Raw genomic sequence first — 57,517 nt, forward strand, 5'->3', positions numbered from 1 at the left:
GCTACTCGTTTAACAGCGGGCGCGAGGATTTTTACAAGGAGCTCGCGGAAGCGGTGAATGCCGGCGAAAGCGTGTCGGTTTTCCTTGCGGCACAAGTCGCGGAAGCGGTGAAGTACCGTGAAGCCAATGCGGCCATGCTGTATCGACGCATGTTGCGTCGTCAGGATGAAAAGCAGGGGCGGTTCTCGCACATGCTGGCGACCATCGTGCCGCAAGGCGACATCTTTGCGCTGACAGCGGTGGATGAAGTCGACGTCAAGGCAAAGAAGGTCGAAAGCTTGCTCTTTCTCGCAGATTCGGTGGTCCGCGTGCGAAAGATGGCGGGCATGGTCCTTGGCGCGCTGCAGACGCTCTTCACCATGCTGCCTGTCTTCGTCGTGTTTGCGGTCATCAACGCGGTGATGGTGGTGCCGGAATATGAAGCGATGGTACCGGTCGATCAATGGCCAGCGATCGGTAAATCGCTGTACTGGGTGTCCTTCAGCATCCGCAACTTCTGGTACGTCCAGTTTGTTTTCATTGTTGGCGTGATCTGGCTCTTCCTGCATTCGCTCGACAACTGGCGGGGCCCGACGCGTAGCAAGTTTGACAAGCGATTCCCATACAGCCTGTATCGCGATTTCCACGGGAACATCTTGCTGGTGCGTCTCGCGCAACTCTTGCAGAGTGACCTCGGTCTGAGCGAAGCGCTACAGATGTTGCGTGCGAAAGCGACGCCTTGGATGCAATGGCATTTGCATCGCATCCTGCGCAACATGGATGGCGATTTCAATTTGGACTACGCATCGATCTTTGACACGGGGGTGTTCTCGCGCCGTCTGCAGAAGCGCGTGGGCGCGCAAGCCCGGCGCGGCGAATTTAAACATGCGCTGGTCGAGATCGGCAGTGTCGGTATGGAGAACGTCATGGAAGACATGCGGCGGGCCAGCAATAAGATGAATCGGATCTCGCTGATCCTCTGCATGCTGGGCATTCTCTATTTCCACGTGGCTGTGCAGATCACGGCCAATGACGTCATTAGCAAAATGAGGCAAGAGACCGACATGATCCGATAGCCATTTCTTCTTTTCCGCTTTTCACTTTAATCAGCAACCCGCCTTACATATTTTCGGACGACAAGAACATGAGCAAAACCACGCTACTCAGAAAGCAGAAGGGTATGACAATGATCGAGATGGGTCTCGTCATCATCATTGGTGTTGTGCTGACGGTGATCGGTCTGCGGTGGTATCAAAGCACGCGCAATGACACGCGCCTGCAATCCGAGGTCAGTGAGATGACGCGCACGATGGCCAAGATTACGGACGCGTATCAAGCCGCGCCGGACTTCACAGGGCTCACCACGGCCGTGGCGATCGGGAATAACGTGTTCCCGACCGACAAGGTGAACGGTGCGCGTACGGCAGTCCTGAATAACTACAACGGCGCCGTGACTGTGGCGCCGGCGACATTGGTCAACGCGAACGACTCGGCTGCGCTGACTGCCGGCGCCTACGATCGCGACGCGTGCGCACAGCTGCCCAACAAGCTGGCGGGTGTGATGCGTCGTATCGACGTCAATGGCACGACCGTGAAGCCGGATGGTGGTGCAGTCGATCCGTCGCTTGTAAGTAATGCGTGTCTGGCGAACGCAAACCAGCTGACCTATTACGGCAGCAAGAGTTAAAGAAAAAATATTAATTCATTAGATCGTTGCACCGATTATTGGAAAATGACTCGCTACGCATGCGTTTTCCTTGATCGGGCAACGCATTGCTGCGCAGAATTGCGGTATCTCGGTGCGCGATGGTGATGCGCACCCCTTCCATTCCATCGGGAAGCCTGCAATGAAGAACAAGAATCCCAAGATCGGAACGCTGCGTCGGCGCGCGAAGCAGCGCGGCATGACGCTACTTGAGATTTCGCTGGGCGTTGCGATCAGCACGGTGCTGTTGACCGCCTATGCAACACGTGAGGTTGCCCAGCGCCTCGACGACAACGTCCGCGCGCAGGGCATGGCAATGAAGGGGCCGCTGCTGGGCGCCTTGAATCAATACCTGACCGAGCGTTACTCGCAGCTGGTCCAGCCCAACGGCGGGAGTATTCCCGGCGTGGCGAATCCACTGCGGCCGACGATTGCCGAGCTGCGGGCACTGGGGATGCTTAAGGACCCGGTGATGAACACCGCATACAACGGTGGCAATTACCGAATGGTCGTCACGCAATACCCGACTGGCTGTGTGGCAACCAACTGCAATCTGGATGCGTTGCTCTACGTGGACCGGCCGATCGTTGATTGGCGCAACAGCATCGACTACGCTCGCCTCGGGATCGCCATGCGAGCCATCGGTGATGACGGTGGGATGTCCACGGCGGCTGCGCCGGGCGCATTCACCGGTATGAATGCCAAGTGGTCAACCCCCAATCCAGCTGGCAATGTGCCGGGGCTGCTGGCGGCACGTACCGGGTACAACGCGGCGCAGTTCTCTCAGTTCTATCGGCGCGACGGCTCGCTGGCGATGACGAATGACGTTGCGGTGGGTGGCTATAGCATCCAGAACGCGAATGCCGTGAATGCCCAGAAGGTGAACCTGCCGTCGGGCAGTTCGCTTCAGGTAGGCAGCACCTATCTGTATGGCGATAGCGCCAACATGGCCCTGCGGTCGCCGTCTGGCTCTGTAGTCGTTCAAAACGGAACCTCGGGGGGCTATGGTGGCTTGTATACCGGCACGGCGACGGTCTACTCGAATGCTTCGATTTCAGGGAGTGCATCGGTGGGCGGCACCATGGCGGCCACCAACACGCAGGCCAATTACGCGTGGGCCAACGGTTCGGAAGTGAACTATTCGAACGTCTACGCCGACCAGACCGTCTACGGGAACCAGTCTGTTAATGGATCCCTGATCGCGCGCGGCATGGTGTATTTGCCTGCCATGGCTTGGGCCGGATATGGCTGCGGCGGCAACGGCATTACCACCGACCCCAATGGCGAAATGCTGGCCTGCAAGGGCGGTGTCTGGCAGATGGCTGGCGGATCCCCCTCCGGTACCCTGTGCGGAAGTTCTCAGATGGGGCGCAGCGACTGGGTCGGCGGTCACCTGTGTCAGGGCTACGATCCATGGTACAGCTGCCCGTCGGGCTACACGCAGGTCGCGATCGCGTCCATCAAGGGTGAACAGGTCAATAGCTGTATGAAGAACTGAGGGCTGGATCTCGGGGAACGGTGAATGGCGCAACGCAAGTTGCGCCATTTTCATTTTGGCGTCAGGGGGCGCGCTGGCCGGGGTGGTGCATGCGGCGTTATGCCGGCTTCCGTTTCCCTTGGCTCCCGTGGCCCGACGTTGCAGCTCATGCACTGTCGGTGAAGCGCGCACCCGCGGAATCGGCGCGCGTTTGTGGGTCATATGCACGGGCAAAAAAAAACCCGCTCAGAGAGCGGGGGGAAGAGTTAGAGAGGGTCAGTCTCTTGGGTTAGGCCGGCGGGTTGTTGCGCTTGTTGCTCGACGTCTTCGCCTTGATGTTCGTGATCTTGTTCGTGTAAGCGGTGCAAGCCGTGCTATCAAGGTAGTCGGACTGGCCGGTCGGCAGCGGGTAGCGTTGATAATAGCCAGCCTTGTCGCCCGATGCGCAGGCGTCAGCGGCGTTCTTGGCTTGGGTGATCGCCTGCACGTCGGTGTTGGGATTGCCGATGCCCATATCTGCGACGGTGAAGGCCGTCGTCTCGTCAAACACGCCCAGCACCCACTTGCCAACGTTCACGGCCGAGCCATCGGCGCGTTTCTGCGACGGGAAGCCCGTTTCGAAGGTCTGCGCGAGGATACGGTTAGCGACGCGCGACGGCAGGTCGTGATCGATGGCGTAGTACTCGATCGCGAGCAGACCGTCGGCGTATGCACTCAGCGTGTCCTGCGCCGAGCCCGGGACGATCGACAGGTAGTCGACACCAGCGTGGCCGTTGGCCACACCGCCGATGCGATTGTTGCCCGTTACGACCGACATGGCGCTCGACGAAGCCGTAGTGTAGGCGTCCTTGAGGGTCTTGCCTTGCTTTCCAGCCAGTTGCGTAAGGTAGCCCGATGCCACATTCGTGACAGGCGTAATTACAAACTGCGACAGCGTTGCGGTCACGTACGGGGCCACCAGTTCCAGCGTGCCGTTCGTCTGGGTCGAGGCGTCGGCCTCGGACTTGAACGTGCCGCCCGTGGCAACGAATCGAACCATGCCCTGCGTCGTCTGGCTCAGGGTCATCGCCCAATTGCCGTTGGCATCGGTCGTTGCCGTGCCCAGCGAAGCGCCGTTCGAGCCGTCCGGGTTCACCAGATAGGCCGTGACGGTCGCGCCAGCCGTGGCGTTGTTATAGACCGAGCCCGAGACAGAAACGGTCGGTGCGCCGGCATCCTTGCCCGTGTACGGGTCCGTCGGATTCTGTACTTGCGGTGTACTCGGTGCGGCCGGCGTGTTGTTTGCCGGGGTGTCACCGCCACCGCCGCCGCAAGCGGTCAGCAGCGCAGCGATGGAGGTAGCCAGCACGAGCTTGGCCAGATTTGCGGTAGCGATGTTCTTCATAATTGTTCTTCCCCGGTTAATGTCGGTACGCGGTTGACAACGGCCATCTAGCCGAAAACTTGAGCAGCCCCTGCTGCATCACCGCTGGTTGCGCATTTCACTCAACCATGAGCCGAATGATAAGTATCGTAACGATACTCCGTCAATAGAAAAAAAACGTTTTTGTCGTTCGACAATGTAATCATTTGTTTCCAAAACAGCCGGGATAGTAGCCGATTTCTGATAGCTACGGTGTGTCAGCGCGTCGAGGAAAGCGGGGTATGACGATGCCACAGAAAAGGTTAACGGGACATCACACGGCGGTGGGGTGCCGGAGCAGTCACGGCGCGTCCGCGCCGTATGTCGGAGCGGAGACCCGGCCAAGCACTACAGCGTTGACGCATTTAGGCTGCAGCCATGTGCCGAACGTCAGGAAGGCGGCGACTTGGAGGAAAGCGAGGTCTACCGAGGGGAGATCGCGGTTGAGGGCGCGTAGCGGATACGATAGAGGAATGCCCGTCTCCGCGACGATCGCCGCGTCTGCCCATGAACGCAGAGAGTGTGGCCGGACATACGGGCTGCGAGAGCCCGCATGCACGTGCCCTAGGATGATGGGTGCGTGGGCCGGGTCGGCCCGAAGCTTCAGAACATGCAGGCCGTCAGTCGCGCGCACGGCTTGAACTCTGTCCTGCGCATGCCGCAACGAACTGGTTCCCTGCTGCGCGCGTGCGGAACGCGCATCCGTGGCAATGGCCTCGCCGACTGCAAGCGGAATCCACGTCGCCTGTAGCACCGCGTGAGGTCTCTCGAACCAATAGGTCTGGCCAACCTGCGTGTCCGCAGGCAAGTCCGTCGCGTGATACACGCCACGCGCCAGATGGTCATATACCAGTGCGACGCGCCGGCCGGATCGCCAATCATGAAGAATCGTCCCAACGGTGGGTCCGTTTCGCGCGAAAGACGCTGCATGCAGCGGTTGTCCGTGCAGCACCGTTTCGTAGGGAGCGAGCGCGTCGTGACCCAAGCAGTCGCCGGCCGCCCACATCCACGCTTCGCGCTCGGTCCGGTGAAAACCGGCGGCACGGCCGTCGGGACGGACGTGACGATACCGCTGTAGCCGACCCGTTCCGTGTCCGGTCTCCGATTTTGGTACCGGTTCCACGCGATAACCCGATGCGGCAGCAGATTCGATCTCGCGCTGGATTCGCGCTTGGGTCGCATGGTGACGCGCCACGACGATCTCCGTATCGAGCCACGAGCGCTCGCCGACCACCACGCGCACGCGGCCAAGAATCTGCGACAGGGATTGCACGAGTGCCAAGGCTGCTGCCGGATGCAGGGCACGCGTGCCGCGAACCGTGGCCACGGCAGAGTCGGACACGGCAGAGAAGGCTCGCAAACACATGGGAAGCGTTGACCCGATGGCGTCGGATGCCGCCGGCGAAAAGGTCGCCGTCACATGACTGCCTTCGGCACCATGGCCAATGGCCTCGGCTAGGCTACCTCGCACCGCCTCGATCCCGCTGGCAGCAATCCAGCTATCGAAGCCGTCAGGCAGGTCGACGTCGAAGCGATCAGCGTCGACGGTACAGGTCGCGCGCGCAAACCGGTGCGCGGTGCCGTAAGCCCTCAGGATTGTGGCGTTGTCAAAGCGTGCAAGGAAGGCTTCTGGGCCCCCGGCGCGAGCGAGAACGTCGCCGGGATGGCGCAGATCTGCGGCCGCGAGGAGGAGGTAGGCGAGGGCGGTGTCGCCCTCGCAATGGGCGACGAGCTGGACCTTGGTAAGCGGCGGTACCAGCTCGCCATCGACGATCTCGTCCGCCTGAAAGACCGTGGCGTCGGCATCCAACGCATTGAAGTCCTGTTGATCCATGCGTCGGCGTGCGGTGGTGAAGTCAGGAGGGGGTGATGCCGGGCGACGCATCCTTTCCGGATGCGGGACCAAAGCTCTTCTGCATGGCCTTGTCGCGCGCCTTCTGGGCGACGTGGGCTTGCAGTTCATCCAGCGGCACATGCAGGCGCTCGTAGATGCGCGCATCGTTCAGGCTCGCAGCCCATGCGTGCCAGGCGAGTTCGGCAGCAAGACCGTCATCGGTCATGTTGGCCAGATCCTCGAACGACCGTGGCTTGACGTCGGCCCGGAAGTCGGCGGAGAAATCGTCGAGCTTACGGAGTGCCTCTTCCGTCAGCTCAACCAGAAATGCGCCTTTGGCCGCGTCATACGCGCCCAGACGGATGCCGGGCATGGATTCGAGCAACCTGCGTTCCGATTCCGGGGCCGCGATCGTGCCGTAGTAGCGCCCTGCAAAAATCAGGTTCATGCGCTCCTCCGACGGCTGTGGCATGGGCTTGCCGTCGGGCATCGTGACGTCATGGAACGTTAGCGGATAGCGCAGGAAGAAGCGCCCGTGGATGCTGTGCGAGCCAACCACCTGCTGCTTCGCGGAGAACGACGAGCCGTCCTCGAAAGCGAACTTCAGCGTCCCGTCGAGACCATCGGCGTAGACGGAAATATGGCGCACAGTCGCGTCCTTGAGATTGCCCTTGGCATCGACAATCGCCGTCGTCTTCCTCAGATTCTTGTTGACGAAGACGTCGCGAACGTAGTCGGCATGCTCCTGCGCCTTCTTCGCGATCGTTGCCTCGGCATCGTCGCGGACGGTGATGACGTAGACCTTGCGCGCGGCATCTCGCTTCACATCCACGAGCTCGCTGATATCGCTGGCGTGCCCGGGACGGTCTTTGAAGAACTCCGCAGGGCGCTGCGGCTTCTCGGCGTCTGCGACGGCCCCCAAGTAGCGGTGCAAGGTTCTGCGTAGCGCCTCGGCCTTGTGCTCGCGCACTTCATCGAACTTTTCGTTGACGATGCCCAGCAGCAAGTTGCGCACCAGCATGACGGTGGCGTTCTGGGGACGATTTGGGGCGAAGCGCTCCTTGCGTTCCTCAGCAGGCTTGGGTGGGGCTTTCTTGATGGCCTTCTTCTTGAGGTCATCCAGTGCGGCAGAGAGCGGCAGGATCTCTTCGTAAAGCGCCATCGCGGCCGTCATGGCCGGGCATTCAACCCGTAGCGCCTGCAACTTCTTGATGCGTCCCGGGATGGTGTGCGCGTAGGGAATGCTCCCCCAGATCAAGATGTCCTTGACGGCCTCCGGCGTATCGTCGCCCCGCGCCACATCCCGGAGCGACTGTTCCGCCTCGTCGATGGTGCGATTGACCGCTTCCTTGGCTTCGGTCAGCGTAACGTTGGGGATGGCATCCAGACGAATCCCCTCCGCGAGATGGGCGACCGCTTGCTCGAACCGCTGAAGCGAGCGGCCCTGCACGCTCGCGCGCAGCAAGGGGAAATTCTCGACAACAAGGCGGTCGGCGAGAGGCTTGGTCGATTCGGACATGTGTCGCCTCCTCAGGCGAGATCGAAAGCGGTGGCGGAGGGCAATTGTGCACGATCGGCGGCGGGGGCGGCCGGCTTGGACGCAAGGGCGTTCAGCTCACGGAGCTCTTCGAGCTTTAGCGGGCCAATAAAGCGACGCTCGATCGTGATCGCGTCTTGGCTGCCGGCGTCGGCCACTGCGCCATTGGGACGAATGAACCAGCCCCGCACTTCGGCGCTGTCTTGCACGGTCGCGGCCGATTCCGGCGTCAGCAGGACGTGCTGGTAGTTCTCCGCCTGCGCGGCCCAATACTTATAGACGAATCCATGCGCGAGCGCCTGCTGCACGTCGAATCGACCGTCGGGGTGCCGGATCGGCAGGGCATTGAGGGCGCGGGCAAGGATCGGCGCCAGTTGAGCCGCGTCGGCATCGCCGCTGGCGAGGAACACTGCGTCAGCCGCCATTTCGAGTTCTTCCGCGAGCTCGCCGCTCTGTGGGTTGAGCGGGTCGAACTGTTCGATCGCGTAAGCGATGCGGTTCTTGAGCGTCGGCACCGAGCGCATGCCCGTGGCAATGGCTGTGTCGAGCTTGTGGGCAAAGCCGGCGGCACTTAGCGACATGTCGTTGTCGACGAGTGCAACCTCGACCGACTTCGGCCAGCCGTTGGCGCGGTGGGTCACGGCACCCATCGAGAAATTGGTGCGGTTGTAGCTGGCGGGGGAGTCGAGATCGCGCATAGTTACCGTGGCGCCATCCTTGCTGAGCGGCTTGTAGTGCTCGCCTTTCCAACCTAGCGAACGCAGGGCGTTGCGTACGGCAATGATGCGGCCATTCATTAGGTGGTCGCAGATGTCCTGATTGCCCGCGACACGGGCGAAGGCCGCATAGTCGACCGCCTTCAGGAAATGCGGCACGTCGCTCGATCGCAGACCAGCTTCGCGCACGCTATCGAGCTCCCGATGGAGCGGCGTGCCGATGCCGAGTGTGGCCGCCAGTTCGCGACCATCAAGCGCCACGCTCACCACGGGCGTCGTGGCAAGGTGATGCTTCGCCGCCTCGGCGAAAGCGATGCGATATAGGGCGACTCGGTCCATCTCGTCGAGCAGGACACCGGGCTCGCTGCGGTAGCACAGCAGGGCCGCCGGTGCGAGCATGCCGCCCGCGTTCGGGCGCGAGATGGCTTCGGTGTGGAAAGCGACGAGGGTCATGCCGTCGCGGTGCACCGTGCCCTTGCCACCGCCCGAGTCGTTCTCCGATATGCACGCCGTCACGTAGTCAGGCGTCTTGCCCGAGACACCGTACTCCCAGCCCTTCAACGCGCGCTCGCGATGCACCGAGTCGGTGACATATCGCAGCGTATCCATCTGACGCAGCGCGGCCTCTCGCGAAATCTCCGTGACACCGGCGTGATCGGCGTCCACGGCAAAGAAGCGCGGGGCGTCCACCGTGGCGGCGGCGCGCCGGATCCGCTCGGCGTAAAACGGATGCAGACCCTGCGGGGCGATCGCGGTCCCGTTGGTGCCAAGCACCCAGATATGCGTGCCGCGTGCCGTGGAGGCGGTCAGGTCTTCCGTGACCTCGTGCAGCTTGTGGCCATTGGCTTTGAGCAGCGCATATTCAGGGTGTGTGAGAACGGCGTCCATGGCGTCGGCCACGGCGGCAAGACGCTGTGCGAGGGTGCTGGCGGTCATGATGAGGGCCCGGAGAAGAATCGCAGATCAGTAATCGAGGGAGGGGCCGGCGTTCGGTGTGGCGGCGGCCGGACGCGGGATCGTGGCAGAACGGGTCAGACGCTCGCTGTGCGCGCAAAACGAGGCAGTTGCCTCTTCGGCGGCGACGCCGTGCGCACTGGCCCACGCGAGGAGCGAGGCGGCGTCGGTATGGGTCGTGTGATCGGCCAGCCCACCACCGTGCACGCTGACCATTGTGCTGTCGCGGGTGAACACGTAATGGCCGGGCACCGACTCGTAGGCGGAGCCGAACCGGGCGGTGATGTCCATCAGCCAGTCGTGCTGCGGCGTCGAAAGCGGCGAATAGGTATTCAGGTTCCGCTGAATATTGCGCACGAAATCCCGCTCCCTCGGGGTCAGTGCCGCGTAGATCGGATCTTCCTGCGTCAGCAGGTTCACAGCGGCGCGCCGGCGGCGGTGCAAGGCTTCCTGCGCCGCCTCAAATGCCTCGCGCTCGCGCTTGGCGGCCGCCATGTGGTCGGGGTCGGACAGCTTGGCGAAGTCGATCACGGTGACCGCCCCTTACATGCCCAGCACGGGAGGCTTGTAGTCGTTGACTTCCGTGATGCGGATGCCGGTCTCCTTGCAGGCTGTCAGAGCCAGCAGATCGCCCCGCTTGGCCTGCGCGCAGACGAACTCGTAGGCGGCAATATCGCCGGCGAGACGCCCACCCGGTACCGCCGTGATCGTGAGACCTGCGGTGCCATCGTTAGCGGGCGTGATGCGCCAGCCTTGGCGCGCGGCGACGGTGACTTTTTCCGGTGTCCACGTCGTGTCCCGCTGGCCGACCGTCTGCAGTGCGATATCGCCCTCGCACAGGGCCTGCAGCTTGTCGTCGCACTCGCTGCCGCGTGGGAACGGCTTCTGCTCGCAGGTATCGCGAAACACCTTGCGCAAGGCGTCAGTCGTGCGGGTCACCGCGCTCAGCAGGCGTAACTGGTCGTCGGCACCCGGCAGGCCGAAGCGCTGCAGGTAGCTGCGGAACTGGCCGGTCGCCTCGGCCTGATCGTGCTGGCCACGGGCGATGAAATCCCTCTGAGCCTGCTCGGCGAACTGCAGGAACGCGTCGACCGCCGTCGGCAGCGGCGCTGCCGGAATCCTCGCCCGCAGTTGCCGCTCCAGCTCGGGGTCATCGCCCAGCGCGCGCAACTCCTCCGCGCGCACGAACAGGGGCAGCGGCATGGTCGGTTCCGCCTTGTCCCCGGCCGCGTTGACAAACCAGACTTCCGCGCCGGGGAGGAACCCCAGCGTTTCGGTGTCGCCGTTGGCCAGTACGGCATACGGGTAGGCCGTGTGGACGCTCGCGTGCTGGCGCAGGAGCACGCGGTCTTCCTGCAGTGCAGCAACCATATCGATCTGCTGCTCGTTCAGTTCCACCGGCTTGTGGCTTGTCATTGGGGTTCGCTCTCGGAAAAATGCGGCGTTACGGGGTAGGGGTGTCGTCCGGCCGCGAGGCGCGGGCGTACTGGGCGCGCAGCCGTTGACGGGCTTCATCCAGCAGTTCGGCACGCACTCGCTCGTGCAGGCCATCGATGACGACCTTCTGCTCGAACGGCAGGCCGGCCACAGCGGCCTTCTCGATGCTGTGCACCATGGCGCTGCCGTTGTCGGCGCCGAACAGTTCCTTGTCGACGGCGGCGGTCACCAACGTGCGCAGCGACTTCATGTGGTCGACGTAGGCGCTCTGGGCGCGCGGATCGTTGTCGACGCTGGCCGCGAAGGCCATGGCGGCGGCCCTGTTACGGGCACCGGCGATCCCTTCGGGATTGCCTACCGCCACAAAACGGGTGCGCGCCATCGGATGCAGCAACTGGCCGAGAAAGGCGCGAAACGCGTTTTCACTCTTCAGAGCCTTGGACATCTCGATCGCGCCAATCTGGACCGCCTTCGGCGCCATGGCGACCAGCTCGCGAGCGTGCTCCGGATTGTCGGCTAGAGGCGGATTCAGCACATAATCGGTGAGCTTCTCGGGGGGGAGCCCCTTGATTGCCGCCATGCCAGCAATGCTGGACTCGAAAGCGGCGTCCGCACCGGTGCCCTTGAGCATCAGGGCGGCAATATCGGCCAGCGGCATGGTCGCCAGCTTGGTGGCGGTGGAGGGCGCGCGTTCTTGGAGGTCGTAATACATTTCGCTGTCCTTGAATTAGTCCGGACTCGAATGATAGAGGGTCGCGTCAGCGGCGGCCGAATTCCGGCGGGCGATGCTGTCCCGGGCGGTCTGCTGCAGCCGGGCGCTGGCGATCGGGCTGAAGGCCCGTTGAACCACACCGCCGGGCTGGGCCAGCGCCTGCAGGACATCGTCTGGGGCATGGCGATTGGCCGCCACGGCGGTCAGTTCGGCCGCGCCGAACGCCACATCGTGGGTCGAGACAATGCGGCGCAACGATTCGGGATCGCGGATGCCGGCGATGGCGGCAAGGCGCACCGTGCGGTCCGCCGTCCCCTTGTAGAAGGCCTCGCATAGCTTGGCAAACTCGTTCGTCCCGTCATACAGCGCGGCCTGTTCGGCAGCGTTTTCGGTGATGCGCAACTGGACCAGCGAATCATCGGTCTCGGCCCACATGGCCTGCATGACCGACGCAGTCAGCGCCGGGTTATGGGCCAGCACGCGCTGCAGCGCGCGATCATCCTTGAGGACGCTATCCGTCGCCAGCAGGCGCTGCGTTTGCTCCGGAATGTGCTTGTTGCTCGCCAGCGTGCGCATGACTTGCCGGTGATGGACGAACATCGCCTGCAGGTAGTGCAACTCGTGCGGATGCGTGGAGCTCTCCGCGATGTGGACCGTGGCCCGCAACGCGTCGGTCAGTTCCGGCTTCGCGGCCAGCATGACGTCGACCTTCAGGCCGTTGATCTTGGATTCGATCTCGGCAAGGTCGTTGATGGCGGAAAAGGCGGCGAGGCGCTCACCGGGCAGCACGACGGCCGAACCATCGCGTGGCACGAGGCCTGCATCGAGCGCGAGCGCACGCATGTCAGCAAACGAGCCGAAACGCCCCGTGCCGGGCGGCGGGGCCTCCATGGCGGTCAGCGCGGCGAGCGACGGATTCATTGGAGCACCTCACCGGTCGTCGGACCCGCCATCAGCAGCTCACCCGGCAACACGCCGATGGCTTCGAGGGCGATGGCCTGAAACTCGGACCGGAAGGCGAAGTAGTAGACCCCATCGGTGGACAGATAGGTGAACTGGCGCTCGCTCGTGCCCGGCATGGCGTCGTCGGCGACCGCCTGCAGCAGCTCAACCGTATTGGCATCGAGCTTGAGCGCGGCGCGCGGGTCGAGTGGTTCCTCGTTAATGGCCACGGCGGCGCCCGGGCGCTTGACCGCCAGCAGGTCGAATCCGGGGAGGATGGCTGGCACCAGCAGCGGCCGCTCGCCGGCCTCGGCCAGTGCGACGTCGATGCCCCTCAGGGCCGCGACGATCTTTTCCTGCAGCGCCTCCATGTAAAACGAGCCGCCCACGGTACTGCCGAGGACGGTGCGGGCACGTTCGCTCGCGGACTGCGCAAACTTCACTCGTTCAGCGTGTTGCATATGTGTGGCCTCGAATCGTAGAAACCAATGAAAGACTGGGTAGGTATTGGTATGATTCTACGCACACAGATTAGAAACACCAAAAATGGCCATATTTATGCGCCATGGATGATTTAAGCGCGCGTAGGAATACGAAATAAATATTTAAATGACGTCCAAATTCACCATTGGGAGCCAAAATGGCTAATCCATTTACGCCGCAATCGGGAGATGCGGCAGTCGAGATGCTGAAGCTGGTGTTCGGTCCGGTGATGGATGCCATCGTCCCGGGGATCCAGCAGACAGCGACGACGCCCAGCAGTGGCATGCTGGCCGAGGCCTTCCGGATGTTCAATTCGGGCGTCCTCATGTTCGGCAGCCTGATCGTGACCTACGTGACCATGATGGGTATCGTCAACACGGCCAACGACGGGGAGGCGCTGGGCAAGCGATGGTCGACGTTCTACACGCCGCTGCGAACGTTTTCTGCAGCGGCCGCGCTGATCCCGGGCTCGTCCGGATACGCCGCGATCCAGATCATGATGCTCATCATCGTGTCGTACTCGATCGGCTTTGCCTCCACGATGTGGAAGGGGCTGAACGAGTACATGCTGGGCACGAACGTGGCCAATGAGGCCGTCAAGAGCATCGTCAAGGATCCGGCATTTGATTCGATCGCCGTCAACGCAATGCGAATGACCTTGTGTGCCAAGGGAATCAACGCGGCGATGAAGGCGGTGTCCCCGGATTCGCAGGTGAATCTCCAGTACATCAAAACCGATGCGGCGCCGGACAAATCGTCTGCGGGTGCGCAGATCAACAAGACGACGTTTGCGTTCAGCGATCCCAAGTGGCCCAACAGCGAGTCGCTCTGCGGGCAAATCGTGATGCAGAGCACATACATGGCGCCACCGCGCAGCGGCTCGAAGCTCGCGAATGACGTGGCGCCGTCGATCAAGGAAGCCGTTTATCAGGTGCGCGCGCGATATGTGGAGTCGTTCTTTACTGGCGACTTTGCGCAACAGGCGGACCGGCTCGCGCAGGCGGCCGTGACGGACGGCGCCACTTTCAGCTCGCAGAACTTTGCAAAGCTGATCGATGACATGAAAGACCGCCAGATGGCGGACATCGTCAGCGCCGTCAGCAATGCGATCAGCCAAGGGGAAAATGGCGGGACGCTCAGCAGCCTGACAGACAAGGGCTGGGTCTATGCCGGCTCCATGTACCGGGAGATGGGCCGTCTGAAGGACGCTGTACGCAATACGACAACGTCATCGTCGAACTTCATTGCGGGGGCGGATAGCCCATTAGAGCGCGTCCTGACCGGCGATACCCTGATTGCCGCGAATGCCGTGTTGACGCAGTACAACGCGGTCGCTGCCGAACTAAGCCACCGTGTTTTTCAGATGGCCTCGCAGAATAGCTCGAACGAGCCGGTGGTCCCGAAGCTCAAGACCAACTTCTCTGTCGCGGATATGACCGATGGTGATGGCGCGAAGGGGCAAATCAACGGGTTCTTTAACCGGATTAGCAATTCTTATCTGACAGGTGCAATCTACTATCTGGAAGATCCCGACGCGGATCCAATCATGAAGATCAAGAACCTCGGTGACTGGATGGCAACCGTAGGCGAAACGATCATCTTGGCCAAGGCAATCGTCATTGCGAGCCTGACAGCGTTGAAGGTTACATCCGTTGCCTCGCTGATACCGGGTACGTCAGGCGTCGGCGGCGTCGTTGCCGGGATCCTTCAATACATCATCGAGATGTGGAGTGCGTTCGGGCCCTCGATCATGGCCCTGATGTACCTTGGCTACTATCTGGGCATCTGGATTCCCATGGTGCCGTTCTTCATGTTCGCGACCGGCGTGGTCGGGTGGCTGGTGTTTGTCGTTGAAATGATGGCCGCAGGGATGTTGTGGGCGGCGGCGCACACCACGCCGGCACGAGAGGACAGTTTTATTGGCAGCCAGACACAGGGCTACATGTTGCTGATGTCCGGGTTCTTCCGCCCGGCACTCATGGTGATCGGCTTAGTCGCGAGCAACGCACTACTGTATCCGGTGACCTCATACCTGAACGAAGCCTTCCTGAGCTCTTTCCGGTCACTGCAGGCGGACTCGGTGACGGGTCTGTTCTCTTTGGCCATGTACATGCTGATCTACTGCATCGCAATCACGGCGTGCTACATGCTGCTGTTTGCACTGCCACAGGCGCTGCCGGACAACATCCTGCGCTGGATTGGTGCGGGTGTGGGCGATCTCGGTGAAAAAGGCATGGCGAGCAAGCTCGAAGGTTCGGCCAGTACGCAAGCGCGGCAAGCGGCGGTGTGGGGCTCTTCGGGCGGTCAGAAGTTCAGCGGGCTGCAGGGCGAAAAGCGCAATAAGGTGGATCGCGACAAGGCGGCTGCGGCGCAAGAGAAGGCGACCAACGCACGTCACGACGCCCTGATGGGTGCACTTGGTCAAAGCCGTAACGACCCAGTCGGCGAGACCGGCCAGTCGACCGTTAGTGGGCTCAGCGATATGTGATCGAACGTATCGCTGTATAGGGGGACGGTGCGATCACGAAGAGGCAGCGTACCGTTCGCTAAAAACAAGAAAGGCCGGTATTGTCCCGGCCTTTCTTGTTTGTAACATTCAGTTCACGGCGCAGGCACGTACCACGGTCGCTTCTTCATCTCCGCCGGCATGCTGCGGACGTCACGAAGGATGTAGCGCTTACTGATCGATTCGTCCAAGTTCGCATCGAACTTGCGCGACAAAATTTGGTGCGCCTGTTTCACGGCATCCGCCTCGTCCGCGCCAGTAACACGGGCGAGTTCGCGCGCAAAAATTTCGAGGGTTTCGCGGGCGGCCTTAGACAGTGCCGCAACTTCATTGCGCTCAGACATCGAGGCATCAAGATCTTGCCGCAGCTTGCTCATGGCATCATTTCGCGCCCTGATGGCTACCACTGCGGCGGCTACGGCGTTGCCGCTTTCATCCGAGGCGGGAAGGCGATCCACAGCCGGCGTCGGACGCCGCCCGATTCGGGCGAGGTCTTCTTGCAGGCCCATCGCGTCTTCAGCATTCATCATGAAATAGCTCCTTGGTTTTCGCTACTGTATCCCGTCACGGCCAAACGCGCCACGGTCGGGCTGGGTTGACCCGATCCAAAGAGCCGCGCTACCGGGGCGCCGTCTTGGGGCTGCCGTCCAGCCGGATCGCGGGCAACCACGTGTGGCTGTCAGGAGCTCGCGTGACCGTGCCACGCACGGTCACGCGCTGGCCGGTGAACGGCCGCGCCTGCGCTACGTCCAGCCCGCTCAGTTCCCAGACGACATGGCTATCTGTCTCCAGCATAACCGTCGGGAAGGGCTCATTGCCCTTGATATGGATCTCGCCGATAAGCGTCAGCGGCGAGCCGGCGGTTGGCGCTGCTGCGCAGCCAGCGACGCTGACGAGCGCCACAGCTGCAACCATCGATTTCTGCACAATCCTCTCCAAATGATAATGGGGCGGCCGTGGCCGCCCCATTGGCTAAGCGCCTTACTGGATGACCACGGACAATGTGGTGCCAGCGGGGATCTTCACGGTTTCACTATACGTGCCGTTGACGGCCTTCCGCACCACCGGCAGGCTGGCGTAGGGCTGCAGAGCTGTCGGCACGGATTGCGTGAGCGTGCGGTACGGAGCTTGCGCCACCGGGTCGATCAGCGGCAGGACGAATCCGCTGTCCAGACGCGTCGGATAGCCAAAGCCAGCCGGGCTGCTCGCCGCCGGCATCAGCGACGTGGCCGTGGCCGCGAAACGGCGCAGCTGGTCGGTGAAGCCCGAGGTCGGGACCGTGGCCTTGATCGCGTTGTCGAGAACGGTCACCGAGTCGGTGCTGCTGGTGTTAGCGAGCAAGTTCTTGAAGAAGCCAAGCCCCAGCTGGCGATCGAGGAAGCCACCGAAAGAGCCCGACACGGAATAGCTGTCACAGCTTGCGCCAAACGGCGTCCAGTCCAGCAGGCTGCAATTGTAGGAGCCAGCCTTGTAGCCCACATAATTCGGGAAACGCACGTCGCGGACGTTGTTGTACGTCGGGTCGATAGTATGGCTCGCGAAGTCCTCCATCATCATCGCGCTCGCTTCCTCCAGCCACGTGTCGAACTGATACTGATTGCCGGCGACTACGCCGCGACGGTAGAAGTTCTGCATATGCATGCCCTCGTGCGCCATCGTCATGAGCATAGCCTGCAGTCCCGCCGGGCCACCCAGATAGAGCGTTTCGGCATCCAGATAGAGCGATACGGATTCGTTGCTGAAAGGGTTGGAGCTTCCACGCACAATGTTGTTACGGCTGAAGAAGTAACCGACCATGCCATACGGGGTCGCATTGCGATCGAAGTTCAGGATCACGATGTCGATCGGCTGGCCGCTGCCGGCGATCAGGTTCGAATAGTTGTGGGCACCCCATGCCGGGCCGCCCACCGACTTGAGCATGTCGTAGATCTTGCCGCTCGATGCGAAGCCGCTCACGATGCTGTCGAGAATGGACGAACTGATCTTCGTCGGATCGCTCTCGCCGTCCTCCACCCACACGTTCAGCGTCGTGCCATCCGAGAGCGTGGTCTGGCGCAGCAGCGTGGCCGAGCGAGCCGTATTGTCCGAGTGGTACCACGACTTGGTGTCGTTGAGGACCGACGCGGTCGGGCCAGCGAAGATCGAGCGGGCAGGGCCGTTTGCCTTGGCGCCGGCCAAGCTCACCCAGCCATTGCGGTTGAATTCGGCGATACGGGCCTTCTCGGCCTCGCCGCCATCATCGAAACGCAACTGGCTCGCGGCGATCGACGGGTAATAGGAAGCGGTGAGCGAGATTGCCGGCATCGCCTGCGCCGCAGCGGTCATGTTGGAGAAGACGAGCGTGACATCCTGCCCCTTCACACCGGAAATGCTGAGCGGAACGTCGACGGCCGATGCCGAGGCGTTGACGCTTTGCCAGACGCCCACGCCGCTACCTGCGTAGGTATGGTCGTCGACGGCACCGCAGTTGGTGCACGCAGCGGTGACGAGGCTCGCCGGCGCGGATGTGCCGCCGGTGCCCGGGTTGTTCGACGTGCCACCGGTGGTGGGCGTCGTCGTGTCAGTAGTGGTTGTCGCCGTGGAGGCATGGGTGGCGGAACTATCATCACCGCCGCCACCACATGCGGCAAGGGCCGCCGCAGTCAGCAGTGCCAGTGCAAAGGACCCCGGACGAGACAAATTGCGCGAACGCATCAAGATTTCTCCTTGTTATCAAAGTCTGCGCCGAAGTCGGCGCATTGCTTGCCTTATCGGCAAGAGGGCTGGCAGCGGACACCCCGCGTGTCGGGGGTGCCCGGATGCGATCTGATGGATGGCAAAACTCGGCGATTTACGCGGTGCAGATTGCAGATGCCGTCGCTACGCTCTGGGCCGGCCGATAACCCGGCAAGCTGCGTTCAGCACAAAAATGCTCGAATGCCCGAACATCAAAGGTCGCGTCCAGTTCGCGACCCGGGCCGACATAGTCGAAGAGCGCCCGCGCGATCACGGCCGTTGCATCGACGATGTGCGGCACGCCTGTGGAGGCCACCCGCGCGAGCAGGGGCGCGAGATCCGTGCGCGTAGCGGCTGCACGGAAGTCCGCGACGCTGTACGCGGGCGCATGCGGATCCACGGGCAGATATGCCGGCCACGCCAGATGGGGACTGTCATCGAACGCAGCGGCGATTTTGGTGCCGCGAGGCGCCGCATTGGCGATCGCGAAGGCTTCGAATTCGCGGGTGCTGATGCGGCGGGCATCTTGTGGCACGTCGTGCCCGGGCAGGTGCTCCAGATGTCTGCGGATGGCCGGGGCGCTGGTTTCGTCGTGCACGAGCAATTCGCACGCCAATGTGCGGGCGCGGTCTTCGTGGCCCCGGTGATAGGCCGCAAGCAGAAACAGATGCCCGTCGACCAGCTCGAAAACACCATAGCCCTGCGGACGTGGCTCGCGCGAATAGAGGGGGGTGACGGGAAGGCTGCCATCGGCCTCGGGTCGCACGTGGATGGGCAACACGAAAAACTGCCGTGCGGCGCGGCCGCCGGCGTGGCTATACCAGTCCGCTGCGGTGGCAATGGCATCCCACGCGAACAGATCAATGGCGCGGCGATCCCATCCCTGTACGTGGATGTTGTAGGTCTCGACGGCAGCGTGGGCATGATAGAGCCGTGCGCGCACGAGCTCGTCGCCGTGTGCGAAGATGGCAAGCGTGTCGCGATCTTCGAAGGCGGCACGCTGGTATGCGACGGACAAGGCTTCACGCTTGCGCTGCTGGGTGGCGACGTCCCAGTGGAATTGCTGGGCAATCTCGGCGAGCTGTTGGGCGGGTCTCATGACGGTATGGAGGAGGATGGGCCGCCGTTTGGCGGCAGTGTCTGCAGTAAGGCAGGTCAGGCAAACTCTTCTGTCATGCGGCGAGCTTCGGTCTGCTGGTTCAGGTACACGCGGGCCCATTCGCTGGAGTTCTTGGAGCCCTTCTCCTTACGCTGTACGAGCGCAGTCTGGTGAGGGACGATGGCCTTCAGCGACTCGACAGGGCAGAGCATCTTGCGCGCGGCAGTCGCCCAGTAGGTCTCGTCGATGCGCAGAATGACCTTGGTAGCCATCGCGGCATTGAAGTCTTCCGGGAAGTGCGTCGGACTCTGACTGGCGCAGATCAGGCTTCTGCCGAATTTTCGGACTTCACGCGCCATCGTGTTCAGGATGTTGTCCTCATCCTCGTCGACAAAGGCGTGCGCTTCATCCAGAATGTAAATCGCCTTTAGGTCGCTAGATTCGCCTTCTTCGATGGCCTTCAGGAACAGGTCGCGCAAGTGGAATAGCACGAATAGCTTGCGCTCTTCGAGATCCAACGCCTTGAGGTCGTAGCGCCAGACCGGGGCGCTCGGATCGAATGGCGGCCGCTTTGGCTTGAAGATCCCGATCAGTAGCAGGGTTTCAAGGCGATCGATCACACCCCGGAGGACGTCGGGTGCGTCGTACTTGCCGATGTCCTCAAGTTCATCCCCCGTGCGAACCGATAAAACTGCATCCTTGTATTGATCGATAGCCCGTTGGCGCAGCTTGTCCAGTTCCGCTTCGGCCTCTTCATCACGGAATTCGGTGTTGGAAGTGCGCAGCGATGCCAGCGTCTTGCGACGCAGGTTCATCGCCGCCCGGTTGACCAGTTCCAGTTGCGTGATCGCCTTCTTGTCGGCGCCGAGATACGATTCAAGGTACTTCCGGCGCGCGAAAATCAGTGCGTCCTCCAGCGACGGGCATGTCCGGCCCGTTGTTTTCGGCTTCCACCGTGTTATGCCGCCCTTGTAGTCGTCGACGCCGATCCACCAGCACTTGGCGTCGCCATCCCACCGGGCACCGAAGGGCTTGGCGTCGTCTTTCTCGTTGATCGGGACGTCGAGGTAGAGCCGATGGGTGTCACCCCCATAGAGACGCGATGCCGATTCGTCGATCACCCATGTTGACGGATCGTTCTGATAGATGCCGTGCTGCGCATAGACGTCCTGCAGGATATTGCGCAGGCAAGCGCGTTGCTTGTCGCCCAATTGGCGAGTCACCTTGTCGAGCGTCTTGATGAGGGTGCTGATGGCCTTGCGTGGACCGCCGTAATGGGGGTCGGACCCAATGCGCAGCGGGTTGAGCCCATATTCGCTTTGCTCCGAGAACCGCACTGTGCTGGCGCCCGGGATGTCGATATCGCCGTGAATATCGAACACATGCATGGTCGGGGGGCGGCCGTTGGAGGTGGCGATGATTTGGCTGATCGCGGCGCGCAGCTGGTGTGTCTTGCCGGCGCCCGAGCCGCCCGTGATCTGGATGTGGCCGTTGACAAGCGTCGCAAAATCCGAAATGACCGGCTGGCGGTCGCGGGCATTGGTGCCCCAGACAATCTTTGGTTGCATGGTTCTTATAGGTCCGAAGACGGCGCCGGGGCACCGTCGAATTGCTGTCCGCGTTCGAGCGCAGGCTCGGGGCGCTTCAGGCCCACGAGTGCGGTAACGGTCTTCTTGCCTTCGCTCATGGCGTAGGCGATCGTGCGGCGGCCGTTGAGCACCACCGGGCGGCCGCTGGACATGTCGATGACGACCTCGAACTGCGACGGGTTGTGCCCGAGCTGCGCACGCAGGTCGCCATGCCCCTCGGTTGCGTGGCGATCGCACTCTTCGATAAACCAGTCGAGCGTTTCCTGCTTGGGCAACAGGCCCTTGATCGCGAACTCGGCATCGCGTTGCCAGATGCGGGTGTCGGTATCCACTTCCGGCGTGCGGAACTTGCGGACGTCGTCCAGCAACGCGGTCTGGTCGGCTTCGAGCAGCGAGAGCGGGGTGGTGCCATCTTGCGCAACGGCTTCCAGATCTGCGCCGGCGTCTTCGAGCGCGATCACGGTGTTGGCATAGCCCAGTGCGGCGGCGTAGTGGGCCGCCGTGTAGCCTTCGCGATCAGTGATGGTCGGACTCGCCTGCGCGTCGAGCAAGGCCTGTACGCTCGAAGTGCGGCCCAGTCGTGCGGCGGCCATCAAGGCCGTCAGCTTGTGGATGTGATGCAGGCGGTCGATCGAGATCGGCTGCGCGGCGAGCTTCTGGATTACGCTGGCCGGCCGACCCTCCTGAACGGCGTCAAAGAGCTTGTTTTCAGCGGCTGTCACGCGCAACAGCGTGGTTTGGCGCTGTTCGTTGTAGACGCGGTGTTCCTTGACGGTACCCGTGACGTGCAACCGCTCGCCAACTTCGCCCATCTCTGCGCCCGAGCAGAACCACACCAGATGGTTGCCGTCGTCATCGCGCATGCGATAGAGCATCTTGTCGCCATACTGGTCGCCCGGAATGAGGGTACGTCCGAGGATCGTGACCGCGCGCTCGATCTTGCCATCGACCTCGCCCACGAAAGCGCTGATGCGCGTGTCGGCCGCTTCCAACCGGCGGAATTCCCGATAGTCGTACGCGGCCACGGCCGATACGAGGATCCCCAGTCGACGGGCGGGAATGTCCTCGCCGGCGCCGAGCACCGACAGGTTGTGAAGATAGGTCGACTGCTGACGTTCCACGGCCATTTCGTCCGAGACCAGCCATGCTTTCACGCGGGCGGCCTTGTCGCGGTCGGCGGGCTCGATCTTCGGGGGGAGGGGGGCGCCCGGGCGTCGACGCGAGAAATGCTCGGCCACAGCATCCGCAGTGGAGATCACCTGCTGGAATTCCGCCTTTTCCTTGGACATGTAGCCGCCAATGCGGACCTCAGCACAAGCGGCTTCGAGAATGGCTTTGACCGGAAGCAGTTCCGCATCGGCACCACGGGAATACTCCTCGCATTCCGTCAGGTCGTCGTGCATCTCGACGAGCACTTGCAGGCAAGCCGTCTTGGCAAACGGATCGTCACCGTTGAAAAAATCTGTGAGGCACGTGCTGCCGACCTGCAGGTGGCGGTCGGTGGCGATCTCACGCAGCACGAAGGTGGTGTTGCGGTCCCGCGTTGTTTTGCACTGATCGCAGTCCGGCGCGCACTCGCGATACTGTGCAGGGGTCTCCTCCATGCCGAGCACGAGCGGCGTGCTGCCGGCAGAGAAGTCCAGCTTGGCCACAAACGCATAGCCGCTTAGTACCGGTTTTTCTCCTGTCACGGTCACGTCCGACACGTTGGCCATGATCTCTTGGCCGACGGTCTCGTTGGCTTGAATGCTGACCCGCGTGATGCGCTGGAGCTTCGGCTCCGACACCTGCAGCCCGATTGGTTGCATGCCGAGCTTCGCTGCACGCTTGTTGATCCGGGCGATGGTCTGGCGCACGCGGCCGAGATTTTCGACGGGGATGGCGTACGTGCGGCTGAAGGTGTCTTGGCTCATGAGATATCCAGTTCAGGACGAGGTGCGCCGCGTTGCCGCGAGGGCTGGCAGGGTCAGGCTAGGGGGGAACACCGGGCCGAGACTGGTGCGCAGCACGCGGGCGATCTGCTGCTTCGCGCAGAGTGCAAGCGGAGCGGGGTTGCGGTCGCTGGCCGAAGGACGGGTGATAAGGTAGGTCATGAAATGGCTAGGTCAGGGAGCCGGCGTCGGTGGCTTGGGCAACCATTCGTCGTCCTCGGCGGTCCAGAAGGCACCAGCCGCCGGGACTTTGGCGTCCCGCAGGTATTCGAGATCCGGCTTGGCGTTGCGCACGGCGTCGAGGTGGGCGAGACCGAGCTCGACGTGTGTTTCGCGGATCTCGGCGTCGCCGTTGTGCTCGAAGAAGAGCGCCTGCACGGCTTCGTTTGGCAGCTTGTTGCCGATGGCCTGCACCACCCGCGAGAGCTGGTTGACGGCAGGAATCGTCTGCGAGAGATGGTCGTTGCCGTATTCGTCCGGCGTGCGTGCCCGCAGGCTTGCGCCAAACAGACGTATCTCGGTGGCGGTGTCAGGGGCGCTCATGGGCAAACTCAGAGATGGGAGCGGTCAAGCATGGCACCGGCCTTGGCCGCGCGCTGGGCGGAGAGGTACGGTGACGGCGTGGCCGGCACTGCTTCGATAATCATGTCGACCATCCGACGGGCGAGGCGGCGGAAGCTCTCGTCGATGTGCTCGGTGGGCAGGCCCGTGAATCGGTGTTCGTGGATGCGGCGGTGACGGGCGACGTGGTCCATCGTGCGCAGGCTTTCCACGTCCTTTTTGGCGTTGTGCCGGTAGTTCGTGACGTAGATGGCCCCCATCTCGGGGATCAATGCCCGGGCGATGGTGACGCAGGCGTCCTCGTTGTCGAGATCGGCGCGCAGCCGTTCCACGGCGTACTCGGTCATCTCCAGTACGGCGTTCAACCCCTTCTGCACCAGCGTTTCCACGTCGGGCACGAAGTAATCGAAGGAGTGCACGGCCTGCGTCTGCAGGTCCGGCACGATAGAGAGCAGGGCCACCCGCTGGGCGGTGACCAGATCCAGCTGGCTCGGCTGCAGATCGGGCTCGGGCGCCTGCCTCACCTTGTCCAGCGCGGTCTGGATCATGTCGCTGATGAGCGGTGCGGGAATCTTGGCTTTGCCCGTCGCATACGCGAGACGCCAGTTGAGCGCCGCAATCTCGGCGGACTGGGTCGACAGGCTGTTGAGCATCTCGGCATCTGCAGGGCGCGTGCGATCCAGCCCTGCAAATTCGACCATTGTGTCCGTCAATACGTGGGCGTCTTGGAGCAGTTCGTTTGTCGCCTCCACGATTTTGGCATCGCTGCTGTCGCTGCCGGGATGCACGACCACGGCCTTGATGAGCGCGGCCATGATGCGCAGCGCGGAATAGGCGCGGCGCGCCATGGGGGACGCGGCGTCGCGTGGCGCGGGCTCGGGGGCGAAATGATTGACGCGGCCATCGGCTTCCACTTCGGACGCGATGGGGTCCATGGGATGTGCCGTCAGCAGCTCCTCCGTTACCGACATGAATGCTCCGAGGTGATCTGTTGTCGCGAATTCTACACAAGAAACTGCTTTTAATGGATGTGAATCCGCCGGATATTGGACTATTCTATGTATATGGATACGAAAAAAACATTGATTTCACGCGCTCGTGAACTGCTGGCGGTCGTCGATTTCGCGAAATGGATTGATTCGTGTGACGCGAGCGGCGCAAAACAGATGGAATACCCGTTCTCGGGGGTGGCGCTGGATGCGTCGCTCTCGGATCTGTTCGCGTTGGCGCACGACAACGTCGGCTGGATGCTGGCAATGCACGCCAAGGAAGGCCAGTGGCTGGCCCACCTGCCTCTGCATAGCGCCTATCTGGGCTTTGGCGAGGGACTGGTGCTGGTAACCGATGCGTTCACGATGCTGGAGGAAGAGGTGCCGGCGATTGCCGTTCAGATCTTCGTGCCCAAGGTATCGCTGGTTGAACTGCTGGGTGCCCAGACCCTGCTGGGCTTCGGACTGGGGACGGATGTGCCCGGCGAGGCCGCGCCAGCCGTGCAACGTGTCAACCGGCTGGTGCCCCTTTACACCCCCGAGCGGTACGAGGCCGAGCGTCGCGTGACGACGCCAGTCACCTCGCGCCGGCTCTTTGCCCGCTGAGCCAGCTGAGGCCGCTGAACGCCGTACGGAGCGACGACGCAACATGCTGAATTTGAGAAGCCCGGACCCCGCAAAGCCAATCCACGCTGGCGCCGAAGGACTGCAGATCGGGCAGGCCGACCACACCGTGGTCCGACTGCCGGCGCGCTTCTTCCTGCGCACCTTGGGCGCCTACAAGACCGGCCGCACGCTGGTGCTCGCGGGACAAGCCATCTGGCATGCCGATGGCGACAGCCGTCTGGTGCGGACCACGCGACTGACCCGTCCAGCGACCGTGCCAGAGACGTTCGGGGATCCCCGCCGGCATTGACGATCCGACCCTGACCCAACCACCCACCCCAAAACAGGCACCCGCCCCGGGTGACTTCTCGTAACCGCAACCATCCATTACCGTGATCGACTCTATCCCCAATGCACCAACGCAACCGCAGCTTGCGGCCTCCCGGATGTATCTGCTCGCCAACGTCCTCAATATCGTGCTCACGCTGGTGGGCGTCGTTTTCCTGAATAGCGGGTGGGCGTTCCGGCACGAAGGGGTGCCCCCCTATGTTGTCATGGCCGCAGTGGGCGTCATTCTGAGCTCGAATGGCTCGGTCATGGTGTGGGACCGTATGCGTGCCAGCAAGCGTGCGGGACGGACCAAGAAGCGAAGCGACTATGTGCTGCTTGCCTGCGGCGCAATCGTGCTGTTCGAGGGCTTGGCCGGGCTGCAGGTGGCGTTCGCTTACGCGTCCACACAACCAGCGGTGGCACAGCACGCACAGGCGTCCGCGCACGATCTCTATTACGTGACCCGCTGCGAGCGAGAAAGCGCAGCGTGCTGGTACGCGGCCGCCGCTACGGCCAGTACCGCCTTTGGCGTGGCGTCGGTACCGCTCATGGCGCCGCGCGGGACCTTCGATACCGCGCAGATGCAAGCTGTGCTTCGCCGCGCGACAGCGCTACTCAAGACGGAGGCCAGCGGTGATGCCATGCGGGCCTATCACACGCGCGATCGCGCCTGTGCTCGCTCGATCCTTTGCAGCGTGACGCTCGGCAGGCAAACAGCCAAAGCTGCGGCCAGCCTCCAGCAGACCGCCGCCGCGATGGCGCTGCTGGCGGAGCGCGCATTGCCCGCTGTAGAGTCCAAGGCGCCGTGAGCCGGGAACAGCATCGCGTGCTCGTGGGGGCGGCCGAACGCTGGTTGCGTCGTCGCGGCTTTGGTGTGATCGGGACCGAGATCTTTGCCGCAGGGTGCCGGGAGCAGGCCGATGCCATCGGCTTTCGGACCAACGGCACGGCACTGGTGGAATGCAAGACCTCGCTCGCGGACTTCCGCGCTGACGCCAAAAAGCCGGAGCGCCAGCTGGGAGGACTGGGGGTGTACCGGTTCTACATGTCCCCTCCCGCTCTCATCACGCCAGAGATGCTGCCGCCACGATGGGGACTGCTGTGGGCCGATGGCAGAAACATCGAAGAGGTTCGCGTCCCTCAAGGTAACGCGTGGCCCGCCTTCAACCCGCAGTATCCCCATGGCGATTGGACCGCCTTCATGCACGCCCCCGATCTGGACGCGGAGCGGCTTGTGCTGTTCTCGATCGCCCGGCGTCTGGCGCGCGGCGAGTCTCCTGCCCGGCGTTGACAGTGTTGGCGGCGGGGTGTGTGTCGAGTATCATACCGATACCTAAAGAATCTTTCTTGCACTGCCCATGGCCACCAAGACTGCGCCCGCGCGCCGGATACCGAAGCCTCCGGCGACGTCCGCCAACCCTCGTAAGCCGATGCCTGCCAAGCGGGCGGCCAAGGGGGCCGCCGACCCTTCGGAGGGCGTTGTGGCGGCGGGCGCGAACGCCGGCGTGGTGTCGGCCTTGTCGATCGAACAGATCGCCGAAATCCGGAGCCGCCTCGGTTTTGCGAACAACAGGGAACTGGCCGAGGCCCTTGGCCTCTCTCACGTCAGTCTGAAACGCATCATGACGAGCGCGCAAGGCATGAGCAAGCAGGCGGCGGTGCTCCTGCTGGCCTTGCTGTATTTCCGCGAGCGGCCGCAGGCGGCGGCGGAATTCGATCAACTCCTCGCCCAGTACAACGCCGCGTTACCAAAAGTATCACAATGATACTTTGAGGGTATCGTAACGATACTTACAATGTCCCGGCACGCATCGAGAACCGGAAGACATTGAACTGTGGCAACAGACCTGTTTCCCCCCTGCAACGTCCTGCTCGCGCAACGCGATCCCTTGGCACCGTTTTCACGCTGGCATGCGCGGGCATGGCAGGCAGCGTGGGAGCTGCACTCCCCCTGCGTAGCGGTGCTGGGTGCGCTCTCGGCGCGCCGCGCCGCCATCCTGCACACGCAGCGCGCGCGTGCCAGCGATACCGCCGCCCATCAGCTGTACTACCGCGAAGAGGCCGCACGCCTGCGTGCAATGGCTCGGGCGGATCTCGTCAGGGCTCGCGCGTTGCGCGCGGCACCCGTGCGGGTTCCGTATCTGCTGATCGCCTGTAGCGGCACCAAACGGCCGGACGCGCAATGGCTACCAGCCCTGTCGCGCTACGACGGCCCGGCCTATCGCGTGCTGCGCGGTGCCGTGCAGGCCACGGGCTGCCGCCCCTCGATGCGGATCCTCTCCGCCGAACTGGGCCTGATCTCACCGCAGACGGCGATCCCGGATTACAACCGGTGCATGGACGATGCGCGCATGCGGGAATACCTGCAGAGTGGCAAGGGCGCGGCCGAGGTCAGCGCGCATCTGCACGCGGTGCGTCCGACGGACATTCTCGTGATGGGTGGTGCGCGATATCGCGAGGTGTTCCACGATGCGCTCGTGCGGGCCAACCTGCCGACCCATGTGCGCCAGCTGACCGTGCACGGCGGCATCGGCGAGCAGCTCGGCCAGTTGCGGCGCTGGCTGCATGGGTTGCCGGTGCCGGACGCGCTGGATCTGGCGGGCACCCGTGGACGCCCGCGAGTCAGACCGGGCAGCGCCGCCACCGACGGGGCAGGTTGGCAAGCCGGTCACCTACGAGACCGGCTTCCTCTTTGGGGGGAAGGTAAAACGCAACAAACCGCCAGCCGTCGCGCGGTCGGCGTGTAAGGGAGCGCGTCGCCGCCGTCGGCGACGCCCAAGTGACCGCGCCGGGCGCGCAGCAGCTCGCGGCGATGCCTCCGGATATGGCCTGCCGGGTTGAGCCATGCCTTGTCCGAGGTCGGCGGCGCCAGATGCATGCCGGCCTTCCCGAGGCACGCCAGCAGCTCCCGCAGCCCCTCCAAGCCCGCGCCATCTTCGACGCGGTAGCGCGCCCAGTTCTGTTGCTCCTCTTCGTCCTTCGCAGGGAATTCCCAGCTGCCCACGGCGATGCCGATGCCTTCGGCTAGTGCGCGTGACACGGGCGCCGGAAGCGGCCGGTCGGCGGGCGCCGCCCTCCACCGCATTTCCAGCGCATCGACCGCATCGGCCAGTGCCTCGATAGCGGTTTGCGCACGCAGCCGCTGCACGTGAACGGATTGCATGCGCGCCACCAGCTTTGTCGGCAGCTGATGAGCGTCGTGATCGACGGCGGCGACGGCCGGACGTGTGGCCGGTCCAACGCCCAATCGCTGCAGAACAGTGTCGAAGCCAGCCAGCTTCGTGCCGTAACACTGCAGCGCCAGCCACTCGTGGGCCATCTCACGAATCGCGAGGTCATTCACGTCAGGCGCCATCAGCCGCGCGGCGGCGAGCGCAACGACGCGGCCAATGGCCGGCGCGGCAGGAAGGTCCTGCAGGCGCCCGGTCGCGCCCCTGCGAAGCTCCACGCCCTCTGCGCGCAGCGCGCGCAGGATGGCGCGCCACTGGACCTCATACAAATCGGCATCCACGGCACGCCCGACATGTAGCGCGTGCGCGGACAGTTCGACGAATGCGGCAGCCCCGCTGTCCGCTTGTCTCACCAGAACGAGGCCTTTGGCCTGCAGGGCATGAAAGACACTCAGAGACACGCTCTTGTAGAGGCCTTGACGACCGGCGTTCAGCCCCTTTTCGGCCAGTGTGCGGTACGGGAGGCAGTGGCCGGCCTTCGTGAGGTGGTACGCGTCTCCAAGCAGGAAATCCACCTCTGCCAGCACGTCAATCCCCAGATGGGGCAATGCGGTGCTGGCGGCCGGTACGAACGCCAGCCCCTTGGCCGCGAGCACACAGCTCGTCGCATGCAGGAACGCGGACCAGCGGGCCCGCATCATGGCGGCGACATAAGGCATGGCGAACGCGCCGCTGCGCAGGCGCGCCGCCGAGCGTGCGTGGACAGCGTCAGGCGTGAGCGCGGAAACAGGGGGCATCGAAGAATCGGCAGACGGCACAAGTCGGCTCCAGAGGCGCCCGAAGGCGAAATCCGATCATTGTAAGCTAACCAAGGAAATAAATATTATTTTTGTGTCTTTATGCGCAAATCAGTCGGTAAATTACTATCCTAACCGTTATAAATGGCGGTATCTCGATAAAATCTCACCAATCTGGATCATCGCTGGCCGTCCGGTCAGGCCCCCATGCAGCAGACCCTCCCTCCCACCACCGACCGGGTTCCGCACGCGGAACCGATCACCGCGCCGGTCACGGGCCCCGGCCATCCCGCCTTCGAGGCATGGTTTGCCGGCTCCCGGATCATCCATGACGGCGCACCGCTGGTCTGTTACCACGGCACGGCGGCGGACTTCAGCGTCTTCAAGGCCCACCAGCCCGTCACCGTCTACCGCCTGAACGGGGAGGCGATCACCCGGATCGACAGCTGGGATGTCGACGGCGACTGGTCGCGCCGCCCCGAGGGGTTTCACTATGGGGCACTGGTCGACGCGCAGACCATGGGCGCCGAAGCCGCCTTGCGCTTTCGTATGCGCGAAGCGGCCAGTCTTTCGCCGCGCGCCCCCGATCCGTCGGATGACACTGAGCGTCGCTTGACCGACCTGCGTCGGATCGTCGGCGGCACGTTCACCCACACCATCGAGACGCAGGCGACGGGCGATGGCCACTACTTCACGCCCGACCAAAGCTATTCCTTCGTGCGCGATATCGGCCGACATGACGCCGGCCGGGTGATGGCGGTCTACCTCTCGATCCGCAACCCCATCTACTTGAACGCCGCACAGATCGAAACCGCTGGCATGGCCGACCGGGTCGCCCACTACCGGACGCTCGGCCACGACGGCGCGATCTTTGCCGACTATCCGGACGATCTAACACGCCGTGGCTGGAGCGGCGCGTCGCAGATCGTGGCGTTCGACGCTCACCAGATCAAGTCGGTGTGGAACGTCGGCACCTTCGATCCCGGCAATCCCGACATCCGTTTTCGGCGGGACGAGGCAGCCGCGCTGGCAACGCCGCCCACGCTGGCCACGCCACGCGCCCCAAATCCTTTCACCTTTCCGGGTGCCTCGCCCTTTGGTGCCGGCGTGCGGGCCCGGCTGCCGGCGAGCGCCGTTGCCCGTGATGTGCCGCCTGCGCCGGCCATTGCCCCGGCGCTAGCCGAGGAGGCCGCCCGCGCGCAGCGCGCGGCAGCCTTTCAGGCGTGGTTCGCGGATAGCGCCATTCGGCACGCGGACGGCCGGCCCCGGATCCTGTACCACGGCACCGCGACGGACTTCACCGCCTTTCGCCCAAGCCGGGGCACGCCGTCGGACCCGGGCTGGTACGGCAGCGGCATCTATCTCACGGCGGATGCGGAGCTCGCGTCGGCCTACGCGGGCGATATCGGGAATCCCGTCGACGCCGACGCCGCCAGAACAGACCATGGCCCGCGCGTGATCGCCGCGTACGCGGCGCTGCAGAACCCCTACCACTGGCCGCCGGGCCGGCGCGCCGCGACCACGGTCGCAGAGGCGCAAGCGATCCGCGCCGAACTCGAAGCCGCCGGCTATGACGGCGTGGTGGTGGGCAATGCTTACGCCGATCCCGAGGTGGCCCCGCACTGGGAAGTGATTGCGTTTCACCCGGCACAGGTCAAGAGCGTCTACAACGTGGGCACTTTCGATCCCACCGTGGCCGATATGCGCTATGCGCGCAGCCCCGACCCGTTGGAAGTGGCCAAGGCACCGGGCGCTGATCGCCATGTGGCCGGAACACTGCGCACCCAGACGGAGGGGTTCCGCCGGTGGTTCGGGGCGAGCCGCGTGGTGCAGGACGGGCAGCCGCAGATGGTTTATCACGGCAGCGGCGCGGAGATCAGTGCCTTCGATCTCGCCCGCGCCGGCGAGCACAGCGAGCGCCTCGGTGAGGTCGCGTTCTTCACATCGAGCCCACGCGTGGCAAGCGGCTACGCGGTACATCTTGACCAGAATGCCGAACTGGTGGCGCTAACCGAAGAGACGCGCCTGCTGCGCGAGCAGTGGGCCGAGGTGCGTGCGCTGCACGGCGCCGACACGGCGGCCTACCGCGCGGCCGAGACCGCCTACTGGACCGTGGCCGATCGGCGATCCACGCTGGCAGCAGCGATCCACCGGTTTGAAGCGCCGATCACGGGGGCCAATGTGCTTGCCGCATTTTTGGCGCTGGATAACCCGCTGGAAGTTGATGCCGGCGGGCAGCTGTCCCGCAAGGATGGGCTGATGGCCCGCGCGATTGCACAGGCGCATGCCGAAGGCCGCGACGGGGTGATCGTGCGCAATGTGCTGGACCATGCGACGCCGGCCACGCGCGAGCTCTCCGATGTGTTCGTGGTGTTTGACGCGACCCGCATCAAGGCGGCCTATGGCAACAGCGGGGAGTACTCCGCTGCGAGCGCCGACCTGCGCTTTGCGCGCGGCGCGGGCCAGATGCTGCCGGCGCCGGCGCAAGCGGCACCGCAGCCGGTCGACGGGCCGGGGGTTCAGGGTGCCTTACGCCAGCACCGGAAAGAGGGCGCATTCCGAGATGCCGATGCGGCGTTTGACGCGTGGTTTGGCGACAGTCAGATGGTTGATGCGGTGGGAGAACCACTGGTGCTTTACCATGGCACCGACCGGGACTTCTCCACATTCAGCGATCACGGTGCAGGCGAACGTTTCGGCCACGGTGTGGTGCACGGCTACTATCTGACACAGGATCCAGCGGAGGCAAGCGCCTATGCCGGTCGCGGCGTTGGAGCGAATGTCCTACCCGTTCATGTTCGTCTCACCAATCCCATCGTCTTTGACGTCGATCAAGTACCCCTGTATATCCAAGACAGGACGTTGCGTGAACAATGGGGCCTGCCTGCCATCGACGAAACGTCCGATTCGTCGTCCAAAGAAATGACCGAGGCAGCCATCGCGCGCGGGCACGATGGCATGGTCGTGCTGCAGGAGGGCGAGCGGGTGATCGTTGCCGTGTTCGATCCGGCGCAGATCAAGAGCGTCTTCAACATAGGTACATACGACGCGCTGAATCCTGACATCCGCTTTGCGCGCAGTGCCACGAGCGTGATGGAAACATCGGACGCGCTAGCGGGCGCCAAACGGGATGCTGCTGCCGCATTTGACGCATGGTTCCGCGATTCAAAAATCGTGGATCGCGCGGGTGAGCCGCTGGTGCTCTACCACGGCACGAAATCGGACTTCGTCGCGTATGACACCACGTCAATCGGCGCGACCGATTGTGGACTGTTAGGCAAGGGGTTCTATTTCACGTTCAACCCCGAAGAAGCGAGCGGCTACGCGCTCAACGAACAGTATGGCCACGGCGACGCCGCGAATGTCCAGCCCGTCTATGTGGCCCTGAACAATCCATTCGTGATCGCGCAAGGCCTACTGCCGGACGGCCGGACCGTGCAGGAACTCCACGGTGGGACCGTCATCACCGCCAGCGGCGGCAACGCGGTGCGCCAACTTGCCGAAAACGCCGGACATGACGGCGTTGTGTGGACGAATCGGGAAGGCAAGATCCTGCATGTGGTGGCGTGGCAGCCGGAGCAGGTCAAGTCCGCTATCGGCAACGCTGGTACGTATGACGCGAACAATCCGGACATCCGCTTCTCGCGCACGTCGGCGGCCAGTGTCGCGGACACCGACCCTTGGATGGCCGGATCCAAGGCGGTAGACGCACTGGGTAAGCCGCTGATTTTGTACCACGGTACCGCCACGACATTCGACCAGTTCAGGGCGCCCCGTCAAGGCGTCTACTTCTCCTCCGAGGAGGAAGTCGCACAGGCCTACGCTGAGTATGCGGTCAGCAAGCGAAAAGGCGACACGCCCCATGTCAAGCAAGTGCATCTGGCCATTCGCAATCCACTGGTGGTCAACCTGCGTGGCGCGACCTATTCCTTCCGGCGATTCGAGCGAGCCATCGTCAAGGCGAAGTGCGACGGCTACGACGGCATCCAGTTCCGCAACGTCGACGACATGCCGTGGGGCACCAGCACCACACGCTCAGACGTGTGGGTCGCATTTGATCCAGAGCAGATCCGGACCGTGACGCCTCCGGCTTCGGTGGAGGCGGAGCTGCATCACCACCCGCGCAGCCCCGAGGAAGCGTTCGACGCATGGTTTGGGGATTCCATGGCGATCGATGCCCAAGGTGAACCGCTGGTCTTGTATCACGGCACACAGGCGGACTTCAACGCATTCGAGCCGGATCGCCGACGCACCAAAAGCAGCATCAGGACACCCGATCCCGGATTCTTTTTCACACCCGATCCGGTGATCGCGTCACTGTATGCGGGCTGCGACGAGCATTTTCCCTCGCCCGAGATCGGCACCGTGATGCCCGTGCATTTGCGCGTCACCAATCCGCTGATCTTCGACTTCAAAGGCGACAAGTACGGCCGCCGGGAAGTGATCGAGCGGGCGATCGCCAACGGCCACGATGGAGTACTCATGCGCAATCACTATGACGCCGGCGGCGTGAGCGATCAGTGGGTGGTGTTTTCGCCGACCCAGATCAAAAGCATCTTCAACGCCGGTACGTATGACCCGTCGAATCCGGACATTCGATTCCGCAGAGCGCCGACAGCGTTGCCGGTGGCAGCGCCAAGGACGACACCGTCGACACACGACGACGGCTACGCACCGTGATCCAAGGAGGACGCATTTGATGCCCTGCTACCTGCACACCACCAAACCGGCCAGCCGCGCGGAATTCGACCAGTGGACCCTTATGGGGTACCTCGGCACGTGGGAAGCCTACTGCACCGCGAAAAATCGCACAGCGGGCCAGAATAGCTTTCTGTGCGGCGAGCTCGGCCCGCACTGTGCCGACTGCGCCGATGTCGGCGCCTACCTGTGTGATTACCCGGTAGGGGACGGCAAGACCTGTGATCGCTCGATGTGCGATAGCCATGCGCATGAGATCGCGCACGAGCTGCACTACTGCGATGCCCACTACAAGATGTGGGAAGTCTTCAAACAAGCTGGTGGCGTGGACGCGGCGTTGCGCAACGTCATCGCCTACAAGACCGAGAAATGACCATGCAGAGCACTCCTACCGCGAGCCTGCATTTCGCAGCCGGACTTGCGTCGCCGTTCGGGCAGCGCGCCCTCCAGCGTCTACGCCCCACGCCGTCCGATGTGACGACACAGCCGTTCGAGGCGTGGTTCCACGGCAGCACGATCTGTGATGCCCGGGGCGAGCCCATTATGGCTTTCCACGGGTCGCGCGCGGCGTTTGATGCGTTCGCACCGGAAAAAGCCGAGATGGACGGCCGCGTGGCCCCGGAGTACGGTCGTGCCCACTACTTCACCCTCGATCCAGTGGCTGCCGCCGGCTACGCCGCCAGTGCGCAGCAGTTCGGCGGGGAGGTGGTGTATCCGGTCTACTTGTCCCTGCGCCGGCCGTATGTGATCGACCTCACAAAAGTTGCCGTCCGCAGCGTCTACGCACCGGGCCACGATCCCGCATTTATCAAGCGCCTGCAGGCGCGGGGCTATGACGGCATCATCGTGGTGGACGAGGACCAAGACGGGAGGAAGCCCGCCGGGCTGCTGCCGGACCTGCAAGCCTTCGCGAGCGAGATCGTGGTGTTCGACGCGGCGCAGATCCGTTCTGCCATTGCGGACGCCAACGACTTCACACATCCGGCTTACCAGAACTCCCTTGGACGCGATACGGCATTTCGCCGCTGGCTGGGACGTTCTCGCGCGGTGGACGCCTCGGGGGCGCCCCTGACGCTTTATCACGGCACCATGGCGGATTTCTCGACCTTCGACTTTTCGCGTCTTGGCGAAGCATCCGATCACCCGACGGCCATGCTGGGCGCCTTCTTCTCGACGAACCCGGACACGGCTGCGCAGTGGGCGTGGGATACCGAGAACGGCGGGCAGATCATGCCGGTACATTTGGCCGTCGAGCACCCGCTCGAACTGGACGGTGAAACGTTCCGGGCGCTGGCCAGCGATCGCAGCTACCGGGACCTGCGGCCACTGGTCGAAGCGCTGCAGGCCCGCGTGCGCGCCGGAGGCCACGACGGCATTCACGTGCGGGCGATTCCCGGGGCAACAGGCGAGGATGCGGAATTCGCCGGAGACATCTGGATTGCGACCAAGCCTGAGCAGATCAAGAGTGCGATCGGCAATCGCGGCACCTATGACGTGGGCAATCCGGACATCCGCTTTGCGCGCAGCGCTGCGGAGTTACTGCCCGAGCTACTGGAAGTCGGTGGCGCGGCCAACGGCGAGGACGCCCGGAAAGACGGCGCATTCCGAGAGGCGGGCGCGCGCGACGCCGCTTTCGCCGCGTGGTTCAGGGACTCCAAGATCGTGGATCCCCGTGGTGCGCCGCTGGTGGTGGTGCACGCGACGCTAAATGACTTCTCGGCCTTTGAATTGCGCCACGGGGAAGCCCAGAGCCACGGCTTCTTCTTCGCCCCGATGAACGAGACGAATCACTATCTGTGGAGCTACCTCGATGCCGTGAAGTATCAGGAGCAGGAACGGGAAGGCAACCACTTCTTTATGCCGGTGTACCTGTCACTGCAGAACCCGAAGACCATCAATACGACGGATAGTGGCCAGTGGGCGGATCCGGACGACGAGAACGCGGCGATCGCTGCGGCCAAGCGCGAAGGACACGATGGACTGATCCTGCGCGACGACGAGCACGACACCACCTTCTACGTGGCCTTTGACGCGACGCAGATCAAAAGCGCGCTCGGCAATCGTGGCACCTATGACGCCAATCATGCCGACATCCGCTTTCGGCGCACTGAGACCGAGGAGCGTCTGCAGGCACAGTCTGAACCAGCGGCAGCGCTGTTCGACCGCTGGTTCCGGGACTCGATGGCGGTGGACGACGCGGGCCTGCCGCTGACGCTCTACCACGGCACTTGCGCCTCCGAGCCGATCACCGAGTTCTGCGGTAACGCATACGCCGGCTGGTTCACGGAATGCCCGGCGCGCGCGAATGCCTATACCTCGGCAAGTATGGACGACGGCGGCGAAGACGGCGCCATCTACCCCGTGCATCTGGCTGTGCATCATCCGCTGGATCTGGCGCACCTCGACGCCAATAAAACGTTCGACGCGGCAACGCTGGCAGCCGCCATGGGCGTGCCGGTCGATGAGGTGCAGGAGTGTTTTGACAATGTGGCATCCGGCCCGTGCTACTGGAACCTGATCGACACGCCAGACTTCCGCGAGTGGGTCGAGGCACTGGGCTGCGATGGCGTACGCATCCGCGAGGGCGGTGTTATGACATGGGCGGCTGTCCGTGCCGAACAGATCGCTAGCGTTTATGAGCACGTTGCATCGGCCGCGCCGGCGCCGGCGGTGCTCGGACCGCAACTGGATGCGGCCACGACCAACGACGCGGCGTTTCGCGACTGGTTCAGGAACTCCGCCGCCGTGGATGAGGCAGGGGTGCCCCTGACCCTGTACCACGGCACTGCCAGCGACTTCAACGTGTTCGACCCCAGCATGGCCGGACGGAACTTCGCACAAGATCCGCAGGGTCTGTTCTTCGCCGAGAACCCGGCCATCGAGCCTTTCATGTCGGGCGAGAAGGCGGCGGGCTATACGCTAAATGGCCAGCACATCGTGCCAGTCCACCTCTGCGTCCAGCGCCCACTGGTAATGGCGCCACGCGAGACGCACGTGCCCTACGAAGGCATGCGCACGATCGGCGGTACCGATCTGTACGATGCGCTGGACAAGCCGGCGTTCTTCGCGCGATTGCGTGAGGGAGGCCACGACGGCGCCTACTTCCCCTACACCCGCAATGGCCGCCGGGAAGGCATGTGGATTGCGCTCGCGCCCACGCAGGTCAAGTCGGTTTTCAACGCCGGTAGCTACGCACTGGACAACCCGGATATCCGATTCGCCCGCGCTGGCGCATCGCTGGCAACGGCGGAGGATGCCGGCGCGGCGACGTTGCCCACAGCGACGTTTGAGGCATGGTTTCAGCAGTCGCAAGTGGTGGATGACTTCGGTCAGCCCCTCACGATGTACCACGGGACCTCCAATGACTTCGCGGCGTTCGATACCAAGGACGGCACCACCGAAGGGGCGGCGTTCTTTTCCACGTCGCCGGCCAATGTCTTCGCCGACCCCTTTACGTGGGGGCAGGACCCGGAAGATGTCGAGATACGGCCGAACGTGAAGCCGGTGTTTCTCGCCATTCAGAATCCGCTGCACGTGACGCGCGCGGACGTGACGGAAGACGGTCATCACAGCTTTGATGCCATGCGCAGGATCATCGCATTTGCGCGCCGTGCGGGGCACGACGGCCTGCACATCGTGGGTTACAACGAGGGCGGCATCGAAGCCGACCAGTGGGCTGCGTTTCACCCGCACCAGATTAAGAGCGTTTTCAATACCGGCAGTTTCGACGCCACCAACGATGACATTCGTTTTGCACGGGAAGCGTCGGCGACGCTGCCCCACGTTGCACAGGACGGTATCGAGCCATAAAAACGATGACACCAATGAAGCCAGAAGACACGCGCCCCGACGTTGCCGCAGACACGCCGGTATTCTCCCCCGTCGACGTGAGCGCCGAGCGATTTCGTGCATGGTTCGGCGCGAGCGCCATCGTGGATGCGCAGGGCGCGCCGCTTGTTGTCTATCACGGGACGCGAAATGACGTGCGGGCCTTCTCCGATGACTTCCTCGGTGCAGGGGCGGACCAGTATCGCAATATGGGGGACTACGGTGACGGGTACTACTTCACCATGGATCCGCAAGCGGCATCCGGTTATGCCAACCGCGAAGGCGACGGCGACGGGCAGGGGGCGAACGTCTTGGCCGTCTATCTTGCCGTTCAAAACCCGATCGCCTCGGAGGCGCTGTTTGCGATCGATGGCGTACAGGGCATGCTCTCCGATCCCTATCCGGGCGAGAGCCTGCGGCCGACGCTCGAAGCATTGGGCTATGACGGCATCATCGTCGACGGCGGCCGGGAGATCGTGGTCTTCCGGCCCACCCAGATCAAAAGTGCATTCGGCAACGCCGGCGACTACTCTGCCGCCAATCCGGATATCCGGTTTGCGCGCGATGCTGCCGATGCCTTGGGCGGACAGCCGACGTCGCTAACGCTCACGCTGTTTCATGGCTCGCGATCGCGCTTTACCGAAATCCGCCCATCGAGCCGGGGATTCTATGGAGCCGGCGTCTATTTGACTGACGACCACGACGCCGCAGCCGAATATGCGGACAGCGCGGCGGGCAACACCGAGCCCGTGGTCTATCGGGCCGACGTGCGAATGCAGCGGCCCTTTATGTTCGACGCGCCGGAGGCCGTTGAAGAGCCGACGAGTCACACGCTGGCCAAGCATCTGTTGACCGGCGAGGTGCTCGACAGCACGCTGCGATTGCTGAGTCGGACGGGTGAGATGGGCAGGGCGATTCAAGACGTGCTGGCCGCACAGGGCTATGACGGGCTTGTGGTGAAGGTGCCGGATTCGCCGACCGAGTACGTGGCATTCCATGCGGATCAGGTGACGCTGGAGCCGTTGTCGACCGCGACTACGGTCGACGCGATGACCTTTGAGCAATGGTTCGCGGGTAGCGTGGTGCGCGACGAAGATGGTGCACCGTTGACGCTCTTCCACGGCTCGAAGAGCGATATCCATGTGTTCGAGAAAGGCAGGAGCAATTTCGAGGCGTCTTCATCCGTTCTCGGTTTCTTCTTCGCTCGGGATCCGGCACTCGCCAGCACCTATGCCTCGCATGATTTCGTGACGGGCACGGCCGCTCCCAACGTGATGCCTGTCAACGTCGCGTTGCGCCACCCGAAGCGCGAGCCGCTGTCGCGCATCAGTGAGATCGAGGAAGTGTGGACCGTCGAGCAGGCGCAGGCCTATGTGCAGGCGCTGCGCGCGCAGGGGCACGACGGCATCGTCTTCGGCGACGCTGAATATGTCGCGTTTGACGCAAGCCAGATCAAATCGGTGTTTCACCGCGAGCACTACGCGTCGGGCGAGGCGGACGTGCGCTTCCGTCGTTCGACCGATGCGTTGCGCGATGCGACACCAGAGGCACGGTTCGCTGCGTGGCTCGACGGTAGCGCGGTGGTGGATAGTGCGGGTGCGCCCCTCGTGGTTTATCACGGATCGACGGCGGACTTCGCAACGTTCGACCCGGGCAGAAGCGACAGCCAAAGTGGAACAGGCGTGCCGCATGGCACGTTCTTTTTCTCCTCCAGTCCGCAGGTGGCCAGCAGCTACGGGGTGTCATGGCAGGGCGACTTCTCGGCGACCTATCACGATGGAGCGAACGTCAAGCCCGCCTACCTGAGCTTGCGCAAGCCGCTGCGGGTCTCCGCGAAGGGAGAGAACTGGCGCGAGCTCGACTACAAGGGCCAGACACTGGATATTAATGAACTGGCCCGGCTGGCGAAGGCCTCCGGCCGCTATGACGGCGTGATTGTGTCGCGCGTCCGGGACAAGGGCGTGGGTCATGTCGACGACCCCGTGGCCACCACCTACATCGCGTTTCATCCCGCGCAGATCCGCAATGCGATCTCTGGTGAGGTGATGGGCCCCGAGCAGTTCGATCTGCGCTTCCGACGCGATGGCACTGCGGCATTGGCCAACGACCCGGCTGGGGCGGAGGCCGCATTCGATGCTTGGTTTGAGGGTAGTTGTGTTGTAGACGCGATGGGCGAGCCGTTGGAAGTTTTTCACGGCACGGGTGTCGAATTCTATACGTTTGATCCGCGCTTTATCGGGGAACGGGACGCCGGATTTTACGGACGCGGCTTCTACTTCACGCCGGATCTCGCGGAGGCGGAGTCATACGCCGAAACCTATGCGGAGTTCCTCGACGAGGATGATGAGGCACCAGACCACGGCGTGACGCATGTTGTCCGTGCGTATGTGAGCCTACGTTCGCCATTCATCTGGGATGTATCGGACGAAGCGGCACGGGCGCGTACGCGAGCCCGACTGGAAGCGTTTGGCGTGAGGCTCGCTGAGCTGAACCCGTGGACGGCGCTGACTGGGCGCGAGCGTGATCGATTCAACCACGCGGTGCGTGCGGCCGGGCATGACGGGGTGTTGGTCCTCAAGGACATGAGCTTGGACGTGGATCTGGCCATCCCCGGCATTGCGGAGATCGTTGCCTTCCATCCTCACCAAATCAAAAGCGCCACGCAGAATATCGGCACATTCGATCCAGCCAATCCGGACATCCGCTTCCGGCGGGATACCAACCCGGCGGCCAACCAAGGCGTCGTGGAATTGGACCTCTCGGTCCCGGCCGATACGTATGCGACCCTGCATGACGCGAAGCTCGGCGATACGACGATTGTCTACGGCGTACATGTGACCGATGGCGGCCCTGTGGTCAAGATTTCATCGGTCCGTACGCCTGTAGCAAAACGCCGCAGCGGAGAAGCGCGGCGTGCGCTGCAGGAGGTACTGAGGCAGTCAGACGCTGCTGGCTTGCCAGTGGCGCTGGACGCCTCACCATTGGATCACCGCACGCGGCTGGACAAGCTCGTGTCGTTCTATGAATCCCTTGGTTTTACAGTCACCGGTGAGCGGGTGAATCGGCTGGGCGATCCGCGCATGACGCGCGCGGCGCAGAGCTCCCATCTGGATCCCGCTGGGTATTGGCGTCAGCGGGCGCTGGAGCGTTGGCTGGGCCGCAGCCAGATCGTCGATGAGGAGGGAGTGCCGTTGGTCCTGTATCACGGCACTGCAGGTGACTTCTCGGCGTTCGACAAGCGACGCCTCGGTGACGTGACAGAGGCGACAGACGCTCGGCTTGGCTTTTGGTTTTCAGGACATCCGGAGCGCGCCAATGCGGCGGCGGCTGATGCACAGGCCGTAACGGCGGACGATGCTGGTGCCAATGTCTTGCCCGTGTGGTTGCGGATGGAGGAGCCATATCACGACTATGGTTCGGTGTACGAGCAGTTAAGCGACCCGGAGGCGACCGCCAAGATCATTCGTCGCGCGCGGCGCGCGGGTCACGATGGGGTAATTTTCCACAATAGCGAAGGCGGCACCAATTACGTTGTGTTCCATCCCGAACAGGTCAAGTCCGCTATCGGCAATGTGGGCACGTTTTCGCGCTCCACTGCTGATATCCGATATCGCCGGCAGGAAGCGCCTGCCCGACGCCTTTCTGTTGACCTGCCGCGCTCGGATTTTGCGCGTCTGCGACCAATCGCGGAAGGACAGGCGATCGCGCTCGTCATCGGCAAGACGGAAAAGCCCGGTGGTGTGGACCCCGTTCAGCAGTTCGATGCCCGCTTTAGCGGTGCCAAGCTCAACCTCTTTGGAAGGGTCCCTGTGAGTGCCTTTATCGCCAACGAGTCGGGGGCCCGTTACGATGGGACGGTCGATCTCGCGCGGGCCTACGACTACGCTTCGCGTCCCGCTCAGGACGTGCCGCCCGTGATCGCTGTGATCGGGCGACGCAGCGGCAAGCTGAGGATTCTGGATGGCGGACACCGGCTGAGTGCCGCACGCTTGCGCGGAGACGTGGACATCCCGGTCATTGTGCGAGTGCCTGCGGATGCGGAACTCGCATTCCTACCAGAAACCAACACGTTATCGGACCACGCACCGGTGGCGAAGTCGGACGGGAAGGGCATTGATGCGCAGACCGTACGGCGTGCACTGGAGGCCGATGAGTACTCTCACCACGTGGACATCTACCCGACGTTTGCGGATACCCCTGCCTATGTACAGGCGGCGGCGCGATCGGAATCCGATCGGGGCGTGAAAGGCTACTGGGACGCGAAGCGCAACAAGGTGGCGCTAGTAGCCGAGTATCTGAAATCGGAATCGGAAGCACGCAAGATCGCGCGGCACGAGCTCATCGGGCACTTTGGGATTGAGCGGATGCTTGGGCCGGAGCGGACCGAAGAGGTGACTGCGATGGTGATAGCGGCCGAGAAAACCGGTAACCGAGTGGTGGCGATGCTCGGGCGGCGTGTGGACCGGCTCCAGCCGGGTCTGAATGCCAAGCGACGTGCGTTGGAGATTGTCGCGCACATGGCCGAAGCCAATATGCATGACCAGCCGATCATGCGGCGGGTTGCAGACGGCATGCGCGTATTCCTACATCACATTGGGTTCCTGAAGGCCGATGTCACCGATGCCAAGCTGTGCCGGCTGCTGCGTGATAGCCAGCGCTATGTCCGCAAGCTGCGCTCGGATCATGAAGCGGTGCAGACTGCAGCGGTGCCGCCGGTGCCCGCGTCGGTCGCCCCGCCCGCCAACTGGACACCTGAGGTGAAGTACTACGGCGTCATCGGCGCCCACGAGAATAACGCCGAACTGCTGCGCGCCATGGGCGTAGAACTGGGTCCTTACGACTATGCAACGCGTCGGTATCCTGCGCGATTCGGGCGCGACGCGAAGGAAGCCTTGTCAGCCCTGTCGACGGATTTTGATGTCCGGGCTACTGCCGTGCATCGCGGCGCCGAAGTGGGCTTCTTTAGTCCGCGCCATCGCAATGCCCAATGGCTGGAGGAACGGCTGGCCGTGCTCGGCTGGCAGCTGGCTACCGATGGTAAGACCCGCGAGCAGGGAAGGCGGCTCTTGCAGGAGCGCGATGCGGTGGCGTCTGCATTGGCAGCCGCGCGACAGCCTGCCCACTCCCGGTCAGGCCAGCAGGCGGACTTTGCGCCGGCATGAATGGTGGGCCACGCCCGGCGAGGCTCTTTGAGGCGGGCTGTGCGAAGGCGCAATCATGCCAGCGCCCCCCTGAGACGCCGGACGTCAACACGGATCCCCCTTCCGTAGGGTAAGAGCCACGGCGGCCCGGGAATCGTCGTGCCTGTTTGTGTTGGTGTAAAAGATGGGCTGGCCGAAACTGGGCGAGCGCATCGCGGAAGTCGTTTCGCCATCGCAACCGATCAGCAGTGTCGAGTTCCTGAAGGGCCGAGAACGCGAGCTGCAGGACATCGAGCGAGCGATGTATGCCAAAGGGCGAAGCATCTTCATCTACGGCGATCGCGGCGTGGGCAAGAGCTCGCTGGCCGCGACGGCTGCCTATCTGCACCAGACGGCTGACGCAAAGCCTGTCTTCGTGGGCGGAGCGAAGGGAGAAACTTTCGTCAGCATCATCGCCAACATCGCGAATCAGGCGCTGGGCCGGTCGCGAGTTCATACTTCAAAGGTCACTCGTGGCGTCGCACTCGAATGGCGGGGGCTGAAATGGTCATGGGGACAAGAGATCAGTGCGCGCGATGTTACGGCCCAGCTGGCCGGCGTAGGCGACGCAGTTGACCTGCTGTCTGAGGTTGCTGCCGTGCATTCCGACTCGCCGGTCGTCGTGATCGACGAGTTCGACGCGATAGATTCCCCGGAGGAGCGCGGCAAGTTCGCCATGCTGCTCAAGCACCTTGGCGATCGCGGGGTGCCGCTCAAGATCATTTTCACGGGGATCGGTACGTCAGTGACTGAACTGCTGGGTGCGCACGCGTCGGCGTCGCGGCAACTGGCCCAGATCGAGGTGACGCGGTTGGGCTGGGAAGCGCGGCGGGAAGTCGTCATCCACGCCGCACAGAAGCTTGGCTTGGACGTGGATGAGAACGTGGCGTGGCGCATGGCCATCGTGTCCGATGGTTATCCGGCATACCTGCATCTGATTACGGAAGCCATGCTGTGGCAGGCGGCCGATGACAACGAGGCCTGTGATGAGCTGACGTTCGAGCACTATCACCTCGGCCTGCGGAAGGCGATCAGTATGGTGACGCTGCAGCTGCAGGAACCGTATAAGGCGGCTGTGCTTTACCGGCCCGAAGAGATGGAGGATATCGTGTGGGCCACAGCCGATGGCGACGACCTGTGGCGGGATACGCGCGACATGTATGAGGCTTACAAAATGATTGCGGCACGACGCGAGCGTCTGGAGGTGATGGACCGGGGCAATTTCACCAAGGCATTGGGCCGCCTGAAAACGAAGTCATACGGCGAGTTGCTGCAGGGTGTGACCAACCGCCCGGGCTGGTACACGTACACCGAGAAAATGGTGCGGGGTTATGTGCGCATGCAGGCTGAAGCCCACGGTGTGGAATTGAATGGCGAGCGGCCGGCACAGCGCCAGCGGATGCACGTCTCGTCAAGCGCAAGGAGTGGGTATCGCGGTTCGCAGATTCCCCGTGGGGCGCGGCTCGATTTCGGTCAGCAGCGGGAACGTGCGGAAGAGGAGGACGCGTAGCGTGCCCAGTTGGCAAAGTGGAGGCCGTCATGGGCCTGACGCCGCCTTACGATAGAAGCCGTACCCATGGACCCGCGTCACCAGACCAATGCGTGACGGCAATTTGGTGGGGACAATTCTGGGTTAAGGCGTGAGCGCTGCACTCGCGCACAATGAGAAACGCCGTCATATGACGGCGTTTTTCTATGGGCGAGCGGTAGCGGCAACATCCGCGACCGGTGTCGTCAGGCCTTCAGGCCTCGCCGTCGGGAATCAGGAAGCGATTGATGTTCTTGCCCAGCCAGCCGGGCTGACGACCGCGACCCGACCACGTCTTACCGGTCTTGGGATCGCGATACTTGGGCGGGTACGGCGTCTTCTCCGCCTTGGCAGTCTTCGCGCCGCTGCCAGCCGGGCGCCCGCGTCGGCGCGGAAGCAGGTCGTCTGTCGTGAGGCCATAGTCAGCCATCAGCTGCTGGATCTGAGCAATCACCCCGGCGACTTCGTTGGCTCGGACTTCTTCCAGCTTGGCTTCGAGCGCTTGTTTCTCCGCGAGGAGTTCCTTGTAAGACGGCATTTGTTGTTATCCCCGTTGAACTTCGTTGGTAGGTTGGTTGATGGGTGGTTAAGGCCGGCAGGATATCAACATAAGAACGGAGATCGCGCCGGCGCGCGAGGGTTCACGTTAAGACTGCCTTGGCTGTCCGGAAAGGCTATAAGTGTGCGTGATTCCCCACAATGCGATGATTAGTATAGCGTTATCGCAGGAGATAAATCCTTGGATAAAGGGAATAAATGGACCCTATCTCACAGCTTGAGGGAATTTACCGCGCGATACATCTCGTTTTGCTCGGCATGTGTATAAATTGCGGTTGTCGCAATGGATGCATGGCGTAGCTGGCTTTGAATCACGGGCAATGGGTGTCCATTCTGGCTCATTAACGTCGTGAATGTGTGACGGAACCAATGAGGTGTGGCCTTGCGAATGAGCACCGCGTCTTCCGGATGCTCGACTTCCAGTATTCGCGCTGCAGTCCTTAAAGCCTTCTTGACGAGGTTATACATCGCGTCGTTGGTCAGGGGCTCTGACAGCGCGGCCTGCAGCCCCTGATGGCCCAAACGGATGACGATTGGGGTTGCGGGATCAGAATGCCGGCGGTCGAGGCCGAGCAAACGCAGATAGCGCTCCAGTGCTGCGACGGCTGCCTGATTAATGGCGACGGGCTCGGTCTTCTCCCCCTTGCCTACCACAGTCAAGAACCAATACGTCGCGGCGGCCTTCTCATCTCGATAGGGGTACATATCGCCAAGGCGTGCCTTCGCCAATTCAAACCGCCGCAAACCGGTATTCGCCAAGAACCGAACGACAAAGAGCATGCGCTCTGCTTCGATATGCGCATCGCCTTGGCCCGCCAGCCGCTCGCACTCGCTTTGTAACGCCGACACGAGGCGTTCAAACGTGTGGAGCGGAAAATGCTTTGGGACTTTGCCCGGCTGGGGACCTGCCTTGCGCCGATATCGCGCGGCTTTGAATGGATTGCCATCCAAATAGCGGACATCCGTGAGATAGGTGAATAGTCCCTCCAGTACCGTCATGGCATACGCGCGGCTTCGCTCGGACAGTGGGCCTTCGAACGGTTTCCACTGTCCTGTCGCCTTCCGAGCATTTCTCCGACCGCACCATTCAGCAGGCGGATTGGTGATAAAAGCGCGATATGCGTCAAGGTCCTCGCGTTTAAGGGATGACAGCGGTTTGCCCGCAATGCCGATTACCCAACAGTAGAAGCGCTGCGCCTCCTTGCGATAGGCGCGAAATGTCGACGAGGTCGGCGGATACTCGGCTAGCCACGTGTGAATAGCATCGATATCGGTATCCGCTTCGATCTGGCGGACGCTATTTTTCGCGCGATTGCTACCGTCCCGGCCGGATAACTCCACCGGGAGGCCGCGCTTGGCGATCTCGTCCAGCGAAGGTGGTGCTGGTGTGAGTGGGATGACTTCCGTTGTCATGCTAAGGTCGCCGTGGCCTCCGTGGTGCGAACGGGGAAGAAGTTGTCGAGCTCGACGTCGGACAGGCCCGAGAGGGCGCTCGCGAAGTGGACCCGCGCGGCGCGTCCGGCGCGCTTCCGGTAAGCGTCAGAGCCGCCCGCTGCAAGGCTCCGCACGATAGTGCTGAGCGGAAATGGGGTCCCCGGCCATTGCGATGTGCTGACGGAACTCGTGAGCGTATCCGAGCCGTAGCCGTTGTCGCTGAGGCGCAGGCCTTCGCCCTCGACCGCGAGGCACGTGAGATTCGGAGAGATCGGCTGCCTCGCGAACTCGGCCTGCGCGTCCTTGCTTGCATAGCGGCGCACAAAGGACGTGACGATCTCCTCGCGCTGCGTATCGTTCGCGAAGTGGTAGAGCCAGTGGACGAAGGGTGCGTGCATGGCGATCAGGCGAATGGCTTCAGCGTCGTTGCTTCGCGGCTGGACGTAGGCGGCAAAGGGGATAGACAGAAAGCAGTCACCGACCATGCTATGTCGGCCATTGCGTTGGAACGCATAGATCTGCGAGAGTGCCCATCGGAGAAACTCCGGATCGAGACCAGCCCCGGGGCTGCGAAAGTTTTCGCGATACACGCTCACTGCCGTTTCCACGGCAGCGCGGGCTTCAACCAGATGCCGTGGCTTGAATTGCTCGGGCTTTTTTTGCAGCCAATCCAAAACGGCGGGCCAGTCCTGCAACACTGTCTCGGCGGGATTGGGCTTGTCAGTCATCCATTCGAAGCGCTCGGACGTGCATTGGAGTGCCGTCTTCCGTGGGGTCACGGAAAAGCGTCGCACCCATCCCCAGTCGGCGATTGTGGTGTCGCGCTCCGCCTCCGGTACCACTGCATAGACGGCGAGCCGATTCTTGCCTGTCAGCGTGACGCGCAGTGGCTGAATCCCAGTTGCCTCGATCCAGCGGTGCGTGCGCTGCAGCAGGTCATCGCTGCCTTGCTGCGCCCACACTTGGTCGAGAATGGTGCCTAATGCCTGCTTCTGGCTTAGATCGGGCAATGATTTGCCGCGCTGTGCGCATCGCCAAGCGATGATGCTGGCATTCAGAGTGTCGTCGATAAGCCCAGTGGGTACGATACCGGCGTCGCAAATTGCGTTACGCAGATAGTCGCGCGCAGGCTGCTCGGCAAGTTCCTCCGCGCGCAGGCGTGCAGCGGCGCGTTTGAACAGACGGATGTACGCGATGTGATGTATGCGTGCATGCCGGTTGTGGACATACCATTCGAGGGTCTCTGACGAGACGCCGTCAAGACACAGGACACCCGTCTGCCCGCCGGATGCCGGGCGCGCCTTGGTCAGGCTTACGCGTGCGCTAAACTGGGCGCCCTCCGAGCGGTATGAGGTCCGTGCCACCAAAACATCCACGCAGAGTTCATTGCCATCCTTGTAGGCGATCAACTCCGCGCTATCAGCGACTGGCTTTGCGTAGCGATTGACAAAGTCCCGGTCGCGCTTCAGGCAGGAAGGCGCGGTCTCTTCGTCCAGCAGGTCATCAAAGTAGCAGAGGACTCTCGATCCGCTGCGCAACATCGAGTTCTGGTGTTTGATGAACGTCTGCACATCGGGGCGGTGCGTGCCGATCAAGGTCTCAGGTTCGTCATCGGCGATGAAGACGAAATGGCGTTGCTGAAAGCCAAGGGTCAGAAATTGCAGGGCTTCTGCGGGATCGTAGAAATCCCCGAATAGCCGCTCGCGGTGGTCGAGCCCGCATAGCAGGATCAGGAAGCGCTTGTAGTGCAACGCGAGACGTTCGTGATCTGCTACCGCGCTCGTAAATTCGAGATCGCGAAAGGTCAGGTCGCTGCCATCGAAGCCTGTGAACACCTGATCGATCTCTGCGCGGGTCGGGAACAGTCGTGGCGTGCCTTCGTGGGTCGGTTCGCCAGAGTAGACGCGGTAGATGTTCTCACCGTCGCGAATGAGCAGGAACGTGGTCTTGTTCCTTAGCTCGCGTCGTGCCGCTTCGAATGCGTTCATGCCATCGTAGCGCGCACGATCGCGGCGGGTGGCCATCGCGACAACAGTACGGGGCTTCGGAAGGATCTGATCACGGAAGGCAGCGTTCGTGCTGAGGGCCTTGTCGAAGGCTGGAAGGCTATAAAAATCCCAGTCTTCGTCGACGTCAGCCCATGCCGCCAGTTCACCGTCCGCATAGAGCTTGGCCTGACGCAGATGCAGCTTCTCTTCGCGAGGCGCCGACTCGCCGGTGGCAATGCGTTCTATGACGACGCCTTTGCCGGTGTACAGATCGAGGGACGCAATGCCCTTCATTAGCTCGGATGCGTACTGGCGTACGCTGCTCGTCCGTGCGAGTGCGACCTGCGCCTTCTCGGCAAAGAACGGGGCCAGTGACTGAAGGACGCTCGCGATCTCATTGGTCCGCGTGGTCATCCACTTCGCGGTGAGCTCCGCACGTACAGCTTCTCGCTCTGCGAGCAGGCGCATCGCCACAACGTCCTGCGTGGTCAGGCGATTCTGCAGGACGAAGTCGATGTCCGTGCGCATCGTCCCACCCACACCGGAGAGTACGAGTGCGGTGGACGGGGCGTGATCACCGGTATTGCGAGCCTCGCGGGTGAGCTCATCTTGCTTCTCCGCTTCCCATTTGCTCAACCCGCTCGTGATCGCCTGCGCCATGATGGCGGGATTGCGCTGGCCCTCCTGCAGTTCGTGCTGGATCTCGGCAACGCGTGCGTGGATCGCGGCTATTTCCCGTTCTCGAACCGCTTCGCCATCGGGTGCGTACTCGAAGGCGTTGAGGAAGTCATGCACCAGCATACGGATCGACCCTTCGCCGATCGATGGATGCTCCGCCAAGACGATCGTGTGCGCGGCGGCGTCATACACGTCAACCGCAGCCAGTAGCAGGACGGTACCAGCTTTGACGAGGTTGTCGTGATTCTTCCATGTCGAACTGTTGACTTCAGTATCCGCCTTGGCGCGCCAGTACGTGCCCGGCTCCATCGTCTGGAAGCGCTCCATACGGTGGCCGTTGGTGTCGTCAGCGGTAGTCGGTTGAATCGGAGTCAGGTTGCTCATGATCGGTCTTGTCGGTCGATTGTTCAGTGCGGATTCCGTCCGCATCACTCGGCCGTCCAGCGCCGCGCCAGTTCGAGGCAGCGCTTGCACGTGATTTTAGAGGTGAAAGCGCTTTTGGCGGCGCCAGTGATCTGCGTTTCGGGCTGGCTGTAGCGGCGGCCGTTACTGCCGCTGGCCGCCGTGCAAAGAAAGTCGCCGGCGGTGCGGGTCAGGCGGTCGACCGTCAGGGTTTCCAGTAGGAGGATGTGATTGACCGTGGCCCGGTTGCGGCCGTCCCCCCACGAGCTGGGACTCAGCCCGCTCAGGACGTCCTTGATGGCGCTGACCCAGCGCACCGGCAGGCGAAGGCGGGCATTGAACGCGATGGCTTCGGCGAGCCGTTCCGCGTCGCGGGCTTCGTCGGCGAGGCGGTCCGCTTCATGGCTGGGCTTTTCGCAGCGCATTGGCACGGTTCCAGTCGTCAAGGCGCATGCATTCGGCATCTCGATGAATCGTGACGCGTACCTCGGTCCCGGCGGGCAGCTCTCGCCGGTGAATACCAGTGGCTCACCGTCTACGCGCACCGTGCCATCGGCAAGCACTACCGCGTGGTGTGCGCGGCCGGCCACGGCGCTCAGCCAGAGCGGATTGATGAAGTTGGTGACGACGCGCAGCCCATATGTCCGGCCTGCCGCGTCCATGTATGCGGATTGGGTCAGGGTGCGCGCCGTCCCGGGGTGTCTTTTTCGGCCCATTTTTCTAGCCCTACTCTTCTTTACGCGACTCATGATAATGGCAATTATCATGAACGGCAACCCTTTCAAAGTACGAATATACAGATATATAGCAATACAAATGTATTGACACGGAAGGTCCGGACTTCTACGATGTGACTCGTTCGCGTACGCTGCGCGGCGATCCCGCCGGCGTGGGGCTACATCCCCGGCACGCCGCGCCGAAGTACATATGCAGGGCCCCGCGCGCCAGTTGGCGCGGGCCAAACCTCAGGGAAACGTGTCGATGGATCCGCTTACTACCGGTCTTAGTGTTGAGCAGCTATACGCCGCAGGCATCGGCCTCGGGACCATGCTGATGTTGGTGCTCGTGCAGGAAGCGCGCGACGCCTTGGCCCGCCGGCAGGACGCCGCGCTGGCCCGACATGTCCCGGCGGCCCGGAAATGAAACGCGCCATGGACGGTAGCGCCCGGGCGGTCGCCATTGCCACGCAGACCGTCCCCCGCGACAAGGTCGCTGCCGTGATGGCTGTGGCCGCTGCCGTCGCTGAAGGCCTGACCCCGAAGACGCGCCGGGCGCTGGCTGCGCTGGAAAAGCTCAGCCCGGCACAACGGGCCGGTCGCACCGTCGAGGTCGACGCGCAAGCCGTGCTGGCGCTCGTGCAGGTTCATGGCGAGATCGTCGAAGTGCTCAGCGGCGAGTTGTCGCGCCTGAGCGGCGAGCTGCAGGCCACCAAGCAGACTTCGCTCGCGCTATGAGCCCCATTCTTTCCTTGTCGGAACAGATCGACATCGCGCGCGCTGCAGGGGTCGTGCTCACGGCGCTGGACGTGTCGCGGCTGCAAGCATTGGATGCGCAACGGGCGGAAACGCTGCGCCGCGTTTGGCATCCTGTCGACCGGCATGTTGATGGATTGAGCGCCGCGTTCCATCTCGGTACCGTGGGCGGCAGTGACCGCAACGTCGGCCGCCTGAACGGCCGGCGCGCCCGCTTGCTCGATCGGACGATTGACGCCGCAGAACGGAATGTGCCGCTCTACCGCAAGGCGGAAACGCTTGGTGCCGCGATGGCCCGGATCCTATCGGGCGAGGAAACTGAGACGGCACGCGGCGAACGCGCGGCGAAGCAAGCCGCCGCCGATGCAGCGCTCGCCGCGCGGATCGCCGCGCTCAAAAAAGGTGACCTGCTGCTGCGCTGGACGGTGCTGGCGGTCTATAGCGACCGCGACGGCTATCCGTCCACGCTCGCCTACCGCGATGCGGATGGGCTACGCCATACGCTACCGATCACCAAGGCCTTTTTTCGCGGCGACGTGGTTCGCTATCGGGTGCTCATTGACGTCGCCCGGGCGCGCGTGGGTACGGCGGAGGTTGTTCAGCCATGAAGCCATCGAGCGCCAGTCCCATGCCGGGCACGGTCGCGCTGGACCGTGACGCACTGGCTCGCGAGCGGGCGGACTTCGAGGCCTTCTACAAGGCCAAGGGGTGGCCGCAGAGCTACTTCATCCCGCATGGCGGCGGCCGCATTGACTATGGCCGTGCCGCGACACAGGACAGATGGGAAGGCTGGCGGGACCGCGCCAGCCTCACCGATACCCCGGGCAACGTCTTCGTGCCGTATCCGCAATGCGTCGCCGCCGGCGGCGACTGCGTGCGAGAAGCCCGCTGTGTTGCCGACTGCCGCGATCGGCAGCGGAGAAAGTTCAACCAAGGAGCGCAACCATGAGCGCAGGACATCTGACTGCCGTGCAGTCCCACTGGAATCACGCCGTCAAAGCCGACATGGACCGCCGCCACCGCAAATGGCCGCTTGGCACGGCAATCCAGACCAACACCCCGGCCGGCTATCTGGCGGGCCGGATCGTCAAACACTGGCGCAAGGGCGAGGTCGCCCATGGTGCGACGGTGGAATTCCCGATGCTGGTCGACATGGGCGATGCCAACGGTGCGCGCTATGCTCACGTGATCCCGTTCCGTTCGATGCGCCCGCAGCCTGAGGTGTCTCGTGGCTGAGAAGCCGGCCACTGACGCGCAGCGACGCATGCTGCGTGATATCCACCTGCATCGCGACGCGACGTACAGCCTTTACGGCCGATCCGCGCATGGCGGGGCCACGCGCACGCTGTTTTCGCTCAAGGAGCGTGGCTGGATTCTGAACCCGCGCACGATCTCCGCCGCCGGCTGCAAGGTGCTCGGCGTCGAGCCGCCGGCGCCGCCCAGCCCTGAACTGCTTGCCGCTTTGGCGGGCCAACCGACCAAGGTCGTCGAAGCAGCGCTGGAGGCGTTCGCGGTGTGCTGTGTGGGCCCGAGGCGCATCAAGCTACAAGACTACCGGCCGGGTCGTCTGCTGTTGCATCTGGACGAAACCGACCAGATCGTGACACGCGTCACGGTGGAGTGAATATGGTTGCGCCGATCGAAGTACTTGAAAGCTTTGGACTGCCCGATACGTTCACACCAGAGATGGTGCCGCTCGCCGGGCAGCGGTTCGTGCAGGCCTGCGCCAAAGGCATGACCAAAGACGCGCTGATGCGCGCAGCACGCCGCGCCGGCTTCGACCCGCTGTGGAAGCGGCTGGAGAACATGGGGGCAGGCGTGTACGGCTTTGGCCTGACCATCGATGGCATGGTGGTGCCCTTCATGGTGCGCATGCGCGCCACGGCGCCGGCCCGCGAAGCTCCGGCGCCTATGCAGGCCGTGCTTTTCTGACTGGAACATTGACCTATGACTGCATCGAATCCCGAAAACGCGGCTCGCGTTGCCGGCGGGGACGCCGGTGTTACCCGGCATCCCTTGCATACCGATACCATCCTGCTCGATTGGCTGGAGAAGTTCGGCAACGTGAACTTCGATTTCGAGAGGGAAAAGGTAAGCTTCCCGCTACCGGATTCTTTCCGCGAGGCCGACAGCCTACGCGAGATCTTCCGGGCCGCCCGCACGCATCAGATGTCCACGGAGCAGGAGGATGAGATGAGGACAGACAGCCGGCTTGCGCTGCCTTCGGCCGACGCGCGGCGGGCGCAACTGGCGCAGGGCATCGCGCGTTCGCGAACCTGATCGAGTGTGCGGTGCTTGTCTCCACCACGCCGCCTTTGCGGTACAGCCCCTGCCAAGGAAAACTTGACATGAAGCATTCAGACTTTCGCATAGGCATGGCGTTCACCACATCGGATGGTGAGCTCCATTGGCGCTGCACGGACGTGGGCACGCGCACCATCGTTGCAATCCGTACCAACTGCCCGACGCAGCCGGGACCGTTCAATGGCCCCCCGTACGCCGTCTCGGAGATCGTATTCGACGAGTACGATTTCGAAGGATGCGCGCCGCATGCTCTCGACGGGTCGCCGAAGTGAATCGCGGCAACACCCGATGACAGCGCTGACGGTGCGGTATCTCCCCATGCACGAGGCGTGTGCCAGCGCGCCCAGATTGGACACGGCGGTGATCTCCATCACGAATCCGGGGGCCGCGGCCTCGCTGCAGCCCGGCTGGGGCGCGATGCTGCGGGTGCAATTCAGCGATGCCGAGTATGTGCCCGGCGATATCGGCCGGCGTATGGCGGATGGCAGCCGGTTTGACCCGGCGACACGAGGATTCCCGACGCAGACGCAGGCACAGGCCATACGGCATTTTTGCGAGTCGGTGGCAGTGGCCCCGACGCTGACGCGCGTATTGGTCCACTGCAACGCGGGCAAGCGTCGCTCGGGTGCCGTGGCGTGCTATCTCATGGAGCGTTTCGGGGCCACGCTCGAAGGGGCGGTACCGGAGGATCCGAACCGCACAGTCCTCGCCTTGCTGCGCGACCCGACGTGGGCGCGCAGGGTAGCGCCGTCGGCGGGATGGCGATCGCGCTGGGCAGCCGCCCGCAAGTGGCTGCGTGATGTTTGACATCGATGACAGGAGAACTTATGAGCGCAGGACATCTCACGCCTGAGCAGTCGCGCTGGAATCGCGCGGTGAGCATGGACATGAAAAGACGGCATCGCAAATGGCCGCTCGGCACGGTGGTGCATATCAAGACGCCAGCCGGGTACTTGCAAGGCAAGGTTTGCAAGCATTGGCGCAAGGGCGAGGTCCCACATGGCGCCTCGGTGGAGTTTCCAGAGCCGATTGACATGGGTGATGGCAATGGCCGGCGTTTCAGTCACGTGGTCTCGTTTCGCGCGATGCGACCGGTGCCCGGGCACCCCTGACGCGGCCCTGCGTGGGGACATCCCGGCAGGCGCCGGGAGCGGCGGACAAGCCGTGGACAGGCGTGGACAACCGGAGGTTGCCCACGCGCTGCCCACCGCTATGCCCCACCTTGTCCCCAATACGGGCCTTGCACCAGCAAGCGAAGCGCAGAGACGACCGAACCCCAACCCCACTGCCGGCAAGCCAAGCCATTTCGTAATGCGACACCTTTTCTGACGTAAGGGATCGGACCTATGACAACCAACAAACAATCGGCGCTGGATGGGCTGCGCGCCCATATTCGCGCATTCCTGACGGATTTCAAGCTGAGTCATACCTGCGATACGCAGACCGGCGAGCGATTCCCGCTGCTGGACCGGCTGTGCGCACCGGGCGATGCGGGGCACGACACTGGCGAGGCTGAGATCGCCCTGTTGGCCGAGGCGCTCGTCACCGCCCTACCTGAGGGTGCGGCCGATGCTGTCAAGCACGGTGGCCTGCATGCGGTGATGGAAGCGGCAGCATGGCGCAACGCAATGAACGGGCTGTGTACCATCTGGCCGGCCACAGCCGACGAGGCGGCAGATCATTTGCGGCGGCGCCTGCATCCGCAGCGCTACGCGGAGCCGGCGACTTCACCGGGGACTACGGCAGAGCGCGCGCCCGTGGCGACGGAAGACGGGATCGACTATACGGTGGTGCATGCATTCGCTGACAAGCACGGCGTGTCGTACAACGCGGCCTGCGCCATGGTACGCGCCGCGTGCGCCGGGGTGCAGCCTAGCACTGGTGCTGGGGTTGGCTTGCATCGGGATACCATGCTGCTCAACTGGCTGGAGCAACACGGGACCGTGAATTTCGATTTCGAAACGGCGCAGGTACGTTTCCCGATACCGGAATCGTTCCGCGCGGCCGACAGCCTACGCGAGATCTTCGACGCGGCCCGCGCGCATCAGGAGCACGCGGATCAGCTGGAGGGAGCCGCATGACGGCCAGTAGCGTGCTGCCGCCGCCGTCGGCCGACGCGCTGCGGGTACAGCTGGCGCAGGCCATCAAGCATTCCCGGGCCTATGTCGGGCAGCACCGGTCGCTGGATCCCGTGGCCGCTGAGCATATCGTGGCGCTGGGGGGCCTGATCCAGCACCGCCCGCTCCCCGGCGGGGTCGCACTCGCGAGCGAAGCCCAGCATGACCGCGAATTCGCGCTCTATCGAACGGTGATGAAGGCGGCCTTCGATAAGGGCTATGGGTGCGTGAGCGATCCGATCGCGGCCGCGCCACCGGCGCACGTCATGCCTGCGGCTGGCATCGCGTGCGCGCAACCGGACGTCTGAATGGTGTCGGCAAACAGGCCTGACGCGGCCCTGCTTGGGGACATCCCGGCGGGCGCCGGGAGCGGCCGGAAAAACCGTGGACAGGGGTGGACAACAGAAGGTTGCCCACGCGCTGCCCACCGCTTTTCCCACCTTGCCCCCACTGCGGGCCTTGCCCGAGCGAGCGAGTGGGAGACACCCATCGAACACCCAACCAAACAGGACTTCAAGATGTGGACGGCAATACAGCGCCTGTTAGGGCGCAAGGCAGCGCAGCGAGCCAGTGGCCCGAGCGCGCAGACGGTGGCCGGCGTCCTGCGCGACTGGCCGTACGACACCGCGCCGCTCGTACTGGTCGCCGGCAGTGCCGGCACGGGCAAATCGACGTTGGTGCGCGATGGACTGGCGCGGCTGGCGGCGCCAGCGCGCAGCACGCTCGCGGTGGCGCAGGACGTCCCCACGGATTTCTGGGTGCAGGCCGAGGCGGGCTCGCCATGGCTGGCCACGCACCGCTACGACTACCACACACACCTGTGGCAGGCCACCGCAAGCGAGGCGGGGCAGGCCTTGCTGCAGGGGATCGCGCTGGATGCGCTTGACGCGGCGATCGCTCGCAACGCGCGACATCTGGTCCTCGATTATCTGGGCCTGCAGGGTGCCGCCCTGCAGGCGTTCTGTCGGCGCGCGCGCGAGGCCGCACCGGGGCTGGGTCTGATCGTGGTTGAGCAGGAACTGGCACGGCTGGCCCCGGTGTTGCCAGAGGTCGATGCGCTGGTGCTGTTTCCCAGTTGGGAATGGCCGCTCGCGCTGCCGGCGTGGGCGAGCGAGGCCGACGCGGGCACTCCGATCACGCGCCACGAATTGCTGGCGAGCGGCCACGGGCCGTTGCGTTGCTACCGGCGCGTGCAGGGGCGCGACCGCCCACGGGCCGGGCACCCCGTCCCTGAGGCGCCGGCCACCTCCTAACGCGCCACTTTTCCGTTGCTGGCGGTCCGGCCGCACGGCACGCTGTTTGCCGCTGCCGGCACCCGGGCACGGCCCCCCTACCCCGATATGACCCAATCTGCCACCCACTCCGCCACCCGGACGGCCACCCAAGCGGCCACCCAGACGGCCATCCTCTCCGCCGCTGACTGCGCCGCGCCGCCGCGCGTGCTGCGCCTGCAAGTCATGGCCGCGTATTTCCACGCCATCCGCGATCGCGAGAAGCCGCTCGAATTCCGGCTCGACACGCCGTACTGGCGCCGCCGGCTCGTGGGCTGCACCTTCGATGCGATCGAGGTGGCGCTCGGCTACCCCAAGGCGGAGGACGCGACCCGGCGCCTGCGCCGCGTGTGGCGCGGGGTCACGCCCCAGACGATTACGCACCCGCATTTCGGGCCCGAGAGCGTGGCGGTGCTCGCCATCGATGTCACGGGCGCGGATCTGCCGCTAGGCGCGCCATCCGGCCTGATGCCATGACGCTCGCCAGCCGCCCTGTCGCGCGGGCCGGCCGCTACTGCAGCTGCGGTAAAATCCCCGGCCCCGGCGTCTTCGGCCCCCGGGCCGCTTGCCACCGATTTTCCTTCCAGT

At 63.4% G+C, this 57,517-nt stretch carries 53 protein-coding genes (1 of these 53 only partly in view); 30 read left to right on the top strand and 23 right to left on the bottom strand.

The annotated features are described in order from the left end of the window. The 3 genes from LDO41_RS28000 to LDO41_RS28010 form a co-directional block, all read left to right on the top strand. Nucleotides 1–1,055 carry the 3' portion of a vWA domain-containing protein gene (locus tag LDO41_RS28000; protein WP_223994243.1) on the top strand. Its footprint begins 49 nt before the window's first position, so 1,055 of the gene's 1,104 nt are visible here — the last part of the coding sequence; the start codon falls outside the window, past its left edge; its stop codon occupies nucleotides 1,053–1,055. Between the two features lie 104 nt (nucleotides 1,056–1,159). After that, nucleotides 1,160–1,666: a type 4 pilus major pilin gene (locus LDO41_RS28005; protein WP_223994245.1), complete on the top strand. Its 507-nt coding sequence runs from the start codon at nucleotides 1,160–1,162 to the stop codon at nucleotides 1,664–1,666. 160 nt (nucleotides 1,667–1,826) lie between these two features. Then, the gene (locus LDO41_RS28010; protein ID WP_223994247.1) at nucleotides 1,827–3,182 is read left to right on the top strand and encodes a prepilin-type N-terminal cleavage/methylation domain-containing protein; all 1,356 of its coding nucleotides are present in this window, start codon (nucleotides 1,827–1,829) and stop codon (nucleotides 3,180–3,182) included. Between the two features lie 268 nt (nucleotides 3,183–3,450). Here the strand turns inward: LDO41_RS28010 and LDO41_RS28015 are convergent, their stop codons facing one another. From LDO41_RS28015 to LDO41_RS28055, 9 genes are all read right to left on the bottom strand, one after another. Continuing rightward, on the bottom strand, nucleotides 3,451–4,545 hold the full coding sequence (locus tag LDO41_RS28015) for a hypothetical protein (protein ID WP_223994249.1): 1,095 nt from the start codon (nucleotides 4,543–4,545) through the stop codon (nucleotides 3,451–3,453). A 319-nt stretch (nucleotides 4,546–4,864) separates the two neighbouring features. Beyond that, the gene (locus LDO41_RS28020) at nucleotides 4,865–6,397 is read right to left on the bottom strand and encodes a hypothetical protein (RefSeq protein WP_223994251.1); all 1,533 of its coding nucleotides are present in this window, start codon (nucleotides 6,395–6,397) and stop codon (nucleotides 4,865–4,867) included. 22 nt (nucleotides 6,398–6,419) lie between these two features. Next, a complete protein-coding gene (locus LDO41_RS28025) occupies nucleotides 6,420–7,916 on the bottom strand; it encodes a hypothetical protein (RefSeq protein WP_223994252.1) in 1,497 nt (498 codons plus the stop codon). Nucleotides 7,917–7,927: 11 nt separating this feature from the next. Then, a complete protein-coding gene (locus LDO41_RS28030; RefSeq protein WP_223994254.1) occupies nucleotides 7,928–9,586 on the bottom strand; it encodes a hypothetical protein in 1,659 nt (552 codons plus the stop codon). A gap of 27 nt (nucleotides 9,587–9,613) precedes the next feature. After that, nucleotides 9,614–10,135, bottom strand: coding sequence for a hypothetical protein (locus LDO41_RS28035; RefSeq protein WP_223994256.1), 522 nt, complete (start codon nucleotides 10,133–10,135; stop codon nucleotides 9,614–9,616). Between the two features lie 12 nt (nucleotides 10,136–10,147). Beyond that, nucleotides 10,148–11,020 (bottom strand): hypothetical protein, encoded by an 873-nt coding sequence (locus LDO41_RS28040; RefSeq protein ID WP_223994258.1) that lies wholly within the window; start codon nucleotides 11,018–11,020, stop codon nucleotides 10,148–10,150. A 28-nt stretch (nucleotides 11,021–11,048) separates the two neighbouring features. After that, nucleotides 11,049–11,753, bottom strand: a complete 705-nt coding sequence (locus tag LDO41_RS28045; protein ID WP_223994260.1) for a hypothetical protein — start codon at nucleotides 11,751–11,753, stop codon at nucleotides 11,049–11,051. A gap of 15 nt (nucleotides 11,754–11,768) precedes the next feature. Beyond that, nucleotides 11,769–12,674 carry a hypothetical protein gene (locus LDO41_RS28050; RefSeq protein WP_223994262.1) on the bottom strand — a complete coding sequence of 302 codons (906 nt, stop codon included), beginning with the start codon at nucleotides 12,672–12,674 and terminating at the stop codon, nucleotides 11,769–11,771. Beyond that, nucleotides 12,671–13,156 carry a hypothetical protein gene (locus LDO41_RS28055; RefSeq protein WP_223994264.1) on the bottom strand — a complete coding sequence of 162 codons (486 nt, stop codon included), beginning with the start codon at nucleotides 13,154–13,156 and terminating at the stop codon, nucleotides 12,671–12,673. Before LDO41_RS28055 ends, LDO41_RS28050 begins: the two co-directional genes overlap by 4 nt. 179 nt (nucleotides 13,157–13,335) lie before the next feature. On the opposite strand from LDO41_RS28055, the gene LDO41_RS28060 reads away from it, so the two are divergent. Beyond that, nucleotides 13,336–15,666 (top strand): DotA/TraY family protein, encoded by a 2,331-nt coding sequence (locus LDO41_RS28060; RefSeq protein ID WP_223994266.1) that lies wholly within the window; start codon nucleotides 13,336–13,338, stop codon nucleotides 15,664–15,666. Nucleotides 15,667–15,779: 113 nt separating this feature from the next. Here LDO41_RS28060 and LDO41_RS28065 read toward each other — a convergent pair whose 3' ends face one another. The 9 genes from LDO41_RS28065 to LDO41_RS28105 all read right to left on the bottom strand — a co-directional run bounded on the left by LDO41_RS28065 (nucleotide 15,780) and on the right by LDO41_RS28105 (nucleotide 24,550). Then, nucleotides 15,780–16,214, bottom strand: a complete 435-nt coding sequence (locus tag LDO41_RS28065; RefSeq protein WP_223994268.1) for a hypothetical protein — start codon at nucleotides 16,212–16,214, stop codon at nucleotides 15,780–15,782. An 88-nt stretch (nucleotides 16,215–16,302) separates the two neighbouring features. Next, complete coding sequence (locus LDO41_RS28070) at nucleotides 16,303–16,599, bottom strand: hypothetical protein (RefSeq protein ID WP_223994270.1); 297 nt, start codon at nucleotides 16,597–16,599, stop codon at nucleotides 16,303–16,305. A gap of 66 nt (nucleotides 16,600–16,665) precedes the next feature. Continuing rightward, nucleotides 16,666–18,378, bottom strand: a complete 1,713-nt coding sequence (locus LDO41_RS28075; protein WP_223994272.1) for a M30 family zinc metallopeptidase — start codon at nucleotides 18,376–18,378, stop codon at nucleotides 16,666–16,668. 136 nt (nucleotides 18,379–18,514) lie between these two features. Then, nucleotides 18,515–19,498, bottom strand: coding sequence for a hypothetical protein (locus tag LDO41_RS28080; RefSeq protein ID WP_223994274.1), 984 nt, complete (start codon nucleotides 19,496–19,498; stop codon nucleotides 18,515–18,517). A 56-nt stretch (nucleotides 19,499–19,554) separates the two neighbouring features. Then, a complete protein-coding gene (locus LDO41_RS28085) occupies nucleotides 19,555–21,066 on the bottom strand; it encodes a DUF5710 domain-containing protein (RefSeq protein ID WP_223994275.1) in 1,512 nt (503 codons plus the stop codon). Between the two features lie 5 nt (nucleotides 21,067–21,071). Continuing rightward, the gene (locus tag LDO41_RS28090; RefSeq protein ID WP_223994276.1) at nucleotides 21,072–23,000 is read right to left on the bottom strand and encodes an ankyrin repeat domain-containing protein; all 1,929 of its coding nucleotides are present in this window, start codon (nucleotides 22,998–23,000) and stop codon (nucleotides 21,072–21,074) included. A gap of 12 nt (nucleotides 23,001–23,012) precedes the next feature. Further along, nucleotides 23,013–23,180 (bottom strand): hypothetical protein, encoded by a 168-nt coding sequence (locus LDO41_RS28095; RefSeq protein WP_223994277.1) that lies wholly within the window; start codon nucleotides 23,178–23,180, stop codon nucleotides 23,013–23,015. 12 nt (nucleotides 23,181–23,192) lie between these two features. Further along, nucleotides 23,193–23,561 (bottom strand): hypothetical protein, encoded by a 369-nt coding sequence (locus LDO41_RS28100; RefSeq protein ID WP_223994278.1) that lies wholly within the window; start codon nucleotides 23,559–23,561, stop codon nucleotides 23,193–23,195. Nucleotides 23,562–23,569: 8 nt separating this feature from the next. Then, a complete protein-coding gene (locus LDO41_RS28105; protein WP_223994279.1) occupies nucleotides 23,570–24,550 on the bottom strand; it encodes a hypothetical protein in 981 nt (326 codons plus the stop codon). A gap of 87 nt (nucleotides 24,551–24,637) precedes the next feature. On the opposite strand from LDO41_RS28105, the gene LDO41_RS28110 reads away from it, so the two are divergent. The 6 genes from LDO41_RS28110 to LDO41_RS28135 all read left to right on the top strand — a co-directional run bounded on the left by LDO41_RS28110 (nucleotide 24,638) and on the right by LDO41_RS28135 (nucleotide 28,251). Further along, on the top strand, nucleotides 24,638–25,174 hold the full coding sequence (locus LDO41_RS28110; protein ID WP_223994280.1) for a hypothetical protein: 537 nt from the start codon (nucleotides 24,638–24,640) through the stop codon (nucleotides 25,172–25,174). Between the two features lie 43 nt (nucleotides 25,175–25,217). Continuing rightward, nucleotides 25,218–25,484: a hypothetical protein gene (locus LDO41_RS28115; RefSeq protein ID WP_223994281.1), complete on the top strand. Its 267-nt coding sequence runs from the start codon at nucleotides 25,218–25,220 to the stop codon at nucleotides 25,482–25,484. 82 nt (nucleotides 25,485–25,566) lie between these two features. Continuing rightward, nucleotides 25,567–26,313: a hypothetical protein gene (locus tag LDO41_RS28120; protein WP_223994283.1), complete on the top strand. Its 747-nt coding sequence runs from the start codon at nucleotides 25,567–25,569 to the stop codon at nucleotides 26,311–26,313. Beyond that, complete coding sequence (locus LDO41_RS28125; RefSeq protein ID WP_223994285.1) at nucleotides 26,310–26,795, top strand: MmcB family DNA repair protein; 486 nt, start codon at nucleotides 26,310–26,312, stop codon at nucleotides 26,793–26,795. The genes LDO41_RS28120 and LDO41_RS28125 overlap by 4 nt, the downstream gene beginning before the upstream one ends. Nucleotides 26,796–26,862: 67 nt before the next feature. Beyond that, nucleotides 26,863–27,270, top strand: coding sequence for a hypothetical protein (locus tag LDO41_RS28130; protein WP_223994286.1), 408 nt, complete (start codon nucleotides 26,863–26,865; stop codon nucleotides 27,268–27,270). 123 nt (nucleotides 27,271–27,393) lie between these two features. Further along, nucleotides 27,394–28,251, top strand: coding sequence for a DUF6884 domain-containing protein (locus LDO41_RS28135; RefSeq protein ID WP_223994287.1), 858 nt, complete (start codon nucleotides 27,394–27,396; stop codon nucleotides 28,249–28,251). Here the strand turns inward: LDO41_RS28135 and LDO41_RS28140 are convergent. Then, nucleotides 28,173–29,471 carry a hypothetical protein gene (locus LDO41_RS28140; RefSeq protein ID WP_223994288.1) on the bottom strand — a complete coding sequence of 433 codons (1,299 nt, stop codon included), beginning with the start codon at nucleotides 29,469–29,471 and terminating at the stop codon, nucleotides 28,173–28,175. The two genes, LDO41_RS28135 and LDO41_RS28140, sit on opposite strands and share 79 nt — an antisense overlap. A gap of 207 nt (nucleotides 29,472–29,678) precedes the next feature. On the opposite strand from LDO41_RS28140, the gene LDO41_RS28145 reads away from it, so the two are divergent. From LDO41_RS28145 to LDO41_RS28165, 5 genes are all read left to right on the top strand, one after another. Next, nucleotides 29,679–34,151, top strand: a complete 4,473-nt coding sequence (locus LDO41_RS28145) for an ADP-ribosyltransferase-containing protein (protein ID WP_223994289.1) — start codon at nucleotides 29,679–29,681, stop codon at nucleotides 34,149–34,151. A 19-nt stretch (nucleotides 34,152–34,170) separates the two neighbouring features. Continuing rightward, nucleotides 34,171–34,542 (top strand): hypothetical protein, encoded by a 372-nt coding sequence (locus LDO41_RS28150; protein ID WP_223994290.1) that lies wholly within the window; start codon nucleotides 34,171–34,173, stop codon nucleotides 34,540–34,542. Then, on the top strand, nucleotides 34,539–37,979 hold the full coding sequence (locus tag LDO41_RS28155; RefSeq protein WP_223994291.1) for an ADP-ribosyltransferase-containing protein: 3,441 nt from the start codon (nucleotides 34,539–34,541) through the stop codon (nucleotides 37,977–37,979). Before LDO41_RS28150 ends, LDO41_RS28155 begins: the two co-directional genes overlap by 4 nt. 14 nt (nucleotides 37,980–37,993) lie before the next feature. After that, on the top strand, nucleotides 37,994–43,159 hold the full coding sequence (locus tag LDO41_RS28160; protein ID WP_223994293.1) for an ADP-ribosyltransferase-containing protein: 5,166 nt from the start codon (nucleotides 37,994–37,996) through the stop codon (nucleotides 43,157–43,159). Between the two features lie 163 nt (nucleotides 43,160–43,322). Then, nucleotides 43,323–44,687 carry an AAA family ATPase gene (locus LDO41_RS28165; RefSeq protein WP_223994295.1) on the top strand — a complete coding sequence of 455 codons (1,365 nt, stop codon included), beginning with the start codon at nucleotides 43,323–43,325 and terminating at the stop codon, nucleotides 44,685–44,687. Between the two features lie 232 nt (nucleotides 44,688–44,919). Here LDO41_RS28165 and LDO41_RS28170 read toward each other — a convergent pair whose 3' ends face one another. The 4 genes from LDO41_RS28170 to LDO41_RS28185 all read right to left on the bottom strand — a co-directional run bounded on the left by LDO41_RS28170 (nucleotide 44,920) and on the right by LDO41_RS28185 (nucleotide 50,427). After that, entirely contained in the window at nucleotides 44,920–45,243 is a 324-nt protein-coding gene (locus LDO41_RS28170) for an H-NS histone family protein (protein ID WP_223994297.1), read from the bottom strand. 230 nt (nucleotides 45,244–45,473) lie between these two features. Further along, nucleotides 45,474–46,676: a tyrosine-type recombinase/integrase gene (locus LDO41_RS28175; RefSeq protein ID WP_223994299.1), complete on the bottom strand. Its 1,203-nt coding sequence runs from the start codon at nucleotides 46,674–46,676 to the stop codon at nucleotides 45,474–45,476. Further along, a complete protein-coding gene (locus LDO41_RS28180) occupies nucleotides 46,673–49,747 on the bottom strand; it encodes a hypothetical protein (protein ID WP_223994301.1) in 3,075 nt (1,024 codons plus the stop codon). The genes LDO41_RS28175 and LDO41_RS28180 overlap by 4 nt, the downstream gene beginning before the upstream one ends. A 44-nt stretch (nucleotides 49,748–49,791) precedes the next feature. Then, entirely contained in the window at nucleotides 49,792–50,427 is a 636-nt protein-coding gene (locus tag LDO41_RS28185) for a hypothetical protein (RefSeq protein ID WP_223994303.1), read from the bottom strand. 319 nt (nucleotides 50,428–50,746) lie between these two features. Here LDO41_RS28185 and LDO41_RS28190 point away from each other — a divergent pair, with 319 nt between their 5' ends. From LDO41_RS28190 to LDO41_RS28260, 15 genes are all read left to right on the top strand, one after another. Continuing rightward, on the top strand, nucleotides 50,747–50,908 hold the full coding sequence (locus tag LDO41_RS28190; protein ID WP_223994305.1) for a hypothetical protein: 162 nt from the start codon (nucleotides 50,747–50,749) through the stop codon (nucleotides 50,906–50,908). A gap of 8 nt (nucleotides 50,909–50,916) precedes the next feature. Continuing rightward, nucleotides 50,917–51,219 carry a hypothetical protein gene (locus LDO41_RS28195; RefSeq protein ID WP_223994307.1) on the top strand — a complete coding sequence of 101 codons (303 nt, stop codon included), beginning with the start codon at nucleotides 50,917–50,919 and terminating at the stop codon, nucleotides 51,217–51,219. Further along, nucleotides 51,216–51,845, top strand: coding sequence for a hypothetical protein (locus LDO41_RS28200; RefSeq protein WP_223994309.1), 630 nt, complete (start codon nucleotides 51,216–51,218; stop codon nucleotides 51,843–51,845). Before LDO41_RS28195 ends, LDO41_RS28200 begins: the two co-directional genes overlap by 4 nt. Then, a complete protein-coding gene (locus LDO41_RS28205; protein WP_223994311.1) occupies nucleotides 51,842–52,186 on the top strand; it encodes a hypothetical protein in 345 nt (114 codons plus the stop codon). The genes LDO41_RS28200 and LDO41_RS28205 overlap by 4 nt, the downstream gene beginning before the upstream one ends. Then, nucleotides 52,183–52,473, top strand: a complete 291-nt coding sequence (locus tag LDO41_RS28210; RefSeq protein ID WP_223994313.1) for a hypothetical protein — start codon at nucleotides 52,183–52,185, stop codon at nucleotides 52,471–52,473. The genes LDO41_RS28205 and LDO41_RS28210 overlap by 4 nt, the downstream gene beginning before the upstream one ends. Continuing rightward, nucleotides 52,466–52,861: a hypothetical protein gene (locus LDO41_RS28215; protein WP_223994315.1), complete on the top strand. Its 396-nt coding sequence runs from the start codon at nucleotides 52,466–52,468 to the stop codon at nucleotides 52,859–52,861. The genes LDO41_RS28210 and LDO41_RS28215 overlap by 8 nt, the downstream gene beginning before the upstream one ends. Nucleotides 52,862–52,863: 2 nt before the next feature. Then, a complete protein-coding gene (locus LDO41_RS28220) occupies nucleotides 52,864–53,169 on the top strand; it encodes a hypothetical protein (RefSeq protein WP_223994317.1) in 306 nt (101 codons plus the stop codon). A 15-nt stretch (nucleotides 53,170–53,184) separates the two neighbouring features. After that, complete coding sequence (locus LDO41_RS28225; protein WP_223994318.1) at nucleotides 53,185–53,517, top strand: hypothetical protein; 333 nt, start codon at nucleotides 53,185–53,187, stop codon at nucleotides 53,515–53,517. Nucleotides 53,518–53,585: 68 nt separating this feature from the next. Next, on the top strand, nucleotides 53,586–53,813 hold the full coding sequence (locus tag LDO41_RS28230; protein WP_223994319.1) for a hypothetical protein: 228 nt from the start codon (nucleotides 53,586–53,588) through the stop codon (nucleotides 53,811–53,813). 88 nt (nucleotides 53,814–53,901) lie between these two features. Beyond that, complete coding sequence (locus tag LDO41_RS28235) at nucleotides 53,902–54,348, top strand: tyrosine-protein phosphatase (RefSeq protein WP_223994320.1); 447 nt, start codon at nucleotides 53,902–53,904, stop codon at nucleotides 54,346–54,348. Between the two features lie 20 nt (nucleotides 54,349–54,368). Further along, nucleotides 54,369–54,653: a hypothetical protein gene (locus tag LDO41_RS28240; protein ID WP_223994321.1), complete on the top strand. Its 285-nt coding sequence runs from the start codon at nucleotides 54,369–54,371 to the stop codon at nucleotides 54,651–54,653. Between the two features lie 234 nt (nucleotides 54,654–54,887). Next, nucleotides 54,888–55,622, top strand: a complete 735-nt coding sequence (locus LDO41_RS28245) for a hypothetical protein (RefSeq protein ID WP_223994322.1) — start codon at nucleotides 54,888–54,890, stop codon at nucleotides 55,620–55,622. After that, nucleotides 55,619–55,966, top strand: coding sequence for a hypothetical protein (locus tag LDO41_RS28250; RefSeq protein WP_223994323.1), 348 nt, complete (start codon nucleotides 55,619–55,621; stop codon nucleotides 55,964–55,966). The genes LDO41_RS28245 and LDO41_RS28250 overlap by 4 nt, the downstream gene beginning before the upstream one ends. A gap of 210 nt (nucleotides 55,967–56,176) precedes the next feature. Beyond that, nucleotides 56,177–56,911: a hypothetical protein gene (locus LDO41_RS28255; protein WP_223994325.1), complete on the top strand. Its 735-nt coding sequence runs from the start codon at nucleotides 56,177–56,179 to the stop codon at nucleotides 56,909–56,911. 87 nt (nucleotides 56,912–56,998) lie between these two features. Beyond that, nucleotides 56,999–57,406: a hypothetical protein gene (locus LDO41_RS28260; RefSeq protein WP_318036304.1), complete on the top strand. Its 408-nt coding sequence runs from the start codon at nucleotides 56,999–57,001 to the stop codon at nucleotides 57,404–57,406. Nucleotides 57,407–57,517 lie beyond the last annotated feature (111 nt).

The sequence above is a fragment of the Cupriavidus pampae genome, assembly GCF_914271485.1.
Lineage (GTDB): Bacteria > Pseudomonadota > Gammaproteobacteria > Burkholderiales > Burkholderiaceae > Cupriavidus > Cupriavidus pampae.

Coding starts and splice junctions, on each gene's coding strand:
- LDO41_RS28180 (WP_223994301.1), bottom strand. CDS start 49,747: ATGAGCAACCTGACTCCGATTCAACCGACTACCGCTGACGACACCAAC.
- LDO41_RS28100 (WP_223994278.1), bottom strand. CDS start 23,561: ATGAGCGCCCCTGACACCGCCACCGAGATACGTCTGTTTGGCGCAAGC.
- LDO41_RS28090 (WP_223994276.1), bottom strand. CDS start 23,000: ATGAGCCAAGACACCTTCAGCCGCACGTACGCCATCCCCGTCGAAAAT.
- LDO41_RS28145 (WP_223994289.1), top strand. CDS start 29,679: ATGCAGCAGACCCTCCCTCCCACCACCGACCGGGTTCCGCACGCGGAA.
- LDO41_RS28200 (WP_223994309.1), top strand. CDS start 51,216: ATGAGCCCCATTCTTTCCTTGTCGGAACAGATCGACATCGCGCGCGCT.
- LDO41_RS28175 (WP_223994299.1), bottom strand. CDS start 46,676: ATGACAACGGAAGTCATCCCACTCACACCAGCACCACCTTCGCTGGAC.
- LDO41_RS28210 (WP_223994313.1), top strand. CDS start 52,183: ATGAGCGCAGGACATCTGACTGCCGTGCAGTCCCACTGGAATCACGCC.
- LDO41_RS28190 (WP_223994305.1), top strand. CDS start 50,747: ATGGATCCGCTTACTACCGGTCTTAGTGTTGAGCAGCTATACGCCGCA.
- LDO41_RS28225 (WP_223994318.1), top strand. CDS start 53,185: ATGACTGCATCGAATCCCGAAAACGCGGCTCGCGTTGCCGGCGGGGAC.
- LDO41_RS28010 (WP_223994247.1), top strand. CDS start 1,827: ATGAAGAACAAGAATCCCAAGATCGGAACGCTGCGTCGGCGCGCGAAG.
- LDO41_RS28070 (WP_223994270.1), bottom strand. CDS start 16,599: ATGGTTGCAGCTGTGGCGCTCGTCAGCGTCGCTGGCTGCGCAGCAGCG.
- LDO41_RS28245 (WP_223994322.1), top strand. CDS start 54,888: ATGACAACCAACAAACAATCGGCGCTGGATGGGCTGCGCGCCCATATT.
- LDO41_RS28250 (WP_223994323.1), top strand. CDS start 55,619: ATGACGGCCAGTAGCGTGCTGCCGCCGCCGTCGGCCGACGCGCTGCGG.
- LDO41_RS28040 (WP_223994258.1), bottom strand. CDS start 11,020: ATGACAAGCCACAAGCCGGTGGAACTGAACGAGCAGCAGATCGATATG.
- LDO41_RS28240 (WP_223994321.1), top strand. CDS start 54,369: ATGAGCGCAGGACATCTCACGCCTGAGCAGTCGCGCTGGAATCGCGCG.
- LDO41_RS28015 (WP_223994249.1), bottom strand. CDS start 4,545: ATGAAGAACATCGCTACCGCAAATCTGGCCAAGCTCGTGCTGGCTACC.
- LDO41_RS28130 (WP_223994286.1), top strand. CDS start 26,863: ATGGCCACCAAGACTGCGCCCGCGCGCCGGATACCGAAGCCTCCGGCG.
- LDO41_RS28030 (WP_223994254.1), bottom strand. CDS start 9,586: ATGACCGCCAGCACCCTCGCACAGCGTCTTGCCGCCGTGGCCGACGCC.
- LDO41_RS28165 (WP_223994295.1), top strand. CDS start 43,323: ATGGGCTGGCCGAAACTGGGCGAGCGCATCGCGGAAGTCGTTTCGCCA.
- LDO41_RS28075 (WP_223994272.1), bottom strand. CDS start 18,378: ATGCGTTCGCGCAATTTGTCTCGTCCGGGGTCCTTTGCACTGGCACTG.
- LDO41_RS28140 (WP_223994288.1), bottom strand. CDS start 29,471: ATGCCCCCTGTTTCCGCGCTCACGCCTGACGCTGTCCACGCACGCTCG.
- LDO41_RS28005 (WP_223994245.1), top strand. CDS start 1,160: ATGACAATGATCGAGATGGGTCTCGTCATCATCATTGGTGTTGTGCTG.
- LDO41_RS28050 (WP_223994262.1), bottom strand. CDS start 12,674: ATGAATCCGTCGCTCGCCGCGCTGACCGCCATGGAGGCCCCGCCGCCC.
- LDO41_RS28220 (WP_223994317.1), top strand. CDS start 52,864: ATGGTTGCGCCGATCGAAGTACTTGAAAGCTTTGGACTGCCCGATACG.
- LDO41_RS28160 (WP_223994293.1), top strand. CDS start 37,994: ATGAAGCCAGAAGACACGCGCCCCGACGTTGCCGCAGACACGCCGGTA.
- LDO41_RS28115 (WP_223994281.1), top strand. CDS start 25,218: ATGCTGAATTTGAGAAGCCCGGACCCCGCAAAGCCAATCCACGCTGGC.
- LDO41_RS28260 (WP_318036304.1), top strand. CDS start 56,999: ATGACCCAATCTGCCACCCACTCCGCCACCCGGACGGCCACCCAAGCG.
- LDO41_RS28095 (WP_223994277.1), bottom strand. CDS start 23,180: ATGACCTACCTTATCACCCGTCCTTCGGCCAGCGACCGCAACCCCGCT.
- LDO41_RS28230 (WP_223994319.1), top strand. CDS start 53,586: ATGAAGCATTCAGACTTTCGCATAGGCATGGCGTTCACCACATCGGAT.
- LDO41_RS28085 (WP_223994275.1), bottom strand. CDS start 21,066: ATGCAACCAAAGATTGTCTGGGGCACCAATGCCCGCGACCGCCAGCCG.
- LDO41_RS28110 (WP_223994280.1), top strand. CDS start 24,638: ATGTATATGGATACGAAAAAAACATTGATTTCACGCGCTCGTGAACTG.
- LDO41_RS28080 (WP_223994274.1), bottom strand. CDS start 19,498: ATGAGACCCGCCCAACAGCTCGCCGAGATTGCCCAGCAATTCCACTGG.
- LDO41_RS28105 (WP_223994279.1), bottom strand. CDS start 24,550: ATGTCGGTAACGGAGGAGCTGCTGACGGCACATCCCATGGACCCCATC.
- LDO41_RS28150 (WP_223994290.1), top strand. CDS start 34,171: ATGCCCTGCTACCTGCACACCACCAAACCGGCCAGCCGCGCGGAATTC.
- LDO41_RS28025 (WP_223994252.1), bottom strand. CDS start 7,916: ATGTCCGAATCGACCAAGCCTCTCGCCGACCGCCTTGTTGTCGAGAAT.
- LDO41_RS28170 (WP_223994297.1), bottom strand. CDS start 45,243: ATGCCGTCTTACAAGGAACTCCTCGCGGAGAAACAAGCGCTCGAAGCC.
- LDO41_RS28185 (WP_223994303.1), bottom strand. CDS start 50,427: ATGGACGCGGCAGGCCGGACATATGGGCTGCGCGTCGTCACCAACTTC.
- LDO41_RS28065 (WP_223994268.1), bottom strand. CDS start 16,214: ATGATGAATGCTGAAGACGCGATGGGCCTGCAAGAAGACCTCGCCCGA.
- LDO41_RS28055 (WP_223994264.1), bottom strand. CDS start 13,156: ATGCAACACGCTGAACGAGTGAAGTTTGCGCAGTCCGCGAGCGAACGT.
- LDO41_RS28205 (WP_223994311.1), top strand. CDS start 51,842: ATGAAGCCATCGAGCGCCAGTCCCATGCCGGGCACGGTCGCGCTGGAC.
- LDO41_RS28020 (WP_223994251.1), bottom strand. CDS start 6,397: ATGGATCAACAGGACTTCAATGCGTTGGATGCCGACGCCACGGTCTTT.
- LDO41_RS28195 (WP_223994307.1), top strand. CDS start 50,917: ATGGACGGTAGCGCCCGGGCGGTCGCCATTGCCACGCAGACCGTCCCC.
- LDO41_RS28060 (WP_223994266.1), top strand. CDS start 13,336: ATGGCTAATCCATTTACGCCGCAATCGGGAGATGCGGCAGTCGAGATG.
- LDO41_RS28155 (WP_223994291.1), top strand. CDS start 34,539: ATGACCATGCAGAGCACTCCTACCGCGAGCCTGCATTTCGCAGCCGGA.
- LDO41_RS28255 (WP_223994325.1), top strand. CDS start 56,177: ATGTGGACGGCAATACAGCGCCTGTTAGGGCGCAAGGCAGCGCAGCGA.
- LDO41_RS28045 (WP_223994260.1), bottom strand. CDS start 11,753: ATGTATTACGACCTCCAAGAACGCGCGCCCTCCACCGCCACCAAGCTG.